The organism is Haloleucobacter albus, from assembly GCF_052492075.1.
The window spans coordinates 114609-171694 of record NZ_JBQWAS010000025.1 but is presented as its reverse complement, the minus strand read 5'-3'; the positions used below and the strand labels follow the sequence as shown (position 1 = coordinate 171694).

54 protein-coding genes (2 of these 54 cut by a window edge) are annotated in these 57086 nt (G+C 60.6%); 24 read left to right on the top strand and 30 right to left on the bottom strand.

The genetic code is table 11. From position 1 onward, the window contains the following. Positions 1 to 552, top strand: partial view of an undecaprenyl-diphosphate phosphatase gene (locus ACT6QH_RS08125; RefSeq protein WP_444974310.1) — the 3' portion only. 255 nt of this gene lie to the left of the window's left edge; only the last 552 of its 807 coding nucleotides appear in the window; its start codon lies beyond the left edge, outside the window; its stop codon occupies positions 550 to 552. Positions 553 to 618: 66 nt separating this feature from the next. Here the strand turns inward: ACT6QH_RS08125 and ACT6QH_RS08120 are convergent, their stop codons facing one another. Together ACT6QH_RS08120 and hisC are read right to left on the bottom strand one after the other, a co-directional pair. Then, entirely contained in the window at positions 619 to 1560 is a 942-nt protein-coding gene (locus tag ACT6QH_RS08120) for a prephenate/arogenate dehydrogenase family protein (protein WP_444974309.1), read from the bottom strand. Then, positions 1557 to 2693: a histidinol-phosphate transaminase gene (hisC, locus tag ACT6QH_RS08115; RefSeq protein WP_444974308.1), complete on the bottom strand. Its 1137-nt coding sequence runs from the start codon at positions 2691 to 2693 to the stop codon at positions 1557 to 1559. The genes ACT6QH_RS08120 and hisC overlap by 4 nt, the downstream gene beginning before the upstream one ends. 495 nt (positions 2694 to 3188) lie before the next feature. Here hisC and ACT6QH_RS08110 point away from each other — a divergent pair, with 495 nt between their 5' ends. Then, a complete protein-coding gene (locus tag ACT6QH_RS08110; RefSeq protein ID WP_444974307.1) occupies positions 3189 to 5528 on the top strand; it encodes a tetratricopeptide repeat protein in 2340 nt (779 codons plus the stop codon). 117 nt (positions 5529 to 5645) lie between these two features. On the opposite strand, the gene ACT6QH_RS08105 is transcribed toward ACT6QH_RS08110, so the two are convergent. Then, on the bottom strand, positions 5646 to 6494 hold the full coding sequence (locus ACT6QH_RS08105) for a chorismate mutase (RefSeq protein WP_444974306.1): 849 nt from the start codon (positions 6492 to 6494) through the stop codon (positions 5646 to 5648). Positions 6495 to 6624: 130 nt separating this feature from the next. Then, positions 6625 to 7089, bottom strand: a complete 465-nt coding sequence (locus ACT6QH_RS08100) for a MarR family winged helix-turn-helix transcriptional regulator (protein WP_444974305.1) — start codon at positions 7087 to 7089, stop codon at positions 6625 to 6627. 485 nt (positions 7090 to 7574) lie between these two features. Between ACT6QH_RS08100 and ACT6QH_RS08095 the strand changes: the two genes are divergently transcribed. The 4 genes from ACT6QH_RS08095 (at position 7575) to ACT6QH_RS08080 (ending at position 11631) form a co-directional block, all read left to right on the top strand. Beyond that, positions 7575 to 8390 (top strand): alpha/beta fold hydrolase, encoded by an 816-nt coding sequence (locus tag ACT6QH_RS08095; RefSeq protein WP_444974304.1) that lies wholly within the window; start codon positions 7575 to 7577, stop codon positions 8388 to 8390. Positions 8391 to 8398: 8 nt separating this feature from the next. Next, the gene (locus ACT6QH_RS08090; protein WP_444974303.1) at positions 8399 to 9154 is read left to right on the top strand and encodes a maleate cis-trans isomerase family protein; all 756 of its coding nucleotides are present in this window, start codon (positions 8399 to 8401) and stop codon (positions 9152 to 9154) included. A 352-nt stretch (positions 9155 to 9506) separates the two neighbouring features. Beyond that, entirely contained in the window at positions 9507 to 10853 is a 1347-nt protein-coding gene (locus tag ACT6QH_RS08085; protein WP_444974302.1) for an MFS transporter, read from the top strand. A 160-nt stretch (positions 10854 to 11013) separates the two neighbouring features. After that, positions 11014 to 11631 carry a flavin reductase family protein gene (locus ACT6QH_RS08080; RefSeq protein ID WP_444974301.1) on the top strand — a complete coding sequence of 206 codons (618 nt, stop codon included), beginning with the start codon at positions 11014 to 11016 and terminating at the stop codon, positions 11629 to 11631. Positions 11632 to 11703: 72 nt separating this feature from the next. On the opposite strand, the gene ACT6QH_RS08075 is transcribed toward ACT6QH_RS08080, so the two are convergent. The 4 genes from ACT6QH_RS08075 to ACT6QH_RS08060 form a co-directional block, all read right to left on the bottom strand. Then, entirely contained in the window at positions 11704 to 12345 is a 642-nt protein-coding gene (locus ACT6QH_RS08075; protein WP_444974300.1) for an isochorismatase family protein, read from the bottom strand. Between the two features lie 61 nt (positions 12346 to 12406). Beyond that, a complete protein-coding gene (locus tag ACT6QH_RS08070; protein WP_444974299.1) occupies positions 12407 to 13438 on the bottom strand; it encodes a 2,5-dihydroxypyridine 5,6-dioxygenase NicX family protein in 1032 nt (343 codons plus the stop codon). A gap of 202 nt (positions 13439 to 13640) precedes the next feature. Beyond that, positions 13641 to 14309, bottom strand: a complete 669-nt coding sequence (locus ACT6QH_RS08065) for a TetR/AcrR family transcriptional regulator (RefSeq protein WP_444974298.1) — start codon at positions 14307 to 14309, stop codon at positions 13641 to 13643. Positions 14310 to 14346: 37 nt separating this feature from the next. Continuing rightward, a complete protein-coding gene (locus tag ACT6QH_RS08060) occupies positions 14347 to 14769 on the bottom strand; it encodes a MarR family winged helix-turn-helix transcriptional regulator (protein ID WP_444974297.1) in 423 nt (140 codons plus the stop codon). A gap of 257 nt (positions 14770 to 15026) precedes the next feature. Between ACT6QH_RS08060 and ACT6QH_RS08055 the strand changes: the two genes are divergently transcribed. The 3 genes from ACT6QH_RS08055 (at position 15027) to ACT6QH_RS08045 (ending at position 20438) form a co-directional block, all read left to right on the top strand. After that, positions 15027 to 15518, top strand: a complete 492-nt coding sequence (locus tag ACT6QH_RS08055) for a (2Fe-2S)-binding protein (protein ID WP_444974296.1) — start codon at positions 15027 to 15029, stop codon at positions 15516 to 15518. Next, a complete protein-coding gene (locus tag ACT6QH_RS08050; protein WP_444974295.1) occupies positions 15511 to 19008 on the top strand; it encodes a molybdopterin cofactor-binding domain-containing protein in 3498 nt (1165 codons plus the stop codon). Before ACT6QH_RS08055 ends, ACT6QH_RS08050 begins: the two co-directional genes overlap by 8 nt. Before the next feature lie 269 nt (positions 19009 to 19277). Further along, positions 19278 to 20438 (top strand): FAD-dependent monooxygenase, encoded by a 1161-nt coding sequence (locus ACT6QH_RS08045; protein WP_444974294.1) that lies wholly within the window; start codon positions 19278 to 19280, stop codon positions 20436 to 20438. Between the two features lie 118 nt (positions 20439 to 20556). Here ACT6QH_RS08045 and ACT6QH_RS08040 read toward each other — a convergent pair whose 3' ends face one another. From ACT6QH_RS08040 to ACT6QH_RS08025, 4 genes are all read right to left on the bottom strand, one after another. Beyond that, complete coding sequence (locus ACT6QH_RS08040) at positions 20557 to 21183, bottom strand: hypothetical protein (protein ID WP_444974293.1); 627 nt, start codon at positions 21181 to 21183, stop codon at positions 20557 to 20559. Then, positions 21180 to 21563, bottom strand: a complete 384-nt coding sequence (locus tag ACT6QH_RS08035) for a VOC family protein (protein WP_444974292.1) — start codon at positions 21561 to 21563, stop codon at positions 21180 to 21182. The genes ACT6QH_RS08040 and ACT6QH_RS08035 overlap by 4 nt, the downstream gene beginning before the upstream one ends. Before the next feature lie 28 nt (positions 21564 to 21591). Beyond that, entirely contained in the window at positions 21592 to 22845 is a 1254-nt protein-coding gene (gene rlmN, locus ACT6QH_RS08030) for a dual-specificity RNA methyltransferase RlmN (protein ID WP_444974291.1), read from the bottom strand. Positions 22846 to 22987: 142 nt separating this feature from the next. Further along, a complete protein-coding gene (locus ACT6QH_RS08025) occupies positions 22988 to 23503 on the bottom strand; it encodes an invasion associated locus B family protein (RefSeq protein WP_444974290.1) in 516 nt (171 codons plus the stop codon). Positions 23504 to 23855: 352 nt separating this feature from the next. On the opposite strand from ACT6QH_RS08025, the gene ACT6QH_RS08020 reads away from it, so the two are divergent. Continuing rightward, positions 23856 to 24830: an NADPH:quinone oxidoreductase family protein gene (locus ACT6QH_RS08020; protein WP_444974289.1), complete on the top strand. Its 975-nt coding sequence runs from the start codon at positions 23856 to 23858 to the stop codon at positions 24828 to 24830. Positions 24831 to 24896: 66 nt separating this feature from the next. Here ACT6QH_RS08020 and ACT6QH_RS08015 read toward each other — a convergent pair whose 3' ends face one another. From ACT6QH_RS08015 to ACT6QH_RS08005, 3 genes are all read right to left on the bottom strand, one after another. Next, positions 24897 to 25295, bottom strand: a complete 399-nt coding sequence (locus ACT6QH_RS08015; RefSeq protein ID WP_444974288.1) for a YkvA family protein — start codon at positions 25293 to 25295, stop codon at positions 24897 to 24899. Between the two features lie 217 nt (positions 25296 to 25512). Next, the gene (gene thpR / locus ACT6QH_RS08010) at positions 25513 to 26046 is read right to left on the bottom strand and encodes an RNA 2',3'-cyclic phosphodiesterase (protein ID WP_444974287.1); all 534 of its coding nucleotides are present in this window, start codon (positions 26044 to 26046) and stop codon (positions 25513 to 25515) included. 143 nt (positions 26047 to 26189) lie between these two features. Continuing rightward, entirely contained in the window at positions 26190 to 27032 is an 843-nt protein-coding gene (locus ACT6QH_RS08005) for a GyrI-like domain-containing protein (protein WP_444974286.1), read from the bottom strand. 230 nt (positions 27033 to 27262) lie between these two features. Between ACT6QH_RS08005 and dapF the strand changes: the two genes are divergently transcribed. The 3 genes from dapF to ftsY all read left to right on the top strand — a co-directional run bounded on the left by dapF (position 27263) and on the right by ftsY (position 30434). After that, on the top strand, positions 27263 to 28120 hold the full coding sequence (gene dapF, locus ACT6QH_RS08000) for a diaminopimelate epimerase (protein ID WP_444974285.1): 858 nt from the start codon (positions 27263 to 27265) through the stop codon (positions 28118 to 28120). Between the two features lie 89 nt (positions 28121 to 28209). Further along, entirely contained in the window at positions 28210 to 29472 is a 1263-nt protein-coding gene (mtaB, locus tag ACT6QH_RS07995) for a tRNA (N(6)-L-threonylcarbamoyladenosine(37)-C(2))-methylthiotransferase MtaB (RefSeq protein ID WP_444974284.1), read from the top strand. A gap of 17 nt (positions 29473 to 29489) precedes the next feature. Beyond that, on the top strand, positions 29490 to 30434 hold the full coding sequence (gene ftsY / locus ACT6QH_RS07990; RefSeq protein WP_444974283.1) for a signal recognition particle-docking protein FtsY: 945 nt from the start codon (positions 29490 to 29492) through the stop codon (positions 30432 to 30434). A gap of 125 nt (positions 30435 to 30559) precedes the next feature. On the opposite strand, the gene olsA is transcribed toward ftsY, so the two are convergent. The 8 genes from olsA to hemE form a co-directional block, all read right to left on the bottom strand. After that, positions 30560 to 31432: a lyso-ornithine lipid O-acyltransferase gene (olsA, locus tag ACT6QH_RS07985; protein WP_444974282.1), complete on the bottom strand. Its 873-nt coding sequence runs from the start codon at positions 31430 to 31432 to the stop codon at positions 30560 to 30562. Positions 31433 to 31503: 71 nt separating this feature from the next. Next, on the bottom strand, positions 31504 to 31875 hold the full coding sequence (locus ACT6QH_RS07980) for a Fur family transcriptional regulator (RefSeq protein ID WP_444974281.1): 372 nt from the start codon (positions 31873 to 31875) through the stop codon (positions 31504 to 31506). 167 nt (positions 31876 to 32042) lie between these two features. After that, positions 32043 to 32489, bottom strand: a complete 447-nt coding sequence (rimI, locus tag ACT6QH_RS07975) for a ribosomal protein S18-alanine N-acetyltransferase (protein WP_444974280.1) — start codon at positions 32487 to 32489, stop codon at positions 32043 to 32045. Positions 32490 to 32524: 35 nt separating this feature from the next. Next, entirely contained in the window at positions 32525 to 33208 is a 684-nt protein-coding gene (gene tsaB, locus ACT6QH_RS07970) for a tRNA (adenosine(37)-N6)-threonylcarbamoyltransferase complex dimerization subunit type 1 TsaB (RefSeq protein ID WP_444974279.1), read from the bottom strand. A gap of 109 nt (positions 33209 to 33317) precedes the next feature. Next, positions 33318 to 33878, bottom strand: coding sequence for a NifU family protein (locus ACT6QH_RS07965; RefSeq protein ID WP_444974278.1), 561 nt, complete (start codon positions 33876 to 33878; stop codon positions 33318 to 33320). A 237-nt stretch (positions 33879 to 34115) separates the two neighbouring features. Continuing rightward, positions 34116 to 35384: a transcription termination factor Rho gene (rho, locus tag ACT6QH_RS07960; protein WP_444974277.1), complete on the bottom strand. Its 1269-nt coding sequence runs from the start codon at positions 35382 to 35384 to the stop codon at positions 34116 to 34118. 276 nt (positions 35385 to 35660) lie between these two features. Continuing rightward, complete coding sequence (gene hemJ / locus ACT6QH_RS07955) at positions 35661 to 36086, bottom strand: protoporphyrinogen oxidase HemJ (RefSeq protein ID WP_444974276.1); 426 nt, start codon at positions 36084 to 36086, stop codon at positions 35661 to 35663. A 14-nt stretch (positions 36087 to 36100) separates the two neighbouring features. Further along, positions 36101 to 37147: a uroporphyrinogen decarboxylase gene (gene hemE / locus ACT6QH_RS07950; protein ID WP_444974275.1), complete on the bottom strand. Its 1047-nt coding sequence runs from the start codon at positions 37145 to 37147 to the stop codon at positions 36101 to 36103. Between the two features lie 333 nt (positions 37148 to 37480). Here hemE and ACT6QH_RS07945 point away from each other — a divergent pair, with 333 nt between their 5' ends. The 5 genes from ACT6QH_RS07945 to dnaQ all read left to right on the top strand — a co-directional run bounded on the left by ACT6QH_RS07945 (position 37481) and on the right by dnaQ (position 41270). Beyond that, positions 37481 to 38335 (top strand): pyruvate, water dikinase regulatory protein, encoded by an 855-nt coding sequence (locus ACT6QH_RS07945; protein ID WP_444974274.1) that lies wholly within the window; start codon positions 37481 to 37483, stop codon positions 38333 to 38335. Position 38336: 1 nt separating this feature from the next. Next, a complete protein-coding gene (locus ACT6QH_RS07940) occupies positions 38337 to 38954 on the top strand; it encodes a Maf family protein (RefSeq protein ID WP_444974273.1) in 618 nt (205 codons plus the stop codon). Then, positions 38954 to 39781 (top strand): shikimate dehydrogenase, encoded by an 828-nt coding sequence (locus ACT6QH_RS07935; RefSeq protein ID WP_444974351.1) that lies wholly within the window; start codon positions 38954 to 38956, stop codon positions 39779 to 39781. The genes ACT6QH_RS07940 and ACT6QH_RS07935 overlap by 1 nt, the downstream gene beginning before the upstream one ends. 71 nt (positions 39782 to 39852) lie before the next feature. Beyond that, a complete protein-coding gene (gene coaE, locus ACT6QH_RS07930; protein ID WP_444974272.1) occupies positions 39853 to 40446 on the top strand; it encodes a dephospho-CoA kinase in 594 nt (197 codons plus the stop codon). A gap of 80 nt (positions 40447 to 40526) precedes the next feature. Next, on the top strand, positions 40527 to 41270 hold the full coding sequence (gene dnaQ / locus ACT6QH_RS07925; protein ID WP_444974271.1) for a DNA polymerase III subunit epsilon: 744 nt from the start codon (positions 40527 to 40529) through the stop codon (positions 41268 to 41270). A gap of 167 nt (positions 41271 to 41437) precedes the next feature. Here dnaQ and ACT6QH_RS07920 read toward each other — a convergent pair whose 3' ends face one another. Beyond that, the gene (locus ACT6QH_RS07920; RefSeq protein WP_444974270.1) at positions 41438 to 43465 is read right to left on the bottom strand and encodes a thioredoxin domain-containing protein; all 2028 of its coding nucleotides are present in this window, start codon (positions 43463 to 43465) and stop codon (positions 41438 to 41440) included. 195 nt (positions 43466 to 43660) lie between these two features. Between ACT6QH_RS07920 and mnmE the strand changes: the two genes are divergently transcribed. The 5 genes from mnmE (at position 43661) to ACT6QH_RS07895 (ending at position 49708) form a co-directional block, all read left to right on the top strand. Further along, a complete protein-coding gene (gene mnmE / locus ACT6QH_RS07915; RefSeq protein WP_444974269.1) occupies positions 43661 to 44971 on the top strand; it encodes a tRNA uridine-5-carboxymethylaminomethyl(34) synthesis GTPase MnmE in 1311 nt (436 codons plus the stop codon). 142 nt (positions 44972 to 45113) lie between these two features. After that, positions 45114 to 47006 (top strand): tRNA uridine-5-carboxymethylaminomethyl(34) synthesis enzyme MnmG, encoded by a 1893-nt coding sequence (mnmG, locus tag ACT6QH_RS07910; protein ID WP_444974268.1) that lies wholly within the window; start codon positions 45114 to 45116, stop codon positions 47004 to 47006. Between the two features lie 72 nt (positions 47007 to 47078). Beyond that, positions 47079 to 47744, top strand: coding sequence for a 16S rRNA (guanine(527)-N(7))-methyltransferase RsmG (gene rsmG, locus ACT6QH_RS07905; protein WP_444974267.1), 666 nt, complete (start codon positions 47079 to 47081; stop codon positions 47742 to 47744). A gap of 147 nt (positions 47745 to 47891) precedes the next feature. Then, on the top strand, positions 47892 to 48749 hold the full coding sequence (locus ACT6QH_RS07900; RefSeq protein WP_444974266.1) for a ParA family protein: 858 nt from the start codon (positions 47892 to 47894) through the stop codon (positions 48747 to 48749). A 59-nt stretch (positions 48750 to 48808) separates the two neighbouring features. After that, positions 48809 to 49708: a ParB/RepB/Spo0J family partition protein gene (locus tag ACT6QH_RS07895; protein ID WP_444974265.1), complete on the top strand. Its 900-nt coding sequence runs from the start codon at positions 48809 to 48811 to the stop codon at positions 49706 to 49708. A gap of 315 nt (positions 49709 to 50023) precedes the next feature. On the opposite strand, the gene ACT6QH_RS07890 is transcribed toward ACT6QH_RS07895, so the two are convergent. Beyond that, positions 50024 to 50491, bottom strand: a complete 468-nt coding sequence (locus ACT6QH_RS07890; protein ID WP_444974264.1) for a Ros/MucR family transcriptional regulator — start codon at positions 50489 to 50491, stop codon at positions 50024 to 50026. A 602-nt stretch (positions 50492 to 51093) separates the two neighbouring features. On the opposite strand from ACT6QH_RS07890, the gene recR reads away from it, so the two are divergent. Beyond that, positions 51094 to 51699: a recombination mediator RecR gene (recR, locus tag ACT6QH_RS07885; protein ID WP_444974350.1), complete on the top strand. Its 606-nt coding sequence runs from the start codon at positions 51094 to 51096 to the stop codon at positions 51697 to 51699. A gap of 13 nt (positions 51700 to 51712) precedes the next feature. Here the strand turns inward: recR and ACT6QH_RS07880 are convergent, their stop codons facing one another. The 5 genes from ACT6QH_RS07880 to ACT6QH_RS07860 all read right to left on the bottom strand — a co-directional run. Next, positions 51713 to 52906 carry a cytochrome-c peroxidase gene (locus ACT6QH_RS07880; RefSeq protein WP_444974349.1) on the bottom strand — a complete coding sequence of 398 codons (1194 nt, stop codon included), beginning with the start codon at positions 52904 to 52906 and terminating at the stop codon, positions 51713 to 51715. Between the two features lie 430 nt (positions 52907 to 53336). Continuing rightward, positions 53337 to 54185, bottom strand: coding sequence for a carboxylating nicotinate-nucleotide diphosphorylase (gene nadC / locus ACT6QH_RS07875; RefSeq protein WP_444974263.1), 849 nt, complete (start codon positions 54183 to 54185; stop codon positions 53337 to 53339). A gap of 14 nt (positions 54186 to 54199) precedes the next feature. Beyond that, positions 54200 to 55774, bottom strand: coding sequence for an L-aspartate oxidase (locus ACT6QH_RS07870; RefSeq protein ID WP_444974262.1), 1575 nt, complete (start codon positions 55772 to 55774; stop codon positions 54200 to 54202). Beyond that, positions 55771 to 56745 carry a quinolinate synthase NadA gene (gene nadA, locus ACT6QH_RS07865; RefSeq protein ID WP_444974348.1) on the bottom strand — a complete coding sequence of 325 codons (975 nt, stop codon included), beginning with the start codon at positions 56743 to 56745 and terminating at the stop codon, positions 55771 to 55773. Before nadA ends, ACT6QH_RS07870 begins: the two co-directional genes overlap by 4 nt. 146 nt (positions 56746 to 56891) lie before the next feature. Continuing rightward, positions 56892 to 57086, bottom strand: partial view of an NUDIX hydrolase gene (locus ACT6QH_RS07860; RefSeq protein ID WP_444974261.1) — the 3' end only. It continues 765 nt past the right edge of the window; the window shows 195 of its 960 coding nt (coding positions 766-960); its start codon lies off the right edge, out of view; it ends in the stop codon at positions 56892 to 56894.

Below are 57086 nucleotides of genomic sequence, written 5' to 3'. Positions count from 1 at the left end.
ATCATCGTGGCCTTCCTGCCTGCGGCCTTTATCGGCGTGCTGGCCCATGGCTTCATCAAGAGCGTGCTGTTCGAAACCCCGGCCCTGATGTGCATCACGCTCATATTGGGCGGCATTGTGCTGCTGTTCGTGGATCGTCTGGCTCTAAAGCCGCACTATAACAATGCCATGGGCGTGCCACTGCCCATGGCATTGAAGATCGGCTTCTGCCAGTGCCTGGCGATGATCCCCGGCGTGTCGCGCTCCGGCTCCACCATTGTGGGCGCCATGCTGCTCGGCATGGACAAGCGGGCAGCGGCGGAATTTTCCTTCTTCCTGGCCCTGCCCACCATGCTGGGGGCCTTCACCTATGATCTGTACAAGAATTTCGGCTCGCTCTCGGTCGATGACGGCATGCAGATCGCGATTGGCTTTGTCGCCGCCTTCTGCTCCGCCGTTCTGGTGGTACGCACCCTGCTGGATTTCGTGAGCCGGCACGGCTATGCGCCCTTCGGCTGGTGGCGCATCTTTGTGGGCGTGGCCGGGCTGATTGGTCTCGCCATCACCGGCTGAGCCTTCTGGCCCACAAACAAGGCCCCGATCCGCAAGGACCGGGGCCTTTTGTTTACGCAACAGCGTTCAGCTCTGCTCGTGCTTTGGCTTTTCGGCGGCCCGGCGTCCGAAATCCGGCGCGGCCGTCTCCTGCCCCATCTCGATGATGGAACGGCGAATGGCGCGGGTACGCGTAAACTGATCGAACAATGCCTCCCCGTCGCCATAGCGGATGGCCCGTTGCAGCGCGGTGAGATCCTCCGTGAAGCGGCCGAGCATCTCCAGTACCGCCTCACGGTTCTGGAGGAAGACATCGCGCCACATGGTTGGGTCCGACGCCGCGATGCGGGTGAAGTCCCGGAAGCCACCAGCCGAAAACTTGATGACCTCGGAGGCGAGGCTGTCTTCCAGATCGGCCGCCGTGCCCACAATGTTGTAGGCGATGAGATGCGGCAGATGGCTGGTGATGGCCAGCACAAGATCATGCCGCTTGGCGCTCATCACCTCGACATTCGCCCCCATGGCGCGCCACAAATCACACAGGCGGGTCACGGCTTCACCATCCACGCCATCCGGCGGGGTGACGATGCACCAGCGGTTCTCGAACAGGCTGGCGAAGCCGGCATCAGGGCCGGAAAACTCCGTACCGGCCACCGGATGCGCCGGCACCAGATGGGCATGGGCCGGCACATGGGGGGCCATGGCCTCCAGCACCGCGCCCTTTACTGAACCAACATCAGAGAGAATGGCGCCGGGCTTCAGCACCGGCCCCACCTCTGCGGCGACAGCGCCGGCGCCCCCCACCGGAACGCAGACAATGACAACATCCGCCTCGCGCGCCGCTTCCGCCGCGCTTTGCGTCACCTCATCGGCAAAGCCCAGCTCACGCACACGCGCACATACGGCCGCATCCCGATCCGCCACCACCAGCGTGCCGGCCAGATGGCGTTCGCGCACCGCACGGGCGATGGAGGAGCCGATCAGGCCCGCGCCAATAATGGCCACACGGCCAAACAGAACAGGGATCACGCCCCCCTCCCCGCATCTGCACCGCCGGCCATGAATTCACCGAGCGCAGCCACCACCAGACGGTTGGCCTCCTCGGAACCGACCGTCATGCGCAGCGCATCCGGCAAGCCGTAGGAGGTCACCGCTCGCAGAATGAGCCCACGACGGGTGAGGAAGGCATCGGCATCACGCGCGGTGCGGCCGGGCGTATCCGGGAAATGGATGAGAATGAAATTGGCCACGGAAGGCGTCACCTTCAGGCCCAGCTTCTCGATCTCCGTCGTCAGCCAGGGCAACCAGCGGGCATTGTGGTCCGCCGCCATTTCCACATGCGCCGTATCGGCAATGGCCGCAGCGCCGGCAGCCAGCGCCGGGGTGTTCATGTTGAACGGCCCGCGCACGCGGTTCATGGCGTCGATAATCTCCGCTGAGGCCACGCCCCAGCCGATCCGCAGCCCGGCAAGGCCGTGAATCTTGGAGAAGGTGCGCGTCATCAGCACATTCGGCGCGGAAAGGGCGAGCTCCAGCCCCACCTCATAATCATTGCGCCGCACATATTCAGCATAGGCGGCATCCAGCACCAACAGAACATGAGCCGGCAAACCGGCGTGCAGGCGACGCACTTCCGCCATAGGCAGATAAGTACCTGTAGGATTATTGGGATTGGCGAGAAACACCATCTTGGTGCGCGGCGTGACACAGGCGAGAATGGCGTCCACATCGGCTGTCAGATCGGTTTCCTTCGCCACCACCGGTGTGCCACCCGCCGCCAACGTGGCGATGCGATAGACCAAAAACCCATGTTCGCAATAAATGGCCTCATCCCCCGGCCCCACAAAGCTATGGGCGGCGAGATTGAGAATCTCGTCAGAGCCGGCGCCGCAAATGATACGGTCCGGGTCCAGCCCATAGGTGCGGGCGATGGCCTCACGCAGCACAAGGGCGGAACCATCGGGATACTCCTCCAGCTGCGCACCGGAGGTGGCATAGGCTTCCACCGCCTTCGGGCTCGGGCCCAGCGGGGTTTCATTGGAGGAGAGTTTATAGACCTTCTCCACCCCCGGCGCATGGCTCTTGCCCGGCACATAGGCGCTGATGGCCATGACACCGGAACGAGGCTCGGGACGCGAGGGAGTGGACGCTTCTGCGGACATTGAAAAAAGCTCCGGAACAACATCAGGCCCGAATGGGCCTGCACCAAACGGCATACACCCGAAGTCGCCGGCCTTCACGCTGGAATCCGGCCGGCGGCCCCTTTGCCGACAGATCCGGCTTGAAAAGAGGCCACACAGGTGGTGCACCGCGCCAGCATTTAGGCAGCCTCCCTTGTCCTGTCCAGCAATGAAGACGACGAAGTTCAGCAGGAAGACAGGCAAGGCATGCCCCAGGCCCGCGCTTTTCCGATCTGGATCAGCGCGGTGGCTTCTTCTTCCGGCTCGGTTCCGAAATGATGAAAATGAGCCCCCAGCCTCCCCGCAGGAGATGACCGGACGACAGGTCGAAAGACCCAAGGAATGTCGCAAGGCGAAACAGGTTGGAACTATTATGCCCTGCAACCAAGAGGCATACTGCCTTCAGAGCCACAGCATCTGCACGCGCGTTATGCGGCCAGCCTGAAGGCGAGGCAGGGCGCGACAAGGAAAACAGCGTTGAACCACGTCAGAACCATCCTTGTCGCACTGGCCATCGGGCTGCTGTCGGCGACGGCCATCACGCTGAGCCACATGCAGGACGCCGCAGCCGTTACACGGCTTACGGCCAGCCAACCTCCGGCAGATGGGCCGCCTGCCAATGGCGCGCAGGAATGCGCCACCTGCCATGCGGCGGAAGTGGAAGCCTGGCGCAGCTCCCAGCATGCCGTGGCCATGCAGCACGCCAATGCCAGCACGGTGCTGGGGGATTTCAACGGCGTAGAAGCGGAGCATCTCGGCAGCCATGCCCGCTTCTTCCGCAAGGGCGATGCCTTCATGGTGACGACGGACGGGCCCGATGGCGCGCCGCAGACCTATGAGGTGACCTACACATTCGGCGTGGAGCCGTTGCAACAATATCTGGTGACCTTCCCCGATGGCCGCATTCAGGCCCTGCCCTTCGCCTGGGACAGCCGACCGAAGGCGGAAGGCGGGCAGCGCTGGTTCCATCTCTATCCCGATCAGCCCATTCCTGCGGGCAACACCCTGCACTGGACCGGGCAGGACCAGAACTGGAACCATATGTGCGCGGAATGCCACTCCACCCAGGTGCGCAAGGGATATGACGCCGCCACGGACAGCTTCCACACCAGCTTTTCCCGCATCAATGTGGGCTGTGCGGCCTGCCATGGCGACACACTGGGACATCTGGAATGGGCCGCCCGCGACCATGATGATGAAAGCGCCACGGGCGATGGCCTGAAAGGCTTCGCCACCATGCCCGCACGCCGCCCCACCCCGGACTGGACACCCGACCCCGGCACCGGCAGCCCGGCCCATGGCGTCTCACGCCCGGCCGGTGACGAGGTGGAAACCTGCGCCCGCTGCCACAGCCGCCGCAGCCCCTTCTCGGAAGACTGGCAGCCCGGCCACCCCCTCATGGACACCCATCTGCCGGTCCTGCTCTCCGAAGGTCTGTTCGAGGATGACGGCCAGATGCTGGACGAAGTGTTCAACGATCACGCCTTCAAACAGAGCCTGATGTACGCCAAAGGTGTGGTGTGCAGCGATTGTCATGATCCGCACAGCCAGAAGCTGAAGGCCGATGGTGCGCAGCTGTGCGGGCAATGTCACCAGCCGGAGCGCTTCGAGGCCCGCAGCCATACCGGCCATCCCCCCGGTAAAAACGCGCCGGACTGCATCTCCTGCCACATGCCGGCGCGAACCTATATGGTCGTCGACAAACGGCACGATCATTCCTTCCGGGTTCCCCGGCCGGATCTTTCGGTGAAGTTCGGCACCCCGAATACCTGCACCGATTGCCATACTGACAAGAGCGCGAGCTGGGCGGCAGAGACGGTGGAGCGCTGGCATGGACCGGAGCGCAAGGGCTTCCAGAGCTGGACGGAAGCTTTCCATCGCGCCCGTGCCGGCCAGCCCGGCGCGCGCGAGCTGCTGCTGAAGCTGGCCGCAGACCCGAACGCCCCCGGCATTGCGCGAGCCACGGCTCTTTCGGAGGCGCAGCAATTCCCCTCACAGGCGACAGCTGCCTCCACCATGCAGGCCCTCTCTGATGAAGACCCGATGGTGCGTCTGGTGGCGGTACGTGCGCTTGATGGCGCACCGCTGGAAGACCGCTGGCGGCTGGCCTCCCCCCTACTGAAAGACCCGGTGGCTGCCGTGCGCATGGAAGCCGGGCTGCTGCTGGCCGACCGGCCGCTGGATGCGCTTGCCGAAGCGGACCGCGAGGCTCTGGTCGCGGCCATGGCGGCCTATGAGAAGGGCCAGCGCCTGAATGCCGATCGCCCGGATGCGCGCGCCAATCTGGCCAGCCTGCTGCTGAAGCAGAATGATCCTGTTGGTGCGGAAGCCGAATTGCGCGCCGGCCTGCGCCTTATGCCCGGAGCGACCACGCTTGCCGTCAATCTGGCCGACCTCTATCGCGCTCAGGGCCGGGAAGCGGAGGCGGAACAGCTTCTGCGGGAGGCCATCCGGCAGGTGCCGGATACCGGCGTCGCCCATCATGCGCTCGGCCTGTCGCTGATCCGCCAGAAGCGTTACGCCGAGGCGCTGGAGGCCCTGAAGGACGGGGCGCGACTGTCCCCCGATCAACCTCATTACAGCTATGTCTATGCGGTCGCCCTCAATTCCGCCGGCGATGCGGAAGGCGCGCGCCGGGTGATTGAAGAGGCTCTCAAACGCCACCCCCATGATCCCGGCCTGCTGAATCTGGCGCTGGATGATGCGATGCGTCAGGGTCAGTTGGCGCGCGCCGCAGACCTTGCCCGCCGCCTCTCGCTGATGGTGCCGGATAATCGCGATCTGTCGCGACTGGCCGAGCGCCTCAACACAAGGTAAGACGCCGAGGACGGGCAGGGGTGTCACCTCCGCGGATCTCGCGCAGGCAGGCTCCGAACGGGGCGTACCCGTCTTTCGCGGCCAGCCGCCCGGAACGGCCAGCCCGGCGCAGTACGCTCAGGCCGCGCCGGCGGCCACATCCACACGGTGCGTGGCCGCATGGCTGCCCACATGCACCACGCTGCGCAGGCTGACGCCAGCGCCCTTGAGCGCCTCGGTGGCCTCATCAATCTTGTGGCCGGGCGGCACTGAAAGCAGAAGGGCCGCACCATCCAGCGCGGCATCGGCTGCCAGCAGCATATCCATACAGGCAGGCATGGCCCGCGCGGCAGCCGCGCCCCAGCCCGTCACCCGCAGGGCGTACAGTTCCACCTCACGCACGGCCGCGTCATTGATGGGATGGGACACCACGAAGACCGGCAGGCCGGCCGGGTGGTCCGCCCGCTCCACGAAAGGCAGACGAGCGATGATCTTGGGCGCACCCTCGCCTTCCAGCGCGGTCCACCACGCCATGCCGCCGCTGGTGGCGGCCGGCAACAGGCCCAGATCGCCCGTGGAGGCGCCCACCGCATCAATCACCGCCCCGGCGCTCATATGCGGCACGAAGGGCACCGTGAAGCCGAAATGAAACCGGGCGCTGTCCCGCATCGCCGGCTCGCCCACAGCCAGATCGGCATGGACCGAATAGGGCGCCTGCACATAGGTAAAGGTGGCGATGATGACCCGCCAGATGCTCTCCACCGTATCCAGCGGCAACAGGCCATGATGGCGCTCCACCAGCCGGCGCATCATGTCCGCCTCACGCGCGGGGCGAAAGGCAGAACCTTCGGATGCGCCCCGCTTCACCGCCACCAGCCGGTCGATGATCTCGCTGCGCTCCATCAGGAGGCAATGCATGGTCTCGTCGATGCGGTCGATCTCGGCGCGCAGATCCGCGAGGGAGGAGGAAGAAGCGTTCTGTGTCATTCGGCTCACCCGGCTGGTTCTCCCTCTCACGTCGGCAACGAGGACGGATACAGCGCCCATTCATATTGAATCGTCCCGGTGATTCAATATGAGTGCCGACACCTTCCGTCCGCCTTTTCGTGAAGCTGGCTCATTCTTCTTCCAGCATGCGCCGCAGCGTGCACAACAGCGCCGTACGCTCCACGGCGGAAAGCGAACCGAAGGTTAGCTCGGTAATCCGGGCCGCGCAGGGAATCATCTGTTCCAGCAATTCGGAGCCGGCGTCAGTCAGGCTGGTCACCACCTTGCGGCCATCCTGCGGGTCCTTGCGCAGGGCCACGAGCCCGCGCTTCTTCAGCCGTTCTATCACGCCACGAATGGTGGCCTGATCCACGCCGGTGGCCTTCACCAGCTCCCCCTGGGACTGGTCTCCCCCGTCGCGCAGGGCGCACAGGGTGGAAAACTGCACGCTGGTCAGGTTCTCATCACAGGCATGGGCCTGAAAGATGGCCAGATGGCGCTGATAGGCCCGGCGCAGGAGATAGCCCACCTGATCCGAGAAGACATAGCTGGCCTCGGCCGCGCCCTTCATGCCGGAAGCATCAGGCTTCTCCACCGGGTTTCTCCTTACATTGCATCCACAAGGCGAAAGGCAGTCTGCCTGCCCGCGCAATATATCCCCGGCGCATTACACAGGACAGACAGCGGCGCAATTCCCCTTGCCGGAATGTCAGGCGCTCTCCCGCCCAACCTCCAGAAATAACGTATGCACTATTAATGCCTTACGGTAGGCGATGGAGATGGCGTCCAAAAATTTTGCAAGCCGCTCATTTTATTGGCGATTGCAGCGCACGAGACTGCACGGCTTTCTCTTGCACAGATGTATAAATAGTGCGTACAATATATTTAGTCGCAATTGAGGCAAACTTTGCAGTGTCTCACGCGCCCTGTGACAGCGGAATGATCCAAGTCAAATTCCGGGGAAAAGGCGTGGAAGTCAAATCCCGCCGGCCCAGATGGATCACCCCGCCACGCATGGTGTGAAACGGCGAAAAAACAAGCTGGTGGAAGCCCAAAAGGTTGCAGCGCGGAGGTTGCAGCGTGAACAGAATTCAGTCGACAGGCCATAACATCGCGGCCAATGGCATTCGTCATCACTATCTTCATTACGCCGGCCCCGGCCCGGCCCTTGTGCTGGTGCCCGGCATTACCAGCCCGGCCATCACCTGGGGGTTCGTGGCCGAGCGACTGGCCGAGGTTTTCAACGTCTATGTGTTTGATGCGCGCGGACGCGGCCTCTCCTCCTCCGGGCCGGAGCTGGATTACAGCCTGGACGCGATGGCGGATGATGTCGTCGCCATTCTGGATGCGCTGAAGCTGGATAACGCCATCATTCTGGGGCACTCCATGGGGGCGCGCATCGCCATTCGCGCCGCCGCGAAGGATGCCAGCCGCATGGGCCGGCTGGTGCTGGTGGACCCGCCGGTGTCCGGCCCCGGACGCCGCGCCTATCCCTCCAAGCTGCCCTGGTATGTGGATTCCATCCGCCTTGCCGAAAAGGGAATGGACGCCGAGGCCATGCGCGCCTTCTGCCCCACATGGACGGAAGAACAGCGCGCCCTGCGGGCCGAATGGCTGCACACCTGCTACGAGCCAGCCATCGTCACCGCCTTCGAGGGCTTCCACACCGACGACATCCATCAGGACCTGCCGAAGCTGGACATGCCCGTCTCGCTCATGATCGCGGGTCGGGGCGGTGTGATCGAGGCTGCCGACGAGGCCGAGATCACCACCCTCAACCCCGCCATCCGCAGCGCCCGCGTGCCGAATGCCGGCCACATGATCCCCTGGGATGATTTTGATGGCTTCTTTGACGCCCTCGACACCCTCCTTGGCACCTCTTTCGGAAAGAAGTGAGCCCGACCATGACCAAGACCTATCGCATCGGCCAGATCGTCCCCAGCTCCAACATCACCATGGAGACCGAGATTCCGGCCATGCTGACAGCCCGTCAGCTCATTCGCCCGGAAGAACGCTTCACCTTCCATTCCGCCCGCATGCGCATGAAGCATGTGACAAAGGAAGAACTGGCCGCCATGGACGCCCAGTCCGACCGCTGCGCGCTGGAACTTTCCGACGCTCGCGTGGATGTGCTGGGCTATGCCTGTCTCGTCGCCATCATGTCCATGGGCCATGGCTATCACCGCGAAAGCCAGAAGCGTCTGCATCAGGTGACAGCCGAGAACAACGCCCCAGCCCCCATCGTCACCAGCGCCGGCGCGCTCGTGGAGGCGCTGGAGGTGATGAAGGCCAAGCGTATCGCCGTCGTCGCGCCTTATATGAAGCCGCTGACCAAGATGGTGATTGATTATATCCAGGCCGAGGGCGTGGAAGTCGTCACCCACCGCGCGCTGGAAATTTCCGACAATCTGAAGGTGGCCGCGCATGACCCGGCCAACCTGCCCGGCATCGTCGCCGAGCTGGATACATCGGATGTGGACGCCATCGTGCTCTCCGCCTGCGTGCAGATGCCCTCTTTGCCGAGCGTCGCCAAAGTGGAAGCCATGACCGGCAAGCCGACACTGACCGCCGCCATCGCCACCACCTACCAGATGCTCAAGGCGCTTGATCTTGAGCCGGTGGTGCCGGGCGCCGGCGCCCTGCTTTCCGGCGCTTACTGAGCCGGTATTGATCGGGAACGCCTCTTCACCCGGATGGTTCGCCACCCGGCACGCTTCAGGTGCGGGCGGTTCGCCGCCCCGCCTCCCGGAACCGGAAGAGCGGCATGAGGACAGGCATGACAACCGGAAACCTCCGCCACGGCGCACGCCCGGCTGAGACCTCCGGCTTCATGATGTCCGCCGCCATGTGGTGACAGGCACGCCCCAGCAGGCGCGCCGGCAAGAACAGAACAACAGGCTGCATCACCCATGTGCGGCGTGTCCGGTTGGGCACGTCCGCACAAGGGCGGAGCTGTGCCTGCTCCCCAGCGGGAGTCGGCAATCCGCGCTCCGTCCGTCCGATCCCGGTTCGATGACTCAAATCTCAAGGGAGCTGAACACAGTGTCATCCGCCAAACTCTCCATGGAACAGGGTATTCAGGCCGCAGGGGTCGGAACGTTCCAGTACCGTTTGTTCGTCATCTTCGGGCTGGTTTGGGCCGCAGATGCCATGCAGGTACTGGCGATCGGCTTTTCGGTGCCCTCCATTGCCCGCACCTTCGATATTTCGATCCCCGCAGCGCTGCAAACCGGCACCATGTTCTTCATCGGCATGCTGATCGGCGCCTTCGTGTTCGGCCGGCTGGCGGACAGGATCGGCCGTCGCCCGGTGCTGATGATCGCCATTCTGATCGACGCTGTCGGTGGTATCGCCTCGGCTTTCTCCCCCAGCCTGGAATGGCTGTTCTTCCTGCGCCTGCTCACCGGCATCGGCGTTGGCGGCACCCTGCCGGTCGATTACACCATGATGGCCGAGTTTCTGCCGTCAGACCGTCGCGGCCGCTGGCTGGTGCTGCTGGAATCCTTCTGGGCGGTCGGCACCATTGCGATTGCGGTGCTCGCTCTCTTCGCCGAAGGCATGGGCCCCGATGCCTGGCGCACCATCTTCTTCGTTACCGGCATTCCCGCATTGCTCGGCGTGGTGCTGCGCTTCTATGTGCCGGAATCCCCGCACTTCCTGAACAATAGTGGCAAATCAGAACAGGCCCGCAAGGTTCTCCAGCGCGTGGCCAAGGTGAACCGCCAGTCTACCGATATTGGCGAGTTGCAGCCCGGTGAAATGGCCAGGAAATCCATTCTGGCCCTGTTCTCTCCCTCTCTGGCGCGACGCACCATCTTCCTGTTCATCGCCTGGATGCTGATCTCCATCTCTTATTACGGCATCTTCGTCTATCTGCCGGTGCGTCTCTCGGCGGAAGGCTTCGGCTTCATGCGGGGCCAGTTCTTCCTTGTCATTGTCGCGCTGGTGCAGTTGCCCGGCTTTGCGCTGGCAGCCTATGGCGTGGAAAAATGGGGCCGCAAGCCCACACTGGTCGGCTTCCTGCTGCTGAGCGCCGTGGGCTGTCTGATCTATGCGCTGGGCCAGACCACGGCCATCGTGGTGGGCGCCACCCTGCTCATGAGCTTCTCGCTTCTGGGCACATGGGGTTCCATCTATGCCTTCACGCCGGAGATCTACCCCACCAATCTGCGCGCCAGCGGCATGGGTACGGCCGGGGCCATTGCCCGTGTGGGCGGCCTGCTCGCCCCCGCACTGATCGCCCCTATCATGGCCACCAATTTCAACATGGCGCTGGGGGTCATTTCCGTCCTGCTGCTCGTCTCGGCCATCTCGGTGTGGCTGATCGACGTGGAATCACGCAACCGCGTGCTGGACTGAACCCGGCTTTCCAACCCTGTCGCCCCGACACCAAAGCACGCCCGGCCCCTTCACAGGGGCCGGGTTTTGTATAAGAGCGTCACGCAAAGTTTCATGTTTCAACACAGCATGACGCGGAAGCGAAACGGAAGCCCGCGCATAAAGATGGAGGAGACTGCCCTTGTTCTATCTCACGACAGATGGCCCCGGCCTGCCGCGGGACCCGTTCTCCGCCATCATCTCTCCCCGGCCCATTGCGTGGATCTCCAGCCGGGGTACGGATGGCGCCACCAATCTGGCGCCCTATTCCTTTTTCAACGCCGTGGCCTATACGCCGCCGCAGATCATGGTCTCCTCCATCGGCAAGAAGGCTGATCGCGCACGCGGCAAGGACAGCTTCGCCCATATTTCGGAAACCGGCGTCTTCTGCGTAAATATTGCCGGCTATGATGATCGCGAGGCTCTGAACCAGTCCTCTGCCGATTACCCCCGCGAAATGAGCGAATTCGAGGCGCTGGGGCTGGAGATGGCGGAATGTGAAACCATCGCCTGCCCGCGCCTTGCCCATGCGCCGGCCTCTCTGGAATGCCGCCTCACCCAGATCATCGAACTGGAAGGCGCACATAACCTGCTGGTGCTGGCACGGGTGGAAGCCATTCATCTGCGCGATGACTGCATCACGCCGGAAGGCCGCTTCGATGTCACAAGGTTCCGCCCGCTGACGCGCCTTGGCTATATGGATTTCTCATCCATCGACAGCGTGTTCACGATGAAGCGCCCGAAGCTGGACGACAAATAGAGCCAACGCTGGGCACATACAAAAGGGGCGCGCTCCAGCCGGAACGCGCCCCTTTTTCATGAACCGGACAGATCAGCCCGCCGCGCCCTTTGCAGGCACCGAGGCCAGCCAACCGATGATATCGTCGGCATCGGTTACATCGGCATATTTCTGATGCATGTCATAGAGATTGGCATCATGCGGGGCCTGCGCACGATCGGCGCAGCAATCGCGCGGCACCAGCACATTGAAGCCCGCCTGCACTGCATCCACCGTGGTGGCGCGCACACAGCCCGATGTGGTCGCTCCGGTCACGATCACCGTATCCACCCCGGCGCTGGTGAGCAGGCCCGCCAGATTGGTGCCGAAAAAGGCGGAAGCCCCCTTCTTGGTGATGAGGGCGTCACCCTGTTGAATGCCGGTGGCCGCATCAATCTCCACCAGCCTTGTGCCTTCCACCAGCGCAGCCATGCCGGCAGCCTTCTTCAGCCAGGCCAGCTTGTCCAGCTCGCCGGGATGATAGGCGATGGTGGTATAGATGACGGGGAAACCCTTCGCCCGCGCAGCATCCGTCACCCGCCGGGTGGCGGCGATCTGCGCCGACATGTCGGCAGCGGTGGGATACTGGGTGTCTGAAAAGCCATAGGTGAAATCCACCACCACCACGGCCGGCCGCACCCCACGAGGCACCGAGCGACCGAAACCGGCCTGATCGTAAACATCTGCCTGAGACATGTTCTTTCTCCCGATGGAGAGGCCACCCGGAAGGACAGCCTGAAAGGATGGGCAATGCGCGTCAGCCGCGCGTCATCTGGATCTCTTTCACCACGATATCGCCGTCGATCACGATCGGCTCGTCATCAAGGAAGAGCGAGCAGTCACGCATCGGAATATCGAGATGGCAGGCGGTATCGTTCGGGCCGCCCAATTCGTTGTTCGGGCCGGTGGAGAACATCACATTGCCATAGAAGCTGCGCGGCTCCATGCCCATGCCACCGGGAAAAGCACCGGGGGTCATGTTGTGCCACTTGGCGTTGGGGTTCATACCCCAGCCGACATGGCTCATGCCCATGCCGCGCGGATCATTGAAATCGGCCATATAGGCTTTCACCAGCTCGGCATCCAGCCCGCCGCGAATATCCTGAATCCAGCCCTTCTCGATGGTGTAGGTGATGGGGTCGCGCACATACATGTTCTGCGGCAGCAGAACATCGCCCGGAGCCACCACGATGGTACCGTCCACGCCATCATCATCACCGCCCGTGAAGACGAAGCCGGAGGGCCAGTGATCCCAGCGGCCCGGCTCATCGGTACAGGCATATTCGGTCAGGGTCGGATAGGTGTTGAGCTTGTAGGTTACATCCGTGCCATGGCGGGAGGTGATGCGCATGACCTTCGCCTTTGCCAGAATCTCACCGGCCCGCTCCACCTTCTCGCGCAGCTCTTTCGTGGGCAGCATGCGGGCCAGAAGCTCCGGCGGCTCCACGGCGGTGAGCACACGGGTGCCGGCGGCCTGAATGGCCATCTGCTCAGGGGAGAACAGCAGAAACACGCAATCAATCAGCATGTCCACCTGCTTGAGGGCCTCGACGGCCTCGGGCAGTGCGGCCAGACCGTTGACGCCCACCGCCCAGGTGCCCACCGGCGGGGGCGCGGGCAGACGCATATGATACATGCGGGCACCCAGCATCTGGCCGGCGGCCATGAAGGCATCGGCATAATCCAGCCTCTCATTGCCCTGCGTGAGCACGACGAGCTTCTCACCCTCATGCACACCGGACATTTTCAGCTGATGAAGACAGATCTGCATAAAACTGGCGTGATCCACCGCAAGCCTCCCTTTCTGCCCGGTCATTCTTCAGGCCGGTTCCATCGCCTCGCGGGCATGACGCATGCCGGATGCGCCAGCGGCTTCCCGGCTGGCATCCAGCTTTGCGCATTGGGGGCAGCATAAATTAATCAGATGGATAATTTCAATCCCAACCTGTCATCAAGCTCAGACAAACACGCATGAAAAATGGCGGCCGCTCTCAGTCTACGGGTGCCGCCAGCCCGGCAGACAGGAAGAGCACCAGATGATTCAGCATCTCTTCCTTGCCGATGGAAGAGATCTGCCCCTCGCTGAAATCCCCCAGCCGGCCCAGATCATTCAGCATGAACAGATAGGTACCGACGAGAAACGCCATACGAATGGTGAGTGTTTCACGTGGAACATGCGGCAATGCCTGATCGAAGGCGGAAATGAAGCGCTTGACTGAATTATCATAGACTTCTCTGCGCAATCGCAGCGCATGTTCTTCCGGCTCGGCATGCAAACGGGCCTGAAGGCGCACAAAAGCCGCCCCGCCCGGCCCGCTATATTTCATATCCCATTGCGGCTTGAGATAGGCATAAACGATCTGCTGCACGGCGGGCTGGGGCTCACGCGCCAGAAGCTGATCCAGCAACAACTGGCGATGCAGGGAAACAGAGCCGCCGCGCCGCCGCACCACCTCATCGAACAGATCGGCCTTGGAGCCGAAATAATAGCGCAACAGCGCCGGGTTCACCTCGGCCCGCGCCGCAATATCGCGCACCCGCGCCCCGGCAAAACCGGCATCGGCAAAAGCCATTTCGGCATGATCGAGAATGATGTCACGCAGATCCGCCCCATCCTTGGGGCGGCCCGGCTTGCGCCGTTCCAAACTTGCCTTGCTCACCCGGCCCTCTCCTGCCTACGCCCTGCTTTTTCCGCCATCAGCACAGGCGCAGCAACAGCTTCATGAAGGTCTTGCGTTCGCGTGCATTGAGCGGAGCCAGCGTTGCCTCACTCACCTCCACCATGCGGGGCATCAGCTCGGCCACAAGGGCCCGGCCCTCCTCCGTGGAGGAGAGCAGATAACGCCGCCGGTCCACCTGATCCTGTTCCATGCGAATCAGCCCACGGGCTTGCAAGCGGGAGACCACCCCCTTGGTCGTCGCCGCATCCATCGCCACCATGCGCCCCAGTGCATTCTGGGAAACCGGACCCTCGGCATTGACGAGGCGAAACAGGGTGGAAAACTGCATAGCCGTCAGTTCGCCGGCCATATGCTCCGAAAGAATGGTGAGATGGCGCTGATAGGCCTTGCGCATGACAAAGCCGACCTGCTCATCCAGTTCGTAAACCATGTGCCCCATAGCCCTGCCTCATAATGAGGCGATTGTACGTTTCAACCTATGCGCGGCAAGGTGATAATTCGGCGAATTCTTATCAAACCTGAAAATGCACAACATGCCGGCATCATGATGCCGGTCAAAGCGGCGGGCAGCCTCATGGATCTTACGGAATATGTCATTTTCACGAATATGTGATTGCCAGGAAATTTCATTTGTATACATTCAATGTTTCCATTGAATAACATTGGTCAGAACCCGTTTGGAGGCAGGCTCCGCCAATGAATATCCGTTTATCCATAAACGGTCAGGACGTGCAGATTGATACCGATCAAAGACGGTCCCTTCTGGATGTGCTCCGCGAGGAATTCGGTCTGCATGGGCCGAAATATGGCTGTGGGCTGGCCCAGTGCGGGGCCTGCACCGTGCTGGTGGATGGGGCTCCGGCCCGTGCCTGCGTGCTGCGCGCCTGCCAGGTGGAGGGCCGTGCCATCACCACGCTGGAAGGGCTGGCCGATCCTGAAACCGGCGCACTTCACCCGGTGCAGCAAGGCTTTGTGGACGCGGAAGGTGCCCAGTGCGGCTATTGCCTCAATGGCATGGTGATGATGGCCGTCGCCCTTCTGGACCGGAACCCGAACCCGGATGAGGCCGAGATCCGTGCCGCCCTGCGCCATAATCTGTGCCGTTGCGGCACGCACAAGGAAATCATCGCCTCCGTCCGCCGTGCGGCAGAACTGATGGCGTCCCGACAGGAGGGCGCCAATGTCTGACACCGCCTCCATGCCCGGCCAGGGCTATCTGGCCCTTTTCGATGATCTGCCCTCCGGGCGGGCCACATTGCTGCGGATCGACGCCGAAGGCGTCGCCACCGGATTCAATGGCCATGTGGATCTGGGCACCGGCATTGAAACCGCCCTGGCCCAGATCGTGGCCGAAGAGCTGGATTTCCCCCTCTCCGCCGTGCGCATCGTGCTGGGTGATACGGCCAGCACGCCCGATCAGGGCCCCACCATTGCCTCCGAAACCATTCAGGTCGCCGCCGTTCCGCTGCGCCTTGCCGCCGCGCATGCACGCCATATCCTGATTGCGGATGCCGCCCTGCGGTTGAATGTGGCCCCCGAAGACATTCACGTGGCCGAAGGCATGTTCCGCGCCGGTGACAAGAACATCACGCCCGCCGAGCTGGTGGCCGGCCAGACGCGCGACCTGAGCCTCGACCGCTCCGTTCCGGTGAAGGACCCGCGCGATTATCACATTGTCGGCCGGAAGACCGGGCGGCGGGATCTCGGCTCCAAGGTCACCGGCGCGTTCACCTATATTCACGACCAGCAGATTGACGGCATGCTGCATGGGCATGTCATCCGCCCGCCCTATGCCGGGCGCGATAGCGGGGATTTTATCGGCCATAGCCTGCTTTCGGTGGATGAAGGCTCCATCTCCGGCATGCCCGGCTTTGTCGCGGTGGTGCGGCAGGCGGATTTTATCGGCGTTGTCGCCCACACGGCCGAGCAGGCCCGGCGCATGGCCGAAGCGCTGGATGTGCGCTGGAACCTGCCACCCGAACTGCCGGACATGACAGACCTTCCCGGCACGCTGCGCAACCAGCCCTCCACCGCACGGCTTCTGGACAATCGTGGTGATTTCGCGCGCGGCATGGCCGAAAGCCGGCTGCGGCTGGAGCGCACCTATGTGTGGCCCTATCACGAGCATGGTTCCATCGGCCCCTCCTGCGCCATTGCGGACTGGAACAAGGGCAGCCCCATTGTCTGGAGCGGCACGCAGAACCCGCACATGCTTCAGGGCGATCTGGCTGTGCTCATGGATCTGCCGGCGCAGGCCATCGAGATCCGCCGCCTTCAGGCTGCCGGGTGCTATGGCCGCAACTGCGCGGATGATGTGTGCGGCGATGCGCTGCTGCTCTCACAGGCCGTGGGGCGCCCGGTGCGGGTGCAGCTCACCCGTGCGCAGGAACATTTGTGGGAACCGAAAGGCGCGGCCCAGCTCATGGATGCCGCCGGTGGCCTCTCACAGGATGGGTTCCTTCATGCCTACAAGCTGGAGACCTGGTATCCTTCCAACCGTGGGCCCAACCTCGCTTTGCTGCTGACCGGGCGCATTTCCCCGGAGCCACGCCCTTCCGATATGGGCGACCGCACCTCCATTCCGCCCTATCGCATTCCCAACACGCACATCACCGTGCATGATATGGCCCCCATTGTGCGCGCGGCCTGGATGCGTGGTGTTTCGGCCCTGCCCAACACTTTTGCCCATGAAAGTTTCATGGATGAAATGGCCTGGGAGGCGAAGGAAGACCCGGTCGCCTTCCGCCTCAAGCATCTGGATGATGCCCGCAAGGCCGATCTGGTGCGGCGCACGGCGGAGGCTGCGGGCTGGAGTGCACATGCCGGCCCCCGGCTGCAACGCGAGGGCCGCATGGCCTTCGGGCAGGGCTTCGCCTTCGCCACCTATGTGCATGGCACCTTTCCCGGCACCGCCGCAGCCTCGGCCGCATGGGTGTGCGATGTTTCCGTCGATACCCAGACCGGCGAGGTGCATCTCAGCCGCGTCTTTGTGGGGCAGGATCAGGGCCTCGTCATCAATCCCGATGGGGTACGCCAGCAGATTCATGGCTGCGTGGTGCAAACGGCCAGCCGCACCCTGCGCGAGAATGTGACCTTCGATTCCATCACCCCCACCGCGCAGAGCTGGGCCACCTACCCCATCCAGACCTTCCCCGAAGTGCCGCAGATCGAGACCCTGCTGGTGGAACGACCCGGCGACCCGCCCCTTGGCGTGGGTGAAAGCGCTGCGGTGCCGGCGGCAGCAGCCATTGCCAATGCCATTTTCGACGCCACCGGCGTGCGGATGCGCACGGCCCCCTTCACCCCTGAAAAGGTGCGCGCCGCGCTGGAGGAAGCCGGCCTGCGTCAGCCGCAATCCCTGCCGCCAGCCCACACCCAGCCCAAACACACCCGCAGTGGCTGGTTCCGCAATCTGGGCGCGGCCCGGCTTCTGGGAGCGGCTGGCGCACTGGGCAGTGCCGTCACACTTGGTGCCATGGCCCTGCCCATAGCGCGGGCCTTGCCGCCAACACCGGCCCCCGCCGCCTCAAGCTTCTCGCCCGAACTGCTGGAGCGCGGCCGCATGGTCTTCGCCACCGGCGATTGCGCCGTGTGCCACACCAGCGATGATGGCATCGCCAATGCCGGTGGCCGGCCGATGGCGACCCCCTTCGGCACGGTCTACACCACCAATCTCACCCGTGATGCGGAAACCGGGCTGGGCTTATGGTCTTACGAGGCCTTTGCCCGCGCCATGCGTCAGGGCATCAGCCGCGATGGCAAGCATCTCTACCCGGCATTTCCCTATACGGATTTCGCGAAGATCAGCGAAGACGACATGTTCGCGCTCTATGCCTATCTCCAGACACTGGAGCCGGTGCATGCGCCAACGCCCAAGGCGAAGATGGTGCCGGGTGTGAATCTGCGGCCGGTGAATGCGGTGTGGAACATGCTGTACCATTCCACCACGCCCTTCACGCCGGACCCCGCACAATCCGAGATGTGGAACCGCGGCAAATATCTGGTGGAAGCGGCCGGCCATTGCGGGGCCTGCCATACGCCGCGCAACCTTCTGGGGGCACTGAAGGGCGGGGCCTCGGCCTATGCGGGCGCGGCTGTGCATGGCTGGTGGGCCCCGGCTCTGGCCGGCAGCGCCGCTGGCGCACGCGGCTGGGATGAAGACAACCTCTTCACCTATATGCGCACCGGCCATGCCCCCGGCGTGGCGGTGGCCTCCGGCCCCATGGCGGATGTGGTGCACAGCATGAACGATCTGCCGGATACCGATATTCGCGCCATGTCGGTCTATCTGGCCTCGCTGGTTACACCTGCGGCCAGCACGCAGGCTGCGGCGAGCCCGGCTGTCACGACGGCGACTTCCGCACCAACCGCAACACAGGCCCCGCCCTTGCCGAACGCCATCTCCCGGTTGTTCGAATCAGCCTGCGCCAGCTGCCATGAGCCCGCCATGGCCGACCTGTTCACCGCCGCGCAGGAAAGCCTGACCCGTTCCGCCGCAGTGCGCGCCCCATCTCCAGAGGCGCTGCGAACGGTCATTCGCGAAGGCATCATGGCTCCGCAAGGCATGAATCTGCGTGACATGCCTGCTTTCGGGCAGGAATTGTCCGAAGCGGAACTGAACCAGCTCGTCCATTATGTCCGCGCCCGCTATGCGCCGGACCTGCCGGCCTGGGAGTGAAGCCCATGAAACAGGCGCGCGCTTTCCGGCTCTGCGAAACCCCTTTGGCCATACCTTGGGGTCCATGACAGGCCGGTCCTGAAATCGTCTTTTGCGTCCTGCGACGCCCGCCCTATCCACCTGGCCGCCCCTCTTCGGCCAGCGCTTCATGCTGCCTTTCTCACACCATTGGAATGCCCCGCAAAGCAGCATGAAGGCTGGATTTTCGGCTTGCAAAAACTTCGTTTGTACGCAAACAATATTCCAACAGCATATGTGAGGTTTGCCCCATGAGTTCTGTTGAGACTGGTTCTGTTGAGAGTGTGGATATCGCCGTCATCGGCGCCGGCCTTGGTGGCGCGGCTGCCGCCAGCCTGCTGCTGAATGCCGGTTTTGAGGTGCATTGCTTCGAGCAGACCCCGGTTTTCACCCGCCTTGGCGCCGGCATTCATATCGGCCCCAATGTGATGAAGATCTTCCGCACCATCGGACTTGAGAACAAGCTGGCCGAAATCGGCGCGCATCCCGATTTCTGGTTCTCGCGCGATGGCCGCACCGGCGACTATCTCTCCCGCATTCCGCTTGGCGAGTTTGCGGTGAAGGAATATGGCGCGCCCTATATCACCATCCATCGCGGTGACCTGCATGCCGAGCAGATCAACATCATCCCGAAGGAGCGCATCCATTTTGACCACCGCCTGACCGATATTCAGGACCGGGGTGATGATGTGCTGCTAACCTTCGCCAATGGCCGCATCGTTTCCGCGAAGCTGGTGATTGGCGCAGATGGCATCAATTCCGTCATCCGCGAGAAACTTCTGGGTGTCGAGAAGCCGCGCTTCTCCGGTTGGGTGGGCCATCGCGCCCTGCTCAACATGGACAAGCTGGCCGCCAGCGGGCTGGATTTTGAGCGCTGCACCAAATGGTGGTGGGAGGCTTCCCGCCATATCATGGCCTATGCCACCAAGAATGATGGCAGCGAATATTATTATGTCACCGGCGTTCCGGTGGGTGGAGAATGGGAAGCCGAAACCGGCTTTGTCGAATCCTCCCGCGAGGAAATGGAAGGCATTTTCGGTGGCTCCCACCCCGTGGTGCAGGCCCTGATCGACGCCACCGAAGAAATCACCAAATGGCCCTTCTGGAACCGCGACCCGATGAGCATCTGGAGCCGCGGCCGCCTGTGCCTGCTGGGTGATGCCTGCCACCCCATGCGCCCCCATATGGCGCAGGGCGCGTGCATGGCCATTGAGGACGCCGCCATTCTGGCGCGCGCCCTCAAGGAAACCGGCACGGAAGATTACGCCACCGCCTTCAACCTTTATGAGGCCACCCGGCGTGAACGCGCCACCAAGGTGCAGACCATCTCCAACGCCAACACCTGGCTCAAACAGCCTGAAGATCCGGCATGGGTCTATTCCTATGATGCCATGACGGTTCCGCTCGGCTGAGGAGAGGGCCCGGAGCATGCCCCCCTGAACCGCTCCGGGCCCCTCCATCGGGGATGGATGACAACTGGCCTCAAAGCTGGCCATCACCTTCATCGGGCCATTCGCGGCATGGTCCAGCTTATTTCGATGTGCGGATGTCTGTAGGCTCAGATCCGGGACATGCATCTTCAGGCTGTGCGACGACAGGCTTTTCATCCTGCTCTGCATGCTGCTGTAATTGAGCTGCATTTTGTGCCGCAGAGCGCAGAATGGGCCTGTAGAAGCCTGCCGTGCAGCCTGCCACCAACCAGTAAAGAAGCCCGCCGGCCAGCCCCGCCGCTACAATATAAAAGGGGTCTCCCACCACTGCGGGAGCATCTGCCGGCATGGTGGGAGAAAAACCGAACTGCCCGCTCATCAGCCCGGCCCCGATCCACGCCGAAGCCACCCCATTGGCCGCATGGAACAGCCAGGAGCGCACGGCGAACAATTCGGAAAACAGAATGCCGACAGCCGCCACCATCCACATGAAGGACAGCAGCACCACCAGCAAAGCCATGCTGGTGACGATGGCGAGCATGGCTCCCATCACCAGTTCATCAGGGGCATTGGTCTGAAACAGCGTGCCGACACGCCATTCACCAACAACAATCACCACCGCCCCGGCCAGCACGGCGCAAAAATAGCCCAACGGCACCAGAAACAGGCGCAGCAGCAGGCGTATGATGGAATCCACGGGGTCTGCGCCCCTGTTCTGTGCACTCATTCCGGCCCGTGACATACGGCTTCGAGATTGTGCCCGTCCGGGTCCAGCACGAAGGCACCATAATAATCGAGATGGTAATGCGGACGCAGACCGGGCGCACCATTGTCGCGCCCGCCGGCTGCAAGCGCCGCCGCATGGAAAGCATCGACCTGCGCACGATCCGCGGCGGAAAAGGCGACATGCGACGCACCAACGACATCGCCTTCGGAAATCCAGAAGCGCGGCTTGCCCGTCGGCCCAAAGCCGATATGGGCCTTGTCGCCTGTCATCTCGGCGCTGACTTCCATCGCAATGGTGCTGCCCAACGGCGCAAGGGCCGTGACATAGAAAGCCCGCGAGCGCTCAAGGTTCGAAACACAAAGGCCGACATGATCCAGCATCGGGACCTCCATCGCCATGTTGCCGGGCTTAATCGTCTGCCGCTGCCATGGCCCGGAAAGCCAGGCGCTCACGGGCCGAGAGCTTCTCGCTCTCGCTCTTCAGCTGACCGCAAGCGGCCAGAATATCGCGGCCGCGCGGTGTGCGCACCGGGCTGGCATAGCCGGCACGAAAGACAATATCCGAAAACCGCTCAATGGTTTCCCAGTCCGAGCATTCATATTGCGTGCCGGGCCAGGGGTTGAACGGAATGAGATTGATCTTGGCTGGTACCCCTTCCAGCAGCTTCACCAGCGCACGGGCATCTGCCGGAGTATCATTCACACCCTTCAGCATCACATATTCAAAGGTGATGCGCTTGGCGTTGGAGGCCGCCGGATAGGTGCGGCACGCCTCGATAAGCTGCTTGATGGGATACTTCTTGTTGATAGGCACCAGCACATCACGCAAATCATCGCGCACCGCATGCAGCGAGATGGCCAGCATGGCGCCCACTTCACGGCCCAGTTGCTCAATCTGCGGCACTACGCCGGAGGTGGAGACGGTGATGCGCCGCTTGCCCAGGCCCAGACCATCACCATCCGAGAGGATCTCGATAGCTTCGGACACACTGTCATAGGCATAGAGCGGCTCGCCCATGCCCATGAAGACGATATTCGTCACCAGCCGGTCGCCCTCTGTGGGCAGGCCGGGGCCCACGGCACGCTCACGGCCGGGATAATCACCCAGCCGGTCACGAGCGACCATCACCTGCGCCACGATCTCGGCAGCTGTGAGATTGCGCACAAGGCGCTGGGTGCCGGTGTGGCAAAAGGAGCAATTGAGCGTGCAGCCCACCTGGCTGGAGACACACAGCGTGCCGCGATCACTCTCGGGAATATAGACCGCCTCAATATCGTGCGGCCGCTCGCCGGGATGATCTGCCGGGAAACGCAACAGCCATTTGCGGGTGCCATCCTGCGACACCTGCTCCATCACGATTTCAGGCCGCGCCAGAGTGTAATGCTCGGCCAGCTTGGCGCGCAGATGCTTGGAGACGTTGGTCATCTCCGAAAAATCGGTGGCGCCGCGCAGATAGATCCAGTGCCAGAGCTGGTTCACCCGCATGCGCTGCTCGCGCTCGGAAACGCCAATGGCGGCCAGGGCCGCGCCCAGCCTCTCCCGGCTCAGGCCGACAAGAGAAGCCAGGCCATCAGGTTCGGCAGCCGGAGCCGCAGATAAAACATCCTGTACAGGGGCAGAGGTCATTGTGGTGATCGTGGCAAAGTCAGGGGCAGCGCTCATGGCCCCATACATACTGCCGATTGCGGCATCTTTCCATCACGCAGACGCCAGAGAGGCCACCGAAGCGTAAAAAGCCTTCTCAGATATGAAAAGAGGGCGCATCAGCGCCCCCTGTTCGTTGTCTCCAGACCGACAGACGGCCTCAGTTGCATTCCTTGGCCACACGGTCCAGTGCGGCGGAAACGCCCTTGAGAGAGTAGGTATCAGTCGTCACATTACCGCGCCCGGAGGTGCTGGCGAAGGTCAGATCACTGCCCTTGCGCATCGCATCCACGAGGCGGCCCTCATCCGTGACATTGCGGACCCAGGCCCCATTGTCCTTGGTATAAAGACCAAGGGAGAGGGAACCAACCTTCACCGTCGCCTCGCTGCCGGACTTGATGGGGAAGCCGACAGTCACGCTTACCTCATTCTTCACCTTCTCGCCGGGGCGGGTGGAGATGAAGAAATAGGCCGGATCGCGGTTCAGGCCCGAAGGCGCACGCTTCTTGGGCTGGGAAATGGCATAGCAGACCTTGGGGCTGCTGGTGGAAACATACACGCTCCAGTCACCATATTGGGCAACTGGCTTCGACTGGCCCTGAGCCAGAGCCGGCGCAGCGGCCGCAAAGGCGAGGCAAACACCGAAGAGCGTCGAACGGACATGACGAGGTGCCATGGCTTCTCCTTTTCGCCGGACCCGCGATGGCGGACAACCGGAATTGAGGTTTCGAGCCTGTGCGCCGCGTAAACGATCAAGGCGGACATGAACGGGGCGGGCACGCCTTGGGCCTGTCTTAGACCAAGGCTCCGGCTCATCTCAATGCGCGAACACATCAAAGGTGAGCGATTCGCATGGAATGAACACCCGTCCCCATCGACAGATACGCCAGCGCAAACCAGTAATCACACGGGTTTGCAACGCATGTGCGAGAAGGACTGGACGACCTTTCCACGGGCACACAATCTGCCAATGGGGTTAACCATTTATCACTGCCTGCTGGCAATGTGGAAAGAGGAGAGCAAGCCTGATGAAAGCGGTTCTTTGCGAAGCGTTCGGCCCGGCCGAAAGCCTGTGTCTGGCCGACCTGCCGGAACCAACTCCCGGACCGGGCGAGGTGCTGGTGGACGTGAAGGCCGTGGGGCTCAACTTCTTCGATACGCTCATTATTCGCGATCGTTACCAGATCAAGCCGCCCTTCCCCTTCTCACCCGGCGCGGAATTTTCCGGCCAGGTGGCGGCCATTGGGCCAGCGGTGGAAAACATCCGCGAGGGAGACCGGGTGTGCGGCTATGTGACCTACGGCGCCGCCCGCGAAAAACTGGTGGTGAAGGCTGAATGTCTCGCCCCGATTCCCGATGGGCTGGATTTCGTGAAGGCTGCCGGCCTGCTGGTAACCTATGGCACCGCACTTTATGCGCTGCGCGAGCGGGGCGAGCTGAAACCCGGTGAAAGCCTCGCCGTTCTTGGTGCTTCCGGCGGTGTGGGTCTGGCCACGGTAGAGCTGGGCAAGATCATGGGGGCACGGGTGATCGCCTGCGCCTCTTCTGATGAGAAGGTTGCCTTTGCCGTTCGCCATGGTGCCGATGCCGGGCTGAATTACAGCACCCAGAATCTGAAACCGGCGCTGAAAGCCTTCGCCGGCGAAAACGGGCTGGATGTGGTGTTTGATCCGGTGGGCGGCGACTATTCAGAACCCGCCTTGCGCGCACTGGGCTGGTATGGCCGCCTTCTGGTTGTCGGCTTTGCCGCGGGAGATATTCCCCGCATGCCGCTAAATCTGCTTCTGCTGAAAAATTGCGATGCCCGCGGTGTGGATTTCGGCGGACAATCTCGAAAGAATCCGCTGTGGCTGCGCGATGCCGGCGCGCTGCTCATGGGTTATGCGCAGGAAGGGCGTATTTCAGCCCATGTGGATCGCACCTTCCCATTGGAAGATTGCGCCACCGCCATTGGTGAGATTGCCGGCCGGCGGGTAAAGGGCAAGGTGGTGCTGACGGTCTAGCACCACGGCCCCGGCGCCGGACATGCCAATGACAGAAAGCCGGTTCTCACCGGCTTTCACCACCGATCAGTCCTGCTGAAGCCCTTCCAGAATATCGTGAGCGGCAGACTGGTGCTGTGGCTTCACATGCTCACACAACAAACGCAGCGTTCCCATCAGCAGGGCGGCATCATCCCCATAACCCAGCACGGGCAGAACATCGGGAACCGCATCCACCGGCAGCACGAAATAGGCCAGCGAGGCCAGAAGAGTCGCCCGCACCTTGAGCGGGGTGGTTTTATCGAAAGCGGCATAATAGGCCGCCACCGCATCTTCCGCGAATGGCACCTGAGAGGCGGAACGACCCAGCTTCTTCCAGAAACCCTTGCGGACCCTGGCTTCATCGGAAGCGGCCTTGGCCCCTTCCTTTTCATCCAGGTTTTTCCACTCCAGTGCATTCATGGATGCGCTATTCATATTGGCCATGGCTCACACCATTGAAAGCAGCCACCCCACAAGGCGTATGGCCTTTCTTGTGCGCACTTTAATATTGTGCGCACTTTCGTGGGAATGACTTTCACTTTCAAAAATGGGGTTCAGAACGCCCGCGTCAAGAGATATTGGTTCATGGCGCTTTGAATTCAAAATCATTCCAAATTGAAAAGCCGGCAAAATCATGTGTCTGCCGGCTCTGAAGGTCTATTCAGGCCAGCGGATAAACAGCTTCCACCAGATAAGGCCCGCCACCAACCGAATTGCGCGAGGAAAACAGCACAAAACGCGGCACATGGAAGGACATGCTGCGATACGGGCCACGCAGGGCCAGATAATCAGCCACCTGCCGGGCGGAAACATCCCGCAGCCGGGCCAGCGTGACATGGGGGCGGTAATTGCGCCCCTCCCCCACCAGCCCGAGCCGTTGCAGACGTCGTTCCTGCTCGGCCTGCAAATCCATCAGGGCTGCGCTGCCCCCCACCGCAGCGAAAAGAGAGCGCGGCTTGCGCCCGCCAAACTGATCCAGCCCCTCCAGCGACAATTCAAAAGATGAACGGCGGATGCCCGCCAACGTGTCCATCACATCACGCGCAATGCCGTCATCGACATCGCCGATGAAGCGCAAGGTGATGTGATAGTTTTCGGTATCAATCCATCGTGCGCCGGAAAGGCCGCCCCGCAGCAGGGACAGACCCTGCCCCACCAGCGGGGGAATTTCGATGGCCGTGAAGAGCCGTGGCATGTTGCCCTCCGCAATACACCCCCCGGCAGCCTGTCGGCTGGCCCGGAAGCTTCCTGCATCAAAGGACATTCACATGACAGATGAAAGAGCATGCGGCATCTGCCTGCCGCTCTTCCCCATATTCGGCTTGTTCTGAGGTCGTTTTACGGATTTTGCGGGATGGACGGCGCCAGATCCGGCGGCAAAGGCTGGCCGTTGGGCCGGCGCAACAGGCCCTTTCCACCTTCAGGGGCAGGCACGAGAATTTCAATTTTCAGGATGTCCGGCGGTGTAGTCAGAAGATCGGTGCGGTAGCGCTCCATATAGAGATCCTGCGCATCAATAGCCCGCTCATCCAGAAAATTGGCAATCATTTCATAGGTGTTGTCCATATCGGCAAAAGAGCCTGAATGTTCAAAGGTCAGCATCTTGCCGGCATGGGTCGAGCCCAGCTTCACATTTTTACCGGGCGTTTGCGCGGTGACGCCGGAATAGGGGAGTTGCGCCTTGAAGGTGAAACCTTCGTCATCGCTGCTCTCATAAACCACAATCTGCTCACCGGCGCGCTTCAGTCCCAACCGGGCGCGTTCCTGTTCCAGCGTGCGGAAAGCCTCCACCAGCCCCTCATAAGCATTATCCCAACCCGCCTTGCCAGAAAGAAGCAGCGCCGGCTGAGCCTCCATCTGCGTTTCTCCGGGACGGAAGGGTGCAGGCTGCTGAAGAGGGGAAAGCGGCTGCGTCTCGACATTTTTCGGATCGATCACCGGAGGCGCTGTCAATTCATCCTGTTCGGGCATGGCGTCAATCGCCGCCAGCGCACCGGCTGGCATGAAGGCCAGAAGACAGGCCAACACCCCCATCCGCCACATGGAACGCGCCCTGGCGAAAGCAATGGTGCGGTTCAAAACGGTGGTGCGACTTGCAGCATGATCCGCAGGATGCACAGAAAGCTGGAAAGCTGCCCCCGCATCTCTAAGCCCATTCATCCGCCCGTTCACCCGCTTCATGTCCGTTCCTTCCGGCCTGCCATCATCTCCCGGCCTTCCACACATATGCCCTAAAGGAAAGCCGGGCGATATTGCCAGCCCGTTCACAGCCGGCCCCCGGCCGAATTGCCGCAGTAGCGTGACGCTTTTGCCATGAGCAGACCGCCAAAGGGTGGCGCGGGCGGGCTCTGCGGTCCATATAGAGCCTGAATTCCCACAGCTCTTTCCCGAGCCTTTCATGGATCTGCCCGATGGCTTCCCTCGCCCATCGCCCCTTTGTGAAGATGAACGGTCTCGGCAACGAGATTCTCATTCTGGATTTGCGCGGAAGTCCGGCAGATATCACGCCTGATGCCGCACGCGCTCTGGCCCGGCCGGATGTGCTGCCCTTCGATCAGGCCATGGTGTTGTATGCGCCGCGCCGCGCCGATACATGCGCCTTTGTGCGTATTCTCAACAATGACGGGTCGGAATCGGCAGCCTGCGGCAATGGCACGCGCTGCATTGCGACCTATGAGGCCGAAACCAGCGGTAACAGCCATATGCTGTTTGAAAGCCCCGCCGGCCTTCTCGACTGCACCGTTCAGCCGGATGGGCTGGTGAGTGTGGATATGGGTGCACCGCGCCTTGAATGGCGAGACATTCCCCTCTCCCATCCAGTGGCCGAAACCAACGCAGTCATCGTGCCCGGCTTTGAGCAACTGGGGCCGGCGGCCATGGCCAGCATGGGAAACCCCCACGCAACCTTCTTCGTGCCCGATGCCAATGCGGTGGATGTGGACAGGCTTGGCGCAGCACTTGAGGTGCATGAGCTGTTCCCGGAAAAGGCGAATATCTCCTTTGCCAGCCTGATCGCGCCCGATCATATTCTGCTGCATGTGTGGGAACGTGGAGCCGGTCGCACCCGCGCCTGTGGAACGGCTGCCTGCGCTGCGGGTGTGAATGGCGTGCGCACCGGCCGCACCGGCCGGCGGGTGACAGTCACTTTGCCCGGTGGTGACCTTCAGATCCATTGGCGAGAAAGTGACAGCCATGTAGAGATGACTGGTGCGACCGAATTTGAATTTGCCGGCAAAATAACGTCTGAGATGCTGAATGGGGCCAAGTGATGGAAGAGCGCGGCAATAGCTTTTTCCCCTCCCAGAAAGGCCCTGAAGATACACAAGAAAATATATTAATAAGCCAGCTAAAAAACTATATGCCCACGCGGGTCGAGAATTTTGGATGCCGGCTAAATTCATTGGAGTCCGAAGGTCTTCGCAAGGCAACAGAGACTGCGGGGCTAAGCAATGTTCTGGTCATCAATAGCTGTGCCGTCACCTCGGAAGCTGTCCGCCAGGCGCGCCAGACCATTCGCCGCGCCAAACGCCATAATCCAGATCTGCGCATTGTCGTAACCGGGTGCGCCGCACAGACAGAGCCGGACACTTTCGCCGCTATGGCAGAGGTGGATCTGGTTCTGGGCAATGGCGAGAAAGCCCATGCTGAAACCTGGCAGGATGTGCGCCGCATGCTGGATTTCGGCATTGATGCAGAGCAGCGCGTGCGCGTTCAGGACATTTTTGCCGTACGCGAGGCCACGCCGCATCTGGCAGACCGCTTTTCAGGGCACACCCGTGCCTTTGTGGAAGTGCAAAATGGCTGCGACCATCGCTGCACCTTCTGCATCATTCCTTATGGGCGCGGCAATTCGCGTTCCGTGCCCATGGGGGCGGTGGTGCAGCATGTGCGCCAGCTTGTTGGCAATGGATATCGTGAAGTGGTTCTGACGGGGGTGGATCTCACCTCCTATGGCAGCGGCCTGCCCGGCGCGCCCACGCTGGGCCAGCTGGTGCGCACCATATTGCGCCATGTGCCGGAACTGGAGCGGCTGCGCATCTCATCCATTGATGCCATTGAGGCAGATGCTGATCTTCTGGCCGCGTTGGCCGAAGAAGAGCGCCTGATGCCACATCTGCATCTCTCCCTTCAGGCCGGGGATGATCTGGTGCTCAAGCGCATGAAGCGGCGGCACAGCCGGGCCCAGTCTCTCGCCTTCATCCGGCAATTGCGGCGTCTGCGGCCGGATCTTGTGCTGGGCGCGGATATCATCGCCGGCTTTCCCACCGAGACCGAAGCCCAGTTTCGCAACAGCCTGGCCTTTGTGGAAGAAGCCGGCCTCGCCTTTCTGCATGTATTTCCCTACTCACCCCGCACCGGCACGCCGGCGGCGCGTATGCCGCAGGTGGCTTCCACCACCATCACCCGGCGGGCCCGCCAGTTGCGTGCACTTGGCCAGCGTCTGTTACATCAGCATCTTGCAGCTCAGATAGGCTGTGAACGCAGCATTCTGGTTGAAAAAGGCGGAAATGGTCACACCGAGCATTTCACGCCAGTGCGTCTGGCCCGACCATTGACAGAAGGCACACTGGCCCGGTTGCGCATCACCGGGCATGATGGAGCGCGGCTCGTCGCCGCCTGAAGGATTCTAGGATAATCATGAGCGAGCAGGACGGCACCAAGAAGAAGCCCGGTTTCTGGAAACGACTGACTTCCGGCCTGGCGCGCACCGCCACCAGCCTGACCCAGGGCATCACCGACCTTGTGACCAAGCGCAAGCTTGATGACGAAACTCTGGAAGAGCTGGAAGACATCCTCATCCGTGCAGATCTGGGCACTGATACTTCGGTGCGCATTGTCGCTGCGGTGGCCAAGGGTCGTTACGAGCAGAGCATCGACCCGGAAGAGGTGAAGGCCCTGATCGCCAGCGAAGCGGAGAAAATTCTGGAACCGGTGGCCAAGCCGCTCACTGTCGATAGCAGCAAGCGCCCCTATATCGTGCTCATGGTGGGCGTGAATGGCTCTGGCAAAACCACAACTATCGGCAAGCTGGCCTCACAATGGCGCGCAGAGGGCAAAAAGGTTGTGCTGGCAGCGGGTGATACTTTCCGTGCCGCCGCCATTGAGCAGCTGAAGGTGTGGGGTGACCGCACCGGCGCCACCGTGATTGCCCGTGAGCCCGGCGCGGATGCCGCCGGGGTCGCCCATGATGCCATCGTGACCGCCCGTGAACAGGGTGCCGATGTTCTGCTCATCGACACCGCAGGCCGCCTTCAGAACCGCACGGAACTGATGGACGAACTTGAGAAAGTGGTGCGTGTCATCAAGAAGCTGGAGCCGGAAGCCCCGCACAGCGTGTTGCTGGTTCTGGATGCCACTGTGGGCCAGAATGCGCTTTCACAGGTGGAAGTTTTCGCCCGTGTGGCCGGCGTGACCGGACTGGTGATGACAAAGCTGGATGGCACGGCCCGTGGCGGCATTCTGGTGGCCATTTCCGATAAATATAACCTGCCCGTGCATCTGATCGGCGTGGGTGAAGGTGCCGACGACCTTCAGACCTTCACTGCACGGGATTTTTCTCGGGCGATTGTCGGTCTCTCCTGAGGTTCAGGCAAAATTCAAAACAGCGGCCCATGCATATCTTGCGGGGCCGTTTTTTTTGCGCTTGAGTGAAAGTATAATTGTATACATTGTTGAAAACAAATCTTTTTTCAAAGCATATCTATTTGTCAGTTATGGCCGGATAGACTTTTCACCATCATGCTGCGCACGCTGGCTTCAGCTTCGCGCGTGACGCTTTTGCGATCATGAGCCGCATCCAGCACCAGTTCCGGGCCGAAACTCAGCGTCACATCAATCGCACCCTGCCGCAGCACTTCCATCAGGTGAGGCGCCAGTTCCATGTCACCCGTCCAGGCCGCGATGCCCCGATGCTGACGCCCCATGGGAATGCCCTGAAGCCGCACATAGGAAATGGAAAGAGGTTGGACACTCACCTGTTCCACATCTTCAAAAGCATCCCGCACCGCTCCTACCAGCGCCGTGCGGAAGGGCAAGACACGGTTTCCATCTGAAGAGGTGCCTTCAGCGAACAGAACCACAGGATCACCCTGCTTCAGCCGCCGGGCAATTTCCCTGTTCACATCACTAGTGGCCTGACGACGTTGCCGATTAACGAAAACGGTGCGCTGAAACTTCGCCAGAAGCCCCACAAGCGGCCATTCCGCGACCTCACTCTTGGCTACGAAGAACAGCGGCATCCGGGAACCAAGAACCGGAATATCCAGCCACGAACAGTGGTTGGAGAGAACAAGCAAGGGCCGCCCCAGTGCTGGTACACCTTCCACACGGACTTTCACACCAAGACATCGCAACAAAATGCGATGATACAACATCGGAATGGTGCGCCGTATCCGCCATTTCAGCTTTAGAGCCAGCCATTGCAGGGGAATGCCAATGGCCGTCGCCAGCAGCACCATACATATGACAAAGCCGAGACGAATGCCTTCCAGAATACGGGCGGCAAGCCCCTTCGGGGCCACGAGTTCATCAAGGGCATGATCAAACCGGCGAGAGCCGGATAGGGCTGGCTTATCATGCATGGTGAACAGCCATCACAACTGCGCTCATCTCTACGCCATGGCGAAATGATGAGCCGCGCAGTGTCATCACATCACTTCTCGTCATCCAGCGGCACGGCATAAAGCTCAAGCCGGTGATCGCACAGCCTGTAACCCAGCTTGCGGGCGATTTCTTCCTGAAGACGCTCGATCTCCTCGGAATGAAACTCGATCACCCGGCCGCTTTTCATATCAATGAGATGGTCATGGTGCTGGTCTGAGACCTGCTCATAACGGGCGCGGCCATCACCAAATTCGTGGCGCTCCACAATGCCGGCGTCTTCCAGCATCTTCATGGTGCGGTAGACGGTGGAAATGGAGATATTGTCATCAATCGCCACGGCGCGCCGGTGCAGTTCTTCCACATCCGGGTGGTCCTGCGCATCGGAGAGCACGCGGGCGATCACCCGGCGCTGTTCAGTCATGCGCATGCCTCTGGCCAGGCACGCCTCTTCGATGAGACTTGGCTTTTCGCTCAATGTCACCTCCACGAAGAGAGCCAAAACATGAGTGCCTTATCGCCTTGCACGGCCCGGACCGCAAGAGGCCGCCAGGCACAAATCGAATTGTGGACCATTTCCCTGGGGGATGCTCAGAAATTGCGCTTCAGAACCAGCGCATCAGCGGTACCGCCATAATAGCCTTTCCGGCGGGCAATCTGCTCATAACCCAGGCTGGCATATAGTTTCAGCGCGGCGGCATTACCTTCTTCCACCTCCAGAAAGGAGATGTTTACACCCTCCGCCGCCAAGCGCCGCAGATGATGGGACAGAAGAATGCCACCCAGCCCCTGACGCCGTTCTTCCCCCTTCACAGCAATGGAAAGAATTTCCGCTTCCGGCGCAACCAGATGGGAAAGCACAAAACCGACAGGCGCGCCTTTCTGGCCATGACTGATGATATGGGCGCGCACCACTTTATCGCAAAGCAGACGCTCAAATTCCGCGTCGTCCCAACCTCGCGCAAAAGACTGCTCGTGAAGTCTGGACAGGGCCGGCGCATCTTCCATACGGGCGTCGCGCAAATGGGGGGAAGTCACGGCTTTATGCCATCCGGTGAAAAGGGACAGGAAAGTCATTGCCGGGCAATTCGGGCCTTGTCCTGGGGTTTGGCGTCTGGCCCGCGCAGATAAAGCGGCTTGGCCTCGGCACTGGCGGGGTTGGCCACAGCACCCAGACGAGCAATCCAAGCCACATCGGGAGCCGCCGTCACATCGACAGAAACCGGGGGTTTTTCCCCGGAAGGCCAGGCATCGGCCAGCAATTGTGCACCTGAACCCACCAGCCGTGCAGGCCCTACGGCCACGGCCCGCGCAGCTTCACGCAGGCTGGTGACGCGCGGCGCAATGAGGGTGCGCCCGCCAATACCAAACATCTGGAGAAACACATGGTCATGGCGCGCATCAATGGCGCTGACGACAGCCATGCTGTCATCCTGCGCCAGAAAAGGGGCCGCGAGGGCCGAAAGGGTCGTGACACCGACCACCGGGCGGTTGATGGTGAGACCAAGCCCCCGCGCCGCTGAAAGCCCTACACGCAGGCCCGTGAAGCTGCCGGGGCCAACCGTCACCGCAATGCGGCCGAGATCTTCAAAATCAATCCCCGCATGGGACATGACCTGTTCCACAAGCGGGATCAGAGCCTCGGCATGGCCGCGGTTCATCAACAGGGAATCGCCCGCCATAATGCTGTCCGTCTCCGTATCGAGCACAGCGGCGGAACATGCGGCGAGCGCAGTATCAAGGGCAAGAATGTACATGAAGGCGCAAACCTCTCTGGACCCTCACGATTGACCGAAATGCGCCGAAACGGAAGGGTGCAGAGGCGCCTACCTTGCCAAAAGGTTAATGCGTGAAGGGTAGCAGGCCTCAGGCGGCCTGCACTTCCCGCACTTCCGGCACGAAATGCTTCAGCAGATTTTCCACCCCATGTTTCAGCGTGGCGGTGGAAGACGGGCAGCCCGAGCAGGCCCCCTTCATGTTGAGATAAACCACCCCATCCCTGAACCCACGGAAGGTGATATCCCCGCCATCATTGGCTACGGCCGGGCGCACCCGCGTATCCAGCAATTCCTTGATGGTCTCCACAATGCCAGCATCTTCACTGGCAAAAAATTCTTCGCTGTCAGCCTGTTCCAGAGCGGCTGCATCTTCCACCACCGGCGCACCGGAGAGAAAATGCTCCATGATGGCTCCCAGAAGCGCCGGCTTGAGCTGGGCCCATTCTCCGCCGCTCTTGGTGATGGTGATAAAATCCGGCCCCAGAAACACCCCGGTCACACCATCAACCTCAAAAATGCTGCGAGCCAGTGGGGAAACCGCCGCCGCCTGCGGATCTGTCAGATCCAGCATGCCTTCGCCAAGCACGGGGCGGCCGGGCAGAAACTTCAGGGTTGCCGGGTTCGGCGTGGCTTCGGTCTGGATGAACATGGGCCAATCCTCAAAATCTGCGCGCCTTATTCAGAGGCAGGCAGAGATGACGCCCCAGAGCTGTGTGGAACGGGCGCCTTCATTGTTTCCGTTCAAAGATAGGCGCTCCTCCTTCAAACCGGAAGGGTTTGGCTGTGGGATCGTCTGACAAAAGGGTGCGGCAGCACGCCACCCGGTACTCATGAAAAAGCCGGCCACAAGGGCCGGCTTTCCGGGTGCGAGGCCAGCACGCTGACGTCAGGTGTTCATCGAGTCGAAGAAATCCTGATTGGTCTTGGTCTGGCGTAGCTTGTCCTGAAGGAATTCGATGGCATCGACCGTACCCATCGGGTTGAGAATACGGCGCAGCACATACATCTTCTTGAGCGTATCTGCCGGAACCAGAAGCTCTTCCTTACGGGTGCCGGAACGGGTGATGTCGATGGCGGGGAAGACCCGCTTGTCGGCCACCTTGCGATCCAGAATGACTTCCGAATTGCCAGTGCCCTTGAACTCTTCGAAGATCACCTCGTCCATGCGCGAGCCGGTCTCGATCAGCGCAGTGGCGATAATGGTCAGCGAGCCGCCTTCCTCGATATTGCGGGCCGCACCGAAGAAGCGCTTGGGCCGCTGGAGGGCGTTGGCATCCACACCACCCGTCAGCACCTTGCCGGAAGACGGCACAACGGTGTTGTAGGCCCGGCCAAGGCGGGTGATGGAATCCAGAAGGATCACCACATCACGGCCATGCTCCACCAGGCGTTTGGCCTTTTCGATGACCATTTCGGCCACCTGCACATGGCGTGCGGCCGGTTCATCGAAGGTGGAGGAGATGACCTCGCCCTTCACCGAACGCTGCATGTCCGTCACTTCCTCCGGCCGCTCATCAATGAGCAGAACGATGAGGTAGCACTCGGGATGGTTGGTGGCGATGGATTTGGCGATATTCTGCAACAGCACCGTTTTACCGGTGCGGGGCGGCGCCACAATGAGGCTGCGCTGGCCCTTGCCAATAGGGGCGACAATATCAATGACCCGGGCGGAGAAATCCTTCTTGCCCACATTTTCCTCATGCTCAAGCTTGAGGCGCTCATCTGGATAGAGCGGGGTCAGATTGTCAAAATTGATCTTGTGACGGGTGCGCTCAGGGTCTTCAAAATTGATGGTGTTGACCTTGAGCAGGGCGAAATAACGCTCACCCTCCTTGGGAGAGCGGATCTGCCCTTCAACCGTATCGCCAGTGCGCAGGCCAAAACGGCGGATCTGCGAAGGGGAGACATAGATGTCATCCGGGCCGGGCAGATAATTGGATTCAGGAGAACGCAGGAAACCGAACCCGTCCTGCAATACCTCCACAACGCCTTCGCCGATAATTTCCGTCTCGCGCAGCGCCAGCTGCTTGAGAATGGCGAACATCAACTCCTGCTTGCGCAGGGTGCTGGCATTCTCCACCTCGTTTTCTTCGGCGAAGGCCAGCAGTTCGACAGGCGTCTTGGATTTCAGGTCTTGAAGTTTCACTTCCCGCATATGGGAAAGCCTCGATTGAATTTCGGGTGTGGCTTGCGGCAAAGGCACACAAGCAAGGGAAAGGGTGGAAATCGCAGGTCTACAGAGAAGCCGGGTTAAGGAACTTCCAGCTGGCGCTACAGCCGGCCTTTGGGAAGACCGGACACAGGGAGCGCAGTGCCTGCTTGAGGAAAGCCCGCGCAGGATAGCAGGCATGAGGGTGTGCGCAAGGGTTAATTGCGCACACGCCACCTCAAAAGTTTCAATCTTGCGTCATGGCCCGGAGATGTCGCGCCATCAGAACGGCTTCACGATCACCAGAATGACGATACCGATCATCAGAACGGTCGGCACTTCATTGGCGATACGGTAATATTTTGCCGTGTGCGTGTTGCGATCGGCGGCAAAATCCTTCACCCACCGGCTCATCATGCCATGCATGCCACTCAGCAGCACGACCAACAACAGCTTGGCGTGAAACCACGGATCAACAAACCAGCCACCATCCCAGGCCAAAAACAGGCCCGCAGCCCAGGCGACGATCATGGCAGGGTTGGCGATTGCCTTCAGCAACCGCCTTTCCATGACCTTGAAGGTTTCAGACTTGTCTGAACCCACCTGCGCCATGGAATGATAGACCATGAGGCGCGGCATATAGAGCAATGCGGCCATCCAGGCGATGACTGCGATGACATGCAGCGCCTTGATCCACAAATACAGCATGAAAACCTCCGGCCTTACAGGGCGCGGCGCACGCCTGCCACCAGTGCTTCCACATGGGCGATAGGCGTTTCAGGACGAATGCCATGGCCCAGGTTGAAAATATGGCGAGTGCCGGAAAAATCCCTGCGAATACGCAATATCTCGTCATCCAGCGCCTTGCCACCGGCGATAAGCCGCAGTGGATCCAGATTACCCTGTAGCGCAACCTTTGGGCTCAGCCTGTCTCGCACCGCGTGACGATCCACCGTCCAGTCAATGCCGATGGCGTCCACATCCAGCGCGCTGAGCTTTTCAAGCCCCTCAAGGGTCGCTCCCTTGGGAAAGGCAATGATGCGAACCTGCGGATGAAGCGCACGCAGCTTTTCAACCATGCGCTTCACCGGCTCCACGCACCAGCGTTCGAAGGACAGCGGATCAAGCACCCCGGCCCAGCTGTCAAAAATCTGCACAGCCTGTGCGCCAGCCCGGATCTGCCCGGACAAATGGGTTACCGAGACTTCAACGAGATGGTCAATCAGCCGCTGGAACAGAGCTTCATTACGCAGGGCCATAAGCCGCGCGGGGGCCTGATCCGGCGTACCACGGCCGGCGACCATATAGGTCGCAACAGTCCAAGGCGCGCCACAAAAGCCGATCAGTGCGGTTTCAGCGGGAAGAGCGGCACGGGTTTTGGAGATGGCCTCATAAACGGGCTGAACCTTCGCAGGATCAAGTTCATCCGGCAAAGCCGCAATGCGCGTAGGGGTGTTCACCTCCTCAAGCCGCGGGCCTTCGCCGGTTTCGAAGCGCAAACCGACATTCAGCGCATGGGGGGCAACCAGAATATCCGAAAAGATGATGGCTGCATCAAAGCCAAACCGACGGATCGGTTGAAGGGTCACTTCGGTGGCCAGTTCTGGATTGTAGCAGAGCGAGAGGAAGTCTCCCGCCTTGGCGCGAACCTCGCGATATTCGGGCAGGTAGCGCCCGGCCTGTCGCATCATCCAGAGCGGCGGGGGATTGAGAGGGGTGCCATCGAGCACCGCAAGGAAGGGCGAGTGGATCGCCGGAGAGCCGTTCATCGCCAGCCTTCAATCAAGGAATATATTTATAAATGGGAGTCTTTAGAGTCTTAACTGTTGATTAACCAGTTACAAGGCTGTCGACAACCGATCCACATGCCATCACCATATCGTTGCCGCATTTGCCGCAGGTGCGAAGCTGCGCCAAGCCGCGTTAATAAAGGATTAACGATTGTGGCAGAGGCGATATTCACATTCGCACACAGGAGAGGGCTGGATTCAGTCCATGCGAGTTGAAATGTGGAAAGTTATGAGTCCTTTCCCCAGCTTGCCCTTGCGCCGGCGACATGCACATGTCTTCCTCAACAACCTTCCACAGGGGCGGTGGATATCGTGAGCGCAGAGAACCCGAACCGGGACAGTTTCTTTCATCTTCACCTCGTTTCAGACGCAACGGGGGAGACACTGATTAATGTGGGTCGGGCAGCTTGCGCCCAATATGCCAGCGTGCGCGCGATAGAGCATGTTTACCCGCTGGTGCGCTCCATGAAGCAGCTGGAACGGGTGTTGAGCGAGATTGAGGGAAATCCCGGCATTGTGCTGTACACGCTTGTGGATGCCGAATTGCGCGGATGCCTGAAACGGCGCTGTGCCGAGCTTGGCGTGCCGGTGCTTTCCGTTCTCGCGCCGGTGGTGCGTCTGTTCCAGTCTTATCTGGGCGGAGAGCCGACCCCGCGTGTCGGGGGGCAGCATGCGCTGGATACGGACTATTTCAAGCGGATTGATGCGCTGAATTATACCGTCATGCATGATGACGGGCAGATGGTGGATGATCTGGAAGAGGCGGATGTCGTTCTGCTCGGAGTGTCACGCACTTCGAAGACGCCGACCTCCATCTATCTGGCTAATCGCGGCATCAAGACAGCGAACATCCCGCTGGTGCCCAATGTGCCCTTGCCGGGGCATCTGGAAAGCCTGAAAAAGCCGCTGATCGTGGGGCTGGTGGCCAGCCCGGAGCGGATTGTGGAAATCCGCCAGAACCGCCTTCTGGGCCTGAATGCGATGGATGCGGCTGGCACCTATACGGATCGTGATGCGGTTCGTGAGGAAATCACCTTTGCGCGTCGTCTGTGCTCGCGCAACAATTGGCCCATTATTGACGTGACCCGTCGTTCCATCGAGGAAACGGCGGCCAATGTCGTGGCTCTCTTCCATGAGCGGCAACGCCGCGCCACCAACGGAAACTGATATGGACTCCAACACCCTCTGGCGCAATGAGCAGCCGTTGGTGCTTGCATCTCAAAGCACCACGCGCCTGTCGCTGCTCGTTCATGCCGGTGTGCCGGTTGAAACCGTTTCGGTGGATGTGGATGAACGCGCCATGCAGGCTGAGGCCGATCCGAAGATGGAACCGGATCAGATCGCCCTGATGCTGGCCCGTGCCAAGGCCCTGGCTGGCGCGAGAACGGCGCCTGGGCGGATTGTTCTGGGGGCGGATCAGACTTTGGCCCTGGGTAGCCAGGTGTTCCACAAGCCGCGCAGCGTGGAACTGGCACGTGAGCAGTTGCAGCGCCTTTCCGGCTCCACCCATGCCCTGCATTCGGCCGCCGCTGTGGTGCAGAATGGGGAAGTGGTGTTCGAGACAGTGTCCAGCGCTTATCTCACCATGCGGCCCTTGTCTGGTGACATGCTGGATACCTATTTGGCGGCAGCCGGCCGGCGGGTGATGGAATCCGTTGGGGGGTATCAGCTGGAATCCGTGGGCCTGCATCTGTTCACACGGGTGCAGGGCGACCATTTCACCATTCTGGGCCTGCCCCTGCTTCAGATTCTTCCGCATTTCCGTGAGCAGGGCCTGTTGCCGTGATGCGTCGCGCCTGTGTAACCGGCCATCCCGTGGCCCATTCCCGTTCTCCCCTGTTGCATGGCTACTGGCTGAAGACGCTGGGCCTTGAAGGCAGCTACGGCCGGGAGGATGTGCCACCGGAAGAAGCTCGGGATTTTTATCGCCATCTCTCTGCCCATGGCTATGTCGGGTGCAATGTCACCATCCCTAACAAGGAAACGGCCTTTGCGGCGCTGGATGAGGCGGATGAAACAGCACGGGCGCTCGGGGCAGCCAACACCTTGTGGGTAGAGGGTGGAAAACTGTGTGGCAGCAATACGGATGGATATGGCTTTCTGGCCAATCTGGATGCCTGTGCACAAGGTTGGGATAAAGGCCGGGGTGAGGTGGTGGTTCTGGGTGCTGGTGGGGCATCGCGCGCCATTATTCATGCCCTGGTGACGCGCGGTTTCGGGCGTGTACATCTGGCCAACCGTACTCTCTCTCGGGCCGAAGCTGTGGCTGCGCCTTATGGAGATACGGTGCGGCCCTGTGGCTTGGCGGATGTTTCAGCGCTGCTGCCGCAGGCCGAGTTGCTGGTGAACTGCACTTCCCTCGGCATGAAGGGATCTGATCCGCTTGATCTGGATCTTGCCCCCCTGCCCGATCATGCGGTCGTGACTGATATTGTCTATGTGCCGCTGATGACCCCCTTGCTGGAGGCTGCACAGGCGCGCGGCCTGCGGGTGGTGGATGGGTTGGGCATGTTGCTGCATCAGGGTGTACCTGGGTTTGAACGCTGGTTTGGCGTGCGGCCGGAGGTGACGCAGGAATTGCGGGATCTTCTGGTGAAAGACATCACAGGCTGATTGTCTGGCACGGATGAATGCCCTGTTTCACGTGAAACAGGGCCAGCCTTGCTGAAAATGAGGGATATGGCATGTGGATTCTCGGGCTCACGGGTTCCATCGGCATGGGTAAATCAGCCACGGCCGCCATGTTTCGCAGCTTCGGTGTGCCGGTGCATGATGCAGATGCAACAGTGCATGCCCTTTATCGTGGGCGTGCAGTTCCTCTTGTAGAGGAAGCCTTTCCCGGTGTGAGCCTGAATGGTGAGATCAACCGCCCTGCCCTTGCCTCGCATGTTTTGCATGATGCAGAAGCCATGCAGCGGCTGGAAGAGATTGTTCATCCGCTGGTAGCGGAGGAAGAGGCGTTATTTCTGAAGGCTGCACGAGAGAGTGGGGCACGCTGTGTGGTGCTGGATATTCCCCTGCTGTTTGAAGGTGGAGGGGACCGGCGCATTGATGCTGCTGTGGTGGTCAGCGCTCCGCCTGAAGTGCAGCACGGCCGTGTGATGGACCGACCGGGCATGACGGAAGCAAAATTCCAGAGCATTCTGGCTCGGCAAATGCCAGACGCGGAAAAGCGTAAACGTGCCCATTTCGTGATTGATACCAGCCGGGGATTTGAGGCCGCACGCCATCAAGTGGCTGGGCTTTTGCGAACCTTGGCTGGGCCGGGCCGGCGCTGATATGTATATAATCATGATATGTATACATTTATATTTTGATACATATCATGCAGCGTGATGAAATCGCGTGAGGAGTGAAAATGCGGGAAATCGTTTTCGATACCGAAACCACGGGTCTTAAAGCCCGTGGAGGGGATCGGCTGGTGGAAATCGGCTGCGTGGAAATGGTCAACCGCGTGCTCACCGGAAATATCTACCATGTCTATATCAATCCTGAGAGAGACATGCCGATAGAGGCCTTCAACGTGCATGGCCTCTCGGAAGAGTTCCTTTCAGACAAACCCGTGTTTGCCGATGTGGCGCAGGAGTTTCTGGATTTTGTCGGCCAGGATACGCTGGTCGCGCATAATGCCAGCTTCGATATCGGCTTCATGAATGCCGAACTGGATCGCCTTTCTCTTCCTCCGATTTCACAAGATCGTGTTGTTGATACTCTGGAGCTGGCGCGCCGCAAGCATGGCAATACGGGCAATACGCTCGATCAGCTGATGAACCGTTACGGCGTGGACAATTCACGCCGGGTGAAGCATGGCGCTCTGCTCGATGCGGAATTGCTGGCAGAAGTTTATGTCGAGCTTCTAGGAGGGCGTCAGATCAGCCTGATCGGGCTGGTGGAGGAAGAGACAGATAAAAAGCCGGCTCATCTTTCTGTGGTTGGTTCTCTGCCCGGTGGAGGTCTTCGGCAGCGTCCGGTCCCGCTGGCATCGCGTCTCACCGCAGAAGAGAAGGCTGCGCATGAGGCCTTCGTTTCCAGCATGGGGGATAAAGCCCTGTGGCTGACATATGCAGACGAGAGCGAGACATCATCTCCTCAAATTGATTGATTTATATTTCCGATTAAAAATTGAAAGTTAATCCAAAAAATAGATCGACATAAATTGAGTATGGCGGGAATTTCGGGTTCTCTGTGAACTTGTCATCCTGAAACAAGATACTCCCGCCAGAGGCTCTTGAAATCGATTTTAGAGCATACTCGATTTTTTGAATGCTCTCAGCATTCTGACATCATGTTTTTCAAGCTGATGCGCAGAAGATCTGGCTCGATGATGGGTTGTGAGCATTTTTCACCCACACATATGAAAGCGGCGCCCTGCTTCGGGGCAGCGGCGATGCGTGCGGCCAGCACAGTACCGGGCTGAGCCTCTTCTCCTGCCCTGACATGGCGCACCACCCGCAGCGGAAAGGGATGAGCTCGCGCTGTTCGGGCAAGGTCTTCCGCAAGCTGCCCCTCCCCGACAATGGTGATTTCAGCAAGATGGAAGCGCAGATCCAGAACATTCAGCATGGCGCCATGGGCTATCACATTCCGGTTCACCATGCCGGACAACCCACCGAGAATGCGATCCGCCCGCATACGCAACGCATCCTGCCCGGTCAGAGCTGAAAGGCGAAGCAGGGCCTCAACAGCCACCGCGTGATAATTTGGCAGGGCTTCATCATGGCTGCTGAGGGGGCGCATGATGAGGGCCTCAGCATCATCAGCCGTGAGATAATAGCCCCCTGTAGCGGCGTCGATATGATGTTGTTCGAGCGTCTGTAGAAGATGGCTTGCCTGGTCGATATATGTGCTTTCGCCAGTCGCTTCATGAAGAGCAGTGGCAGCCAGAGTCATGGCGGCCAGATCTGAAGCCAGCCCCGGCCCGATCAGTTTTCCATCGCACAGTGAATGTGCCAGTCGCTTGTCCTTTTGCATGGTTGTATACACACATACAAAAGCGCGACGAGCGCATTCCACCCACTCCGGCTCCTCAAGCTGGATACCGGCTCGTGCGAGGGCTGCGATCATCAGCCCATTCCAGTCTGCCAGAATCTTGTCGTCCCTTCCGGGGCGCACGCGTGAGGCACGGGCCTCCAGAAGCCGGGCCCGCAAGGGGGTCAGCCGGACTTCATCCTCAGCGTGGATGTCCACGGCCCGTGAACGATTGAGGATCGTCTTCCCTTCCCAGTTCCCGGCGGGAGTCACATCATAGAAACGCGCGAAGAAGGCAGCATCGTCCGGCCCCAGAATCTGCTCGATCTCTGCGGCGCTCCAGACATAGAAACGGCCTTCCTCACCTTCACTGTCGGCATCCAGACTGGCGGTGAAAGCGCCTTGTTCACTCATCATTTCCCGTTGCAGCCAGCCGACGGTTTCTGTCGCACGGGCTTTGAACAAGGGCTCTCCTGTCTCGGCATAGGCCAGCGCCAGCAGTTCCAGCAATTGGGCATTGTCATAGAGCATCTTCTCGAAGTGCGGCACCAGCCACGCCTCATCCACGGCATAACGGGCAAAGCCGCCGCCAAGATGGTCATAGATGCCGCCTTCGCTCATCCGGTTGAGAGCGAACAACATGGTGGCTTTCAGAGCAGGGTTCTGCTGGCGTACGCCATTGCGCCAAAGAAATTCCAGTAGCCCGCATTGGGGGAATTTGGGGGCACCCTTCAGGCCACCATTCACCGGATCGAACATCTCGGAAAGGCGTGGCGCAAGACCAGACAGATCATCAGAGGAGATGGAAACACCGGGTTGGGGCTTGGCCATGCGTTGCAAACGTGAGGCGATGGCCTGCGCATTCTGGTGCACTTTTTCCGGGCTGTTATGATAGAGGCCGGAGAGCTGGGTCAGCACATCTGCAAATCCGGGCCGGCCATAGCGGGCTTCGGAAGGAAAATAGGTGCCACCCCAGAAGGGGTGACCTTCCGTATCCAGAAACATGGTGAGCGGCCAGCCTCCCTGCTGTCCCATCTGATGCAGGGCATTCATATAGATCTGGTCCACATCAGGGCGTTCTTCCCGATCCACCTTGATGTTGATGAAGAGCTCATTCATCACTGCGGCGATAGCCGGGTTCTCGAAGCTCTCATGCGCCATCACATGACACCAGTGGCAGGCGGCATAACCGATGGAGAGCAGAACAGGCTTGCCCGTGGCCTTGGCTTCATCGAAGGCTTCTGGCCCCCACGCCCACCATTGCACCGGGTTATTCTTGTGCTGAAGCAGGTAGGGGCTGGTTTCAGCGGCAAGGCGGTTCTGGCTCATCTGGGGTTCCTCATGGTGCAGCTTTGGGGCCTGGCGTTTGCACCGATATATGTTGAAGAGGCAGGCTAGCATATCTGAAAGGCCAATCCCTGGCGGGATGTTCCAAACAGATGGATGAGTGGCCCGGCCCGGACATGCTATGAGGCACAATGCAGCTTGCCGGCTGCCCTGCCCTTTTGCCTCTACAGGTGATCCATGTCTGCGCACGTGCCAGCCGAAACCATCTTTGCCCTCTCTTCCGGGCGGCTGCCATCCGGTGTCGCCGTGGTGCGCTTGTCCGGGCCGGCCTCTACAGTGGCGCTGGAAGCTCTGTCCGGGATCATTCCTGCACAGCGTCATGCGGCCTTTCGAGCGCTGCGCGATCCTGAGAATGATGAAATTCTGGATCGTGCCCTGGTGCTGTTCTTTCCCGGCCCACGCAGTGTCACGGGGGAAGATCTGGCGGAGTTTCACCTTCATGGTGGGCGGGCTGTGGTGGCGGCGGTTCTGGGTGCTTTATCGCGTCTGCCCGGTTTACGCCCGGCAGAGGCCGGAGAATTCACCCGCCGGGCTCATGCCAATGGGAAAATGGATCTCTCTGAAGTGGAAGGGCTGGCGGATCTGATTGCGGCTGAAACACAGGCGCAGCGACGGCAGGCTTTGGCACAGGCTTCAGGCGCCCTGTCGCGCCGGGTAGAGGGCTGGCGGGAAAAGCTGCTTTCCGCTCTTGCCTTGGTGGAAGCCAGTATTGATTTTTCCGATGAAGGGGATGTTCCAGAAGATCTGACCCGGCAGGCCAATGGCTATATCACTCCCCTCCTCCATGAGGTGAAAGCCGCATTGGCAGATGCAGACCGGGGCGAGCGCGTGCGTGATGGGCTGGTTGTGGCCATTGCGGGGCGGCCGAATGCAGGCAAATCCACCTTGTTGAACTGCCTTGCCGGACGGGACGCGGCGATCGTCTCTGACCTGCCGGGGACAACGCGCGATGTGCTGGAAGTGCATCTTGAACTTGCGGGACAAGCCGTGACCTTGCTGGATACAGCGGGGCTTCGGGAAACAGCAGATGTGGTGGAAGCCGAAGGTGTACGCCGCGCCCTTGCACGGGCAGAGGCTGCGGATCTGGTGTTATGGCTTTCGCCGGAAGGAGAAGAGCCCCCCTCCACACTGGAACATGCGCTCAAGGTGCGCAGTAAATGTGATGACGGGGAGAATGTGCCCGCAGAGTGGCTCGCCCTTTCTGCCCGCACAGGTGCGGGGCTGGAACTGCTGCTGGAGCAGATTGAACAACGGGCCTCATCTCTCGCCGGGGGTGAGCCGGCCCTTATCACGCGGGAACGTCAGCGTCTGGCTCTGGATATGGCGGCCCGGCATCTTGCTTTGGCATCTCGGGAGTTTGCCGGCCTTGAGGAATTGCGAGCAGAAGAGCTGCGCCTTGCTGCGCGAGCTCTGGATCGCACCATAGGACGGGTGGATGTGGAGGATGTTCTGGACACGCTCTTTTCCACCTTCTGCATAGGGAAGTGAGTGATTGGCAGAGCAATGTTTCACGTGAAACATTGCTCTTCTATGCCGTGAAAGCATGAATCTGCCCGCTATGCCTTGACGCCGCCGTTAAGAAGGCGTTTCCAGAAGGGGAAATTTCCGCCCTTCGGGACGCCGTAAAACCATGACCATCTCTGCCTCTTTCGCTGCTTATGACGTGCTTGTCGTTGGCGGCGGCCATGCCGGCTGTGAAGCTGCCGCTGCTGCTGCGCGGCTTGGCGCGCGCACGGCTCTCATCACTCATTCGGCCGCTAGCATCGGCGCCATGTCCTGCAACCCGGCCATAGGCGGGCTCGGCAAGGGCCATCTGGTGCGTGAGATTGATGCGTTGGATGGCTTGATGGGCCGGGTCGCGGATCAGGGCGGCATCCAGTTTCGCATGTTGAATCGTCGCAAGGGTCCGGCCGTTCGCGGGCCGCGGGCGCAGGCTGATCGCAAGCTCTATGCCCGCGCCATGCAGGCGGCTTTGGCGGAGCAAGACAACCTCACCATCATTGAAGGTGAGGCGGCAGATCTGATGAGTGCAGAGGGGCGCATCACCGGTCTGCGTCTGGCAGATGGGCGGGAACTGGCCTGCGGTGCTGTGGTGCTGACCACCGGCACATTTCTGAATGGCCTGATCCATCTGGGTGAAGAAAGTTGGCCCGCCGGGCGAATTGATGAGAAGCCCTCTCTCGGGCTCTCTCCTGCCCTTGCGTGTCTGGGGTTCAATCTCGGTCGGCTGAAGACAGGTACACCGGCGCGGCTGGATGGCCGTACGATTGATTGGGCCTCGCTTGAGATGCAGCCCGGTGATGAACCACCGGAGCCATTCTCTGCGCTTACCACGCGCCTGCCGAACCCGCAGGTTGAATGTGGCGTGACGCGAACGACCGCTGAGACCCATGAGATCATCCGCGCCAATCTGGGTCGCTCGGCCATGTATTCCGGCCGCATCTCCAGCACGGGCCCACGCTACTGCCCCTCCATTGAAGACAAGGTGGTGCGATTTGCGGATCGGGATAATCACCAGATCTTTCTGGAGCCGGAGGGGCTGGATGACCATACCGTCTACCCCAACGGCGTCTCCACGTCCCTTCCGGCTGATGTACAGATAGCCTTTCTGCGCTCCATTCCGGGGCTTGAGAAGGTGGAGATCATTCGTCCGGGCTATGCCATCGAATATGACCATGTAGACCCTCGTGAGCTGGAACCCACGTTGGAAACGCGCCGGGTGAAGGGACTGTTTCTTGCTGGGCAGATCAATGGCACCACAGGCTATGAGGAAGCCGCCGCGCAGGGCCTGCTGGCCGGGCTGAATGCGGCGCGGCGCGCAAGTGGAGGAGAGGGCGCGGTGTTTGACCGTGCAGAAGCTTATCTGGGTGTGATGGTGGATGATCTCGTCACACGCGGGGTGAGTGAGCCCTATCGCATGTTCACCTCGCGTGCGGAATATCGCCTCACCTTGCGGGCTGATAATGCGGATCAGCGGCTGACAGCCCGTGGGCAGGCGCTGGGTCTCATCGGGTCGGTGCGGACAGCGCATGTTGTGGAACGGATGGCGCATCTGGATGAAGCTCGCCAATTGGCGCAGAGCCTGTCGGTGACACCTACGGAGGCGGCGCGCGCGGGCCTCAATGTGAATAAGGATGGCCAGCGCCGCACGGCCTTCGATCTGCTCGCCTACCCGGATATCGACATGGCGCGTCTTGTCACGCTGTGGCCGGAGCTTTCCACCCTGCCCCCGGCCATTTCCGAGCAAGTGGAGATTGATGCAAAATATGCGGTCTATCTGGCACGGCAGGCCGCGGATATTGCTGTCTTGCGACGCGATGAAAACCTCATGCTTCCTGAAGATCTGGGCTATGAAGAGCTGCCGGGTCTCTCCAATGAGCTGAAGCATCGTCTGGTTCAGGTGCGGCCACGCACCATTGGTCAGGCGGGACGTATGGAGGGCATGACCCCGGCCGCGCTGACTTTGCTGGCGACCTATGCGCGGCGTCATGCGCGGGATGATGATGAGGCGGCGGCCAGTTGAGTCTGGCGCGAACAAACAGGGGTTCATGGCACAATGGCAAAGGTGGGTGCAGGTTTCACAGCCACAGGAGAGATGCGGGGCAAGGATGCCATCGCACAGCTTGTTTCACGTGAAACATTCGCCCGGCTTGAAATCATCGCCGAGCTGCTGGTGAAATGGCAGAAGACCATCAATCTGGTGGCTCCCGCTTCTCTGCCGGATTTGTGGTCCCGGCATATCGGTGATTCGCTCCAGCTTGTGCCACAGGTGCCGGATACTGCTCTCAAATGGGTGGATCTTGGCTCTGGTGGGGGCTTCCCCGGTCTGGTGATCGCCGCTGTTCTGGCGGAGCGCGAGGGCGCTCGTATTCATCTTGTGGAAAGCGATACCCGCAAGGCGGCCTTTCTGAGAGAGGCCACGCGCCTCGCCAGGCTGCCTGTTGATGTATATGCCCAGCGCATTGAAGCCGTTGCAGAGCGCCTTGCACCGGGCACGCATGTGGTGTCTGCCCGTGCTCTGGCCCCCCTGCCCCGGCTGCTGGATCTGGCTCGTGCCTTTCTGGCTGAGGGGGCAATTGGCCTTTTTCACAAGGGCCGGGATGCCGAACTTGAATTGACCGAAGCGCGTAAAGGCTGGACACTGGATGCTGAATTGACGCCCAGCCTCAGCGATCCGGAGGGACAGATTCTCGTCATTCGGGCAGCGCAGCAATTTGCCAACCCCAATGGGGAAGCATGGAGGGGCAAGGGCAAAGGCTGAGTAATCGGGCTGAATCCATGCAATGTGCATGGACCGCCGCTTTTTTCGGTTTTGCAGCCATATGCTGTTGTTTCATTTCATCTGGCCGACAGCATCGGCACGGATGATACAGGACGGGTCGATAGCGATGCGTCGGGGATCATGACCATGACAGACCAGAACAGTGCCCCTTTTTCTGGCTCCGCTACGGGGCGTGGATCGGTGCGCCCGAGGGTTCTGGCTCTTGCCAACCAGAAGGGTGGTGTGGGCAAAACCACGACAGCCATTAATCTGGGAACGGCGCTGGCTGCCATTGGCGAGAAGGTGCTGGTGGTGGATCTGGATCCGCAGGGCAATGCCTCCACCGGGCTGGGCGTTGAGGCGCGGGAGCGCAAGCTCATCAGCTATGATGTGCTGATGGGAGATGTGACAATGCGTGAAAGCATTGTCACCACATGTGTGCCAGGCTTGAACCTGGTGCCCGCCACTCAGGATCTCGCCAGCTTTGAACTTCAGATTTCCGGTGAGAAGGACAGGAATTTTCGCCTGCGCAACGCGCTGGAAGTGCTGGCGCGCGATGGGCAAGGCCCCCAGTTCACCTATGTGCTGGTGGATTGTCCCCCTTCCCTTTCTCTTCTTACACTCAACGCCATGGTGGCGGCGGATGCCATTCTGGTGCCTCTACAGTGCGAATTTTTCGCGCTTGAGGGGCTTTCTCAGTTGCGCAGCACGGTGATGCAGGTTCGGGCTGCGCTTAATCCGCGTCTGGATATTCAGGGTGTGGTTCTCACCATGTTCGACAGCCGAAACAAGCTGTCCGTTCAGGTGGAAAAGGATGTGCGCGAGGTGTTCGGCGCCAAGGTGTATGAGACCATGATCCCGCGCAATGTGCGTTTGTCCGAGGCGCCTTCCTATGGCAAGCCAGCCTTGTTGTATGATCTGAAATGCGCAGGCTCTCAGGCTTATCTGCGGCTGGCGTCGGAAATTATCCGGCGCGAACAGGCCCTGCGGGCCGCAGTGGCCTGAACCAAAATGTGCGCCGCCCCGTTAAATGGGTGGCTGAAGACGAGACAGGATTAAGAAGAATGGCGGATGAACCGCGTTCCCGGTTGGGCCGGGGGCTTGCTGCACTGATTGGCGAAATTGACGACACGCCGGATATGGGCCGCCCGGAGCAGGGCCATAGCGGTGCGCCTCGTCGTTTGCCCATTGAGCATGTACACCCCTCCCCGCGTAATCCGCGTCGTGCTTTCATGGAAGATGGGCTGGAGGATCTCACGGCCTCTATCCGTGAAAAGGGTATCATTCAGCCCATCGTTGTGCGCGCGCTGACGATGCCGGATACGTTTGAGATTGTCGCGGGTGAGCGGCGCTGGCGTGCAGCCCAGCGCGCGGGCCTGCACGAAGTTCCGGTGGTGTTGCTGGATCTGACCGAGCGTGAAGCGCTGGAAGTTGCCATCATCGAAAATGTGCAACGCGCAGATCTCAACCCGGTTGAAGAGGCGCAGGGCTATGAATCCCTGATGGAAGAGTTTGCCTACACTCAGGCGGATCTGGCTAAGGTGATCGGCAAAAGCCGTAGCCATATCGCCAATACGCTGCGTTTGCTGAAACTGCCGAGTGGGGTCAAATCCTATCTGGAGGATGGCCGGCTGACAGCTGGACATGCACGCGCTTTGCTGGCCCATGATGACCCGGAAGGGGTTGCCCGGCAGGTGGTGGAACAGGGCCTGAATGTGCGCGATGTGGAAGCGTTGGCGAAGGTGCGCAATGCTGTGGAAACGGGCGCACCGAAGGCCTCTGCACGCGGAGGCAAGGCAAGTGGCGCGAAATCTGCAGATATTCTGGCACTTGAAAAACGTTTGACTGATGCCCTTGGCATGACGGTCTCTGTGGAGAGCAAGGGCGAGAGCGGAGAATTGCGCCTGAAATATCAGAGCCTGGATCAGCTGGATGAGATTTTATTGCGTCTTGGCGTGCTCTGAGATGCGGTGAAACATCTGTTTCAGCCGTAAAACCAACAGGCCGCGTTGCATGTCACATCATGCGCGCGGCTTTTGTATGGAAGGTGTGGTGGAGAGTGGCGGGGATCAGAAGGTGAGATTGCTCCGGTCTCGACGTTCGCATCGCCTATTCGCGAGCCTGGCGGCGAGACCGGGTGACAATATCAATATGTAGAATTGTATACAAGCATTCAGTGTATACACACCAACCCGTTTCAGGAAAATTCGGGGTAGTGAGGAGCCATATGTGGCTCTGATACGCATGCGTGACAGCCATGGGCTATCCGTGTGCATTTTTCAGTCTTCAGCAGCCTTGCGACGAACAGGCGCTTTTTTGGGGGTGGGGGCGGCTTTCTTGCGGCTCTGGCCAAGGCCCATATTCTTCGCCAGTTCAGAGCGTGCCGCAGCATAAGCTGGCGCAACCATGGGATAATCCTTCGGAAGGCCCCATTTTTCGCGATAGGCATCCGGGGTCATGCCATAGCTGGTGCGCAGATGGCGCTTCAGGGATTTGAACTTCTTCCCGTCCTCCAAGCAAATAATATAATCTGGCGTCACAGATTTCTTGATTGGCACAGCAGGCTTGAGTTCTTCAGCCGGCGGGGCGGAAGGCGTGCCGAGCTGACCAAGGGCCCGATGAACTGACTCAATAAGAGCAGGAAGATCATTCGCCGCGACACTATTGTTGCTGACATAGGCTGCGACAATATCCGCAGTGAAATCAATATGGTTCGACGCTTGTGGGTTGGGTGCAGATTCGCTCACGGAAGCCCCTTTCTGCTTGTTCGTTACCGCGAAAGACGGATCAGCATTGAAGCTTGACATCTGAGTAAAGCATTCAAGGCCTCAGTATTGTCCTATATCAGACCCGAAATGCGTGACAATCCAAACTTCAAAAAAGTGGGCAATAAATGAGCTGTGCTGCTTCAAATTTTCGAGTAGCCACAAATCTCAGGCCGGTGAGTAGCAAATGCTTTCAAGCGTTTGTGATCGGCGACTTGCATTGCAACACACCGCCTGGCGCCTTTTACTGATAGTTTTGATGGCATCATGCAACCATTTGGTGTTTATTCTGATGCATTGAGGCATATCAAACATTTGTGAGCCAAGCCTCTGGCGCAAGTTTCATCTGTACCATGGCACCTTGAAATTAAAGGAAAAGTGGCGTGCTGGCTGTTGGCTGAAAGCTTTCAGAACACAGGATGTTCTGAAAGTCTTGATGTTGCATTGCAGAACTTGGGTCACTGTCACAGGCGTGTGTGCGAGCCTGGAGATATTTGTCCGGCGCATTGCAGCGAAGGGCCGCAAGAGGCTACATCAGGGCATGGCCGGCTCTGGTTGCCGGTGGGAAGTGATTGTTGCCATCCATGCCTCGCGCCATTGCCGGTCCAGAGATTGAACGTCTCATCCAGTTGCTGGCCCGTCTTCCGGGTCTGGGGCCGCGCTCGGCGCGCCGGGCGGCCTTGCATCTCATCCGCAAGCGGGAGGGGCTGATGGACCCGCTCTCCCGCGCCATGGCTGATGCCTTGGAGAAGATTGTGGAATGCCGTGTATGCGGCAATATTGATGTGTGTGACCCCTGCACGGTGTGCAGCGATCCAAACCGCGAGAAAAGTCTTCTGGTGGTGGTGGCTGATGTCGGCGATTTATGGGCTCTGGAGCGCGCCGGGGTGCTGAATGCCCGCTATCATGTGCTGGGCGGCGTACTCTCGCCTCTGGATGGCATTGGCCCGGAAGAACTGAATCTCTCCACTCTGGTGGAGCGGGTCAGTCAGGAAGCTATCCGTGAGGTGATCCTGGCGCTGGGCGCAACAGTCGACGGACAGACAACGGCCCATTATGTGACGGATCTTCTGCGTGAACTGCCCGTGAAAGTCACCCGGCTGGCGCAGGGTGTGCCTGTCGGTGGGGAACTGGATTATCTGGATGAAGGCACGCTTTCGGCGGCCATTCGCGCACGCACCCAGATGTAACGGTCGGGCCGCGCTATTCTTGCTCCAGAAGATGTTCGTACCGCTTGTCCGTGAGCGTTTTCAGAAAGGCGACAAGGGCATCAATCCGCCGGTTGTCGAGCGCGGGGCCGGTCTGCAATTCCTTCAGTGAGATATTCTCTTCCACTTCTGGCGACGCAAATGTTTCGCCGGTTTCCGGGTTGATGCGCCGGGCTGGATTGCGCGTATTGTAAGTGTTGTAGAAGAGAATGACGGTGCGCAGATCCTTGAACACTCCATTGTGCATATAGGGGCCGCTGACAGCCACATTGCGCAATGTCGGCACCTTGAAGCGCCCGGCCTGAGCGGCTTTTTCCTCTTCCGGCACATTGGGGTTCTGCGCCAGTCCCATATCGCGGCTTTCAGGCCGCAGGCCGGCGGCCGCACGGGCGATGGTGTTTTTCGGCACGCCAATATTGTGAAACTCGTAATTGGAGAAAGTTTCCTCCTTCTCTCCAACGCGTTTGCGTAACTGGTGGCAGAGATTGCAATTGGTGAACTGCCTGGAGAAGAACAGCAAACGGCCCAGTTCTTCCTGATCTGTCAGCTTTTCCTCGCCGCGCAAATAGCGATCATATTTTGAATCGAAGGGCGCAAATGCTGCTGTTTGCTCAAAAGCGGCGATAGCTTCGGTCATCGCGGTATAGGCGGCATCGGGGTTATTCAGCGTGGCAGGGCCATAGAGTTTGCCGAAAGCGGAAACATAATCCGGGTTTTCCTTCAGCCGTTCCACCACGCTGGCCTTGTCCGGCATGCCCATTTCCAGAGGGTTGAGCGGGGGCCCGCCGGCTTGTTCTGCCAGGTCACGTGCGCGTCCATCGAGAAACTGGCCGCCGTGATAAAGGCCGGGCTTCGAGGATTTGCCAAAGGGTGGGCTAAAGCGAGCATAGCTGGCTGTGGGCGCGTTGCGATCCCCGAGAGATGTGCCATCGTCTCCGAGAGAAACAGCCTTGCCGGCGTTTTCTGTTTCCCGTGCATCCACAAATCCAATATCCGGCATATGGCAGGTGGCGCAGGCCTGGGTGCGGTTTCTGGACAGATTGGTGTCGAAGAAAAGCTGTTCGCCCAATGTTTCAAGCCCGGCCTGGCGTGTTGCATCTTCCGTCTGGGGGGCATTGGCTGCGGTTGCCACATCTGGCAGGGCCAGCAGGAGAGTGAGGGGCAGAGCCAATGTGCAGGCGGAAAACATGCGGGCAAAGCTCCGGCCGGAGGCCGGATGCCGCCCGGCGGGGCGCAGTTTCACGGTTCGTCTCCTGCATCGCCGGGAAGAAAGCGTGCTAGGGCGAGCCAATCAGCTTCAGGCTCTGCACTCTCCGGCAATGGTTGTTATTTCAGCAGCCATGAAGCGCTTCTTGTGCGCCATGTACAAATGGAAAAGGCGGGAAACGAGCCTGATAACAAATGATTGGAACAATTCCAGATTGGGCTGAGGATATTGCGTAGCGCTTGACGCACGGAATGTGTTGCGCTGGGGGAGTTCATCAAAATAATCCGTATAAAAGTATACAAACATACTTAACTCTGTAAGTATCTGTTTCTAAACTAAAAATATCGTATTTGCAGGAGTGGAAGCACTGTCGTGCAGGCCTGCCATTGCTGAAAACAGCAGGCCCGTTAGTTCACGCAGCATCCAGACCAATATCGAGAATGGGGGCGGAATGGGTCAGCCAGCCCACGGAGATGAGATCCACCCCTGAGGCGGCGATGGCCGGTGCGCTCTCCAGATTCACCCGGCCGGAGGCTTCAGTAATCATACGCCCGCTTACCATGGTGACAGCCTGGGCCAGCAGGTCCGGTGTCATATTGTCGAGCAATACAGCGTCCACACCCAAACCCAGAAGTTCATCCAGCTGGGCGAGTGTATCCACCTCCACTTCAATCTTCACCATATGGCCAGCATGGGCGCGCACGCGGGCCACAGCCTCACCGACAGAGCCGGCAATGGCGATGTGATTGTCCTTCACCAGAACAGCATCATCGAGGCCGAAACGGTGGTTGGAGCCACCTCCGGCCCGCACCGCATGCTTCTCCAGCGCCCGGAGGCCGGGTGTGGTCTTGCGGGTGCAGACAATCTGCGCCTTGTGTCCTGCCACGGCCTGCACCAGTCCGGCGGTGGCCGTGGCGATGCCGGAGAGATGGCACATCAGGTTCAGCGCGGTGCGTTCCGCTGTCAGCAGGCCACGGCCGGGGCCTTCCACCTGGGCGATCACGGCGCCGGGCACCACGCTGGCACCGTCTGCCAGAACCGGGCGAAAGGCAATGGAGGGGTCCATCAAGTGAAAGGCCAGCCGGGCGCAGTCGAGCCCGGCCACTACGCCATGCTGGCGCACGACCAGATCCATGCCGGTGCTGTAATGGGCCGGCACGATGGCATCGCTGGTGATGTCGCCGGCTCGGCCCAGATCTTCCAGCAGTGCGGCGCGGACGATGGGCTCCACCATGATTTCAGGGAGCGGGCTCAAATCCATTTTGGGAAGGTCCGTCAGTTGGTCTGGTCGAGGGAGGTGGAAGCAGGCGCAGAGCGGGCTTCGAGCGTGAGGGCCGCAGTGCGTGCGGCGGCAAGCGTGATGCGGGAACGGCGGGTTTCAGCCAAAGTGGGAAAATCCGTACGGAAATGTCCTCCCCGGCTTTCTTCCCGTTGCAGGGCGCAGAGCGCCATCATCAGGCCCACAAGTGCGGGGTCGCTTGCCGGTCTGCTCTGTTCGGCCAGCGGTAACAACTCACGCACGGCCGCAGTCAGCCCATCGGCATGGCGCAGTACGCCAAGATGACGGGAGAGAATGGCCCGCGCTGGGGCCGGATCTGCCGCGGGGGGGATTTCACCCAGAACGCGACGTGCCGGCGCAGGCATGGCGATGCCGGCAATATCCTGCGCCACCCAGCGCCCGCACACCACGGCTTCCACCAGCGAATTGCTGGCGAGCCGATTGGCCCCATGCAGTCCGGTGGAGGCAACTTCACCACAGGCCCACAGGCCCTCTACAGTGCTGCGGCCGCGTGCATCAACGGCAATGCCGCCCATATGGTAATGTGCTGCCGGGCGGATGGGGATGAGATGCGTCTCCGGGTTGATGCCGGCTTCAGCGCAGGCTGCTGAAATGGCGGGAAAGCGCGTGGCGAAACCTGTGCCCAGACATGTCCGGGCATCCAGAAAGACCTGTTCGCCCTGTTGAAGCTGTGCCCAGACGGCACGGGCCACCACATCGCGCGGGGCAAGTTCCGCACCGGGAATACCGGCCATGAAACGCTCGCCTGCGCCATTCACCAACAAGGCCCCTTCCCCGCGCACCGCCTCGCTGATGAGCGGCGTGCGCCGGCCTTCCATGCCGGGCAGCGCCAGAGCGGTGGGGTGGAACTGCACGAACTCCAGATCCGCCAGCTCCGCTCCAGCGCGGGCCGCCAGCGCAAGGCCCATGCCGAAGGAACTGGCAGGGTTGGTGGTGTGGGTGAACAGTGCCCCTGCCCCGCCGGTGGCCAGCACCACCTGCCGTGTGCGCAGAATGGCGCCTTCTGCGGCTCCGGCCAGCATGACGCCGCACAATGCGCCATCCATAACCAGAAGCCGGCGCACATCCACATGCTCCAGTATGGTAATGGAGGGGCAGGCGCGCACGGCTGCGGTCAGCGCTCGCACCGCCTCGCGGCCGGTACCGTCACCATGGGCGTGAACGATGCGGTGGCGCGAATGCGCCGCTTCCAGCCCCAGCGCCAGCGCGCCACCAGCGGTGCGGTCAAACGCCGTGCCGATGTGCTGAAGCTCTTCAATGGCCTGGGGTGCACCGGACAGAATGCGTTCGGCCATGTCGCGATCGCACAGGCCAGCCCCAGCGGCCAGCGTATCGGCCAGATGCAGAGCTACGCTGTCATCATCAGCCATGGCGGCGGCCATGCCGCCCTGTGCCAGCGGGCTGGAGCCATCCTGTTCAAGCGCCCCTCTGCTCAGCAGAACCACGGGGCGCGGTGCCAGAAACAGCGCCGCCGAAAGCCCCGCCAGCCCGGCTCCGATGATGACGGGCTGGCCGTGGAGCGCCGAAAGGGCCGGGTGGGCGGATGTCATATCGCCAGCATCCGTTCAACGGAGAGGCGCGCCTTCTCGCTGGTGCGCGGGTCCAGCAGCACCTCGTGGGTGTTGTTTTCCAGCGCGGAGCGGATATTGGCGAGCGTGATCTTCTTCATGTGCGGGCACAGATTGCAGGGGCGCACAAAGTCGAGATCGGGATATTTCACCGCAATATTGTCGCTCATCGAGCATTCGGTGAGCAGCACGACGCGGGAGGGGCGCTTCTCGCCCACATAATTGGCCATGGCGGCAGTGGAGCCGGCAAAGTCCGCCTCGGCCACCACTTCCGGCGGGCATTCGGGATGCACCAGCACGGTAACGCCGGGATTGGCTTCGCGCAGATCTCGCACATCCTGCGGGGTGAAGCGCTCATGCACCTCGCACTGGCCGGCCCAGGTGATGATCTCCACATCGGTCTCGGCCGCCACGTTCCGGGCCAGATACTGGTCCGGCAGCATGATGACCTTTGGCGCGTTGAGGGAGTTGACCACCTTCACCGCATTGCCGGAGGTGCAGCAGATATCGACTTCCGCCTTCACATCGGCGGAAGTGTTCACATAGGCCACCACCGGCACACCGGGATGGGCCTCGCGCATGAGGCGCACATCGGCGGGAGTGATGGAATCGGCCAGCGAGCAACCGGCAGCGGCATCGGGGATGAGAACCGTCTTGCCGGGGTTCAGCATCTTGGCGGTTTCAGCCATGAAATAGACGCCGGCGAGCACGATCACATCGGCATCCACATTCATCGCCTCGCGGGCCAGTGCCAGGCTGTCGCCGACAATATCTGAGACGCAGTGGAAGATTTCCGGCGTCTGGTAATTGTGCGCCAGGATCACCGCATTGCGCTCGCGCTTCAGGCGGAGAATAGCCTCCACATCATCGGCGAACAGCGCCCAGTCGGCTGGCGGGATAACCCGGCTCACGCGCTCATACAGCTCAGCCGTACGGGCGAACGCCGCCGGCATGGAGGGGGCGGAGGCCGGCGCAGAGCGTGCTTCCGTGCGGATGGGGGCACCCGTCGAAGCGGGGCGTTCGATGACATTGACAGGCATATCTTTATACTCACATTGAGCATATATTTTTTATATACTCATTTTGAGCATTGCATCTGTCAAGTGCGTGCGAGCGGCAATTTTGTGCCCACCAGTGCCCGTTCGGCCAAAATGGCACTGCGGAAGCGGAAGAGTTTTGCAGGTCTTCCAATTGTTTCGGAGGTGGTTTCGCCGGTTTCTTCCACCAGCTCCTGGGCCTCCATGAGCCGACGAAAATTTTGCTTGTGAACGGTGCGTCCGGCTAGCGCCTCTAC

Bases quoted from the DNA above. Each gene is read 5' to 3' on its own strand.
- ACT6QH_RS07900 (WP_444974266.1), top strand. From the start codon at position 47,892: ATGACAGACCAGAACAGTGCCCCTTTTTCTGGCTCCGCTACGGGGCGT.
- ACT6QH_RS08040 (WP_444974293.1), bottom strand. From the start codon at position 21,183: ATGAGTGCACAGAACAGGGGCGCAGACCCCGTGGATTCCATCATACGC.
- ACT6QH_RS08035 (WP_444974292.1), bottom strand. From the start codon at position 21,563: ATGCTGGATCATGTCGGCCTTTGTGTTTCGAACCTTGAGCGCTCGCGG.
- dapF (WP_444974285.1), top strand. From the start codon at position 27,263: ATGGCTTCCCTCGCCCATCGCCCCTTTGTGAAGATGAACGGTCTCGGC.
- tsaB (WP_444974279.1), bottom strand. From the start codon at position 33,208: ATGTACATTCTTGCCCTTGATACTGCGCTCGCCGCATGTTCCGCCGCT.
- nadA (WP_444974348.1), bottom strand. From the start codon at position 56,745: ATGCCGGCGGCGTTCGCCCGTACGGCTGAGCTGTATGAGCGCGTGAGC.
- olsA (WP_444974282.1), bottom strand. From the start codon at position 31,432: ATGCATGATAAGCCAGCCCTATCCGGCTCTCGCCGGTTTGATCATGCC.
- ACT6QH_RS07895 (WP_444974265.1), top strand. From the start codon at position 48,809: ATGGCGGATGAACCGCGTTCCCGGTTGGGCCGGGGGCTTGCTGCACTG.
- mnmG (WP_444974268.1), top strand. From the start codon at position 45,114: ATGACCATCTCTGCCTCTTTCGCTGCTTATGACGTGCTTGTCGTTGGC.
- mnmE (WP_444974269.1), top strand. From the start codon at position 43,661: ATGTCTGCGCACGTGCCAGCCGAAACCATCTTTGCCCTCTCTTCCGGG.
- ACT6QH_RS08075 (WP_444974300.1), bottom strand. From the start codon at position 12,345: ATGTCTCAGGCAGATGTTTACGATCAGGCCGGTTTCGGTCGCTCGGTG.
- dnaQ (WP_444974271.1), top strand. From the start codon at position 40,527: ATGCGGGAAATCGTTTTCGATACCGAAACCACGGGTCTTAAAGCCCGT.
- ACT6QH_RS08015 (WP_444974288.1), bottom strand. From the start codon at position 25,295: ATGGCCAATATGAATAGCGCATCCATGAATGCACTGGAGTGGAAAAAC.
- hemE (WP_444974275.1), bottom strand. From the start codon at position 37,147: ATGAACGGCTCTCCGGCGATCCACTCGCCCTTCCTTGCGGTGCTCGAT.
- ACT6QH_RS07880 (WP_444974349.1), bottom strand. From the start codon at position 52,906: ATGTTTTCCGCCTGCACATTGGCTCTGCCCCTCACTCTCCTGCTGGCC.
- ACT6QH_RS08060 (WP_444974297.1), bottom strand. From the start codon at position 14,769: ATGGGGCACATGGTTTACGAACTGGATGAGCAGGTCGGCTTTGTCATG.
- nadC (WP_444974263.1), bottom strand. From the start codon at position 54,185: ATGGATTTGAGCCCGCTCCCTGAAATCATGGTGGAGCCCATCGTCCGC.
- mtaB (WP_444974284.1), top strand. From the start codon at position 28,210: ATGCCCACGCGGGTCGAGAATTTTGGATGCCGGCTAAATTCATTGGAG.
- ftsY (WP_444974283.1), top strand. From the start codon at position 29,490: ATGAGCGAGCAGGACGGCACCAAGAAGAAGCCCGGTTTCTGGAAACGA.
- ACT6QH_RS07935 (WP_444974351.1), top strand. From the start codon at position 38,954: ATGCGTCGCGCCTGTGTAACCGGCCATCCCGTGGCCCATTCCCGTTCT.
- thpR (WP_444974287.1), bottom strand. From the start codon at position 26,046: ATGCCACGGCTCTTCACGGCCATCGAAATTCCCCCGCTGGTGGGGCAG.
- ACT6QH_RS08050 (WP_444974295.1), top strand. From the start codon at position 15,511: ATGTCTGACACCGCCTCCATGCCCGGCCAGGGCTATCTGGCCCTTTTC.
- hemJ (WP_444974276.1), bottom strand. From the start codon at position 36,086: ATGCTGTATTTGTGGATCAAGGCGCTGCATGTCATCGCAGTCATCGCC.
- ACT6QH_RS07965 (WP_444974278.1), bottom strand. From the start codon at position 33,878: ATGTTCATCCAGACCGAAGCCACGCCGAACCCGGCAACCCTGAAGTTT.
- ACT6QH_RS07940 (WP_444974273.1), top strand. From the start codon at position 38,337: ATGGACTCCAACACCCTCTGGCGCAATGAGCAGCCGTTGGTGCTTGCA.
- ACT6QH_RS08025 (WP_444974290.1), bottom strand. From the start codon at position 23,503: ATGGCACCTCGTCATGTCCGTTCGACGCTCTTCGGTGTTTGCCTCGCC.
- rsmG (WP_444974267.1), top strand. From the start codon at position 47,079: ATGCGGGGCAAGGATGCCATCGCACAGCTTGTTTCACGTGAAACATTC.
- ACT6QH_RS08105 (WP_444974306.1), bottom strand. From the start codon at position 6,494: ATGACACAGAACGCTTCTTCCTCCTCCCTCGCGGATCTGCGCGCCGAG.
- ACT6QH_RS07870 (WP_444974262.1), bottom strand. From the start codon at position 55,774: ATGACATCCGCCCACCCGGCCCTTTCGGCGCTCCACGGCCAGCCCGTC.
- ACT6QH_RS08090 (WP_444974303.1), top strand. From the start codon at position 8,399: ATGACCAAGACCTATCGCATCGGCCAGATCGTCCCCAGCTCCAACATC.
- hisC (WP_444974308.1), bottom strand. From the start codon at position 2,693: ATGTCCGCAGAAGCGTCCACTCCCTCGCGTCCCGAGCCTCGTTCCGGT.
- ACT6QH_RS07920 (WP_444974270.1), bottom strand. From the start codon at position 43,465: ATGAGCCAGAACCGCCTTGCCGCTGAAACCAGCCCCTACCTGCTTCAG.
- recR (WP_444974350.1), top strand. From the start codon at position 51,094: ATGCCTCGCGCCATTGCCGGTCCAGAGATTGAACGTCTCATCCAGTTG.
- ACT6QH_RS08085 (WP_444974302.1), top strand. From the start codon at position 9,507: ATGACTCAAATCTCAAGGGAGCTGAACACAGTGTCATCCGCCAAACTC.
- ACT6QH_RS07980 (WP_444974281.1), bottom strand. From the start codon at position 31,875: ATGACTGAACAGCGCCGGGTGATCGCCCGCGTGCTCTCCGATGCGCAG.
- ACT6QH_RS08045 (WP_444974294.1), top strand. From the start codon at position 19,278: ATGAGTTCTGTTGAGACTGGTTCTGTTGAGAGTGTGGATATCGCCGTC.
- rlmN (WP_444974291.1), bottom strand. From the start codon at position 22,845: ATGAGCGCTGCCCCTGACTTTGCCACGATCACCACAATGACCTCTGCC.
- ACT6QH_RS08055 (WP_444974296.1), top strand. From the start codon at position 15,027: ATGAATATCCGTTTATCCATAAACGGTCAGGACGTGCAGATTGATACC.
- coaE (WP_444974272.1), top strand. From the start codon at position 39,853: ATGTGGATTCTCGGGCTCACGGGTTCCATCGGCATGGGTAAATCAGCC.
- ACT6QH_RS08020 (WP_444974289.1), top strand. From the start codon at position 23,856: ATGAAAGCGGTTCTTTGCGAAGCGTTCGGCCCGGCCGAAAGCCTGTGT.
- ACT6QH_RS08005 (WP_444974286.1), bottom strand. From the start codon at position 27,032: ATGAAGCGGGTGAACGGGCGGATGAATGGGCTTAGAGATGCGGGGGCA.
- rho (WP_444974277.1), bottom strand. From the start codon at position 35,384: ATGCGGGAAGTGAAACTTCAAGACCTGAAATCCAAGACGCCTGTCGAA.